Consider the following 54,580-nt stretch of genomic DNA (forward strand, 5'->3'; position numbering starts at 1 on the left):
GCAGGCGGAATTTGGCGTCCATCGCCGCCATCAGGTCGTAGGGCGCGATCGGCCGGCCGGTGAGTTCGCGCCCGATCTCCTCGATCAGGTGAACCAGCGGCTTCACCGTCATCCGGGCGTAGGCGAAGATGTAGGAATGGCCGCTAACGCCCTGATCGGTCTCGACATCGATCAGGACCAGCGGCGCGACCTCGAACACGCCAAAGGCGTTCCTCAGGGGACGCGCGAGCGGCACGACGAGACCTCGCGCCTTGACGCTGCGGATGGCGGGAACCGGTTTGCTCATGGTGTGCTCCTCACTCGACAGCGTACCACCGCACCAGCCGCGGCGCCGCCCAATCGGTGGTGACGGATTCGATCAGGTAGCGGCCGGCATGTTCGGCCCGGAAGGCGATGCGCTGGGTCTGGCCGGGCTCGATCGCCAGCGTATCCAGCCAGAACGGCTTCCAGCCATCGTCGAGTCGGTCCAGCAGCCGGAAATGGTGGCCGTGCAGGTGGAAGACGGTGGCGATCGCGGCGCGGTTGGTCAGGGCCAGCACCACGGTGCGGTCGCCCTTGACGCGGAAGGCGGGCGGGGCGGTGGCGACAAATTTGGCTGGAGTCACCCAATCGCCCTGGGGACCGCCGAGCGCGAGATCGACCCGGGCGGCGCCCTTGAGCTCGATCCGCTCGGGGAGGCCGTTGGAGGGCAACGGCGGGGCTAGCGCGAGCGGGGTCGGGCGAATCGGCGGCTCGCTGGAGACGCGGACTTTTCCGATCGGGCGGGCTTCCTTGCCATCGTGCAGAAGGATCGGCGTCTCGGTGCCCGTCGGCGTGGTCACATCGATAAAGGCGTCGACCCGGCCGCCGGGCGCCAGCACCAGGGCGCCGTTGCGGGCGTGGAACGGCTCGGAGGATTGGCTGTCGATGGCCATCACGCGGACATCGAGCCCCTCCAGTTTCACAGCAATAACAGAGCGTTGACAGCCGCTGATGATGCGGAGCCTGATCCGTTCGTTGGTCCGCCCTGAGAGATCGAGCGAAGTCTGGCCGTTAATCGTATGGACTGGTACGGCGTCCCCGGGGTCCGCAGCCGGTGCCATCGCGGTTCCATCCGGCTTGACCCGCCAGTCCTCGATCAGGAGAACCTCGTCGCGGTCGACGGCGACTGCTTCGCTTTCCTGGACGATCAGCGCCCGTGCCTGCGACGCTCGCGGTTGTCCGTCTCCGAGCAGGTTGAGTTCGCACAGGAAGGTCCCGGCGTGGCGCAGCGGCAGTTGCAAGGCTTCCTTGCCGCCGCCGGCGAGCGGAGGGCGTGCCGTCAGCGGTTCGGCCGCCGGGACGCCATCGATTCCGCGCCAACTGAGGACGGCCGGCACCGGGAGTTCGTTGCCGAAGGTGATATCGAGGGTCTCACCACGCTTGAAGCGAAGTTCGGGCCCTTGCAGCGACCAGATCGGCGTGGCCGGGGCGTTCGGGCGGAGGACGACGCTGTCGGCTTTGGCTTGCAGCGCCAGCGCGGATCGGGCCTGGGTTCGCCCCGCGACGGGCCATATCGGGGTGAGGGCGGCCGCGCCCAACCCGGCCATCAGTTCGCGTCGATCCAGCGGAAATTTGGGGCTTGCCATCGGACCAATGCGGACCATTTTTTGTTGTATCTGTCCTAGCTGTGACGCCTTGCCCCGGTGGTGTCAAAAAGGGCCATTTTTTTGCTGCGGAGGTGTAGGCTCATGTTATAAGCCCGCCGCCCGCGGCATCGCGGCCGGGTATGGATGCTTTTCACGCGGGCGTGGCGGAACTGGTAGACGCGCTGGATTTAGGTTCCAGTGACGAAAGTTGTGGGGGTTCGAGTCCCTCCGCCCGCACCAAGCGCTCTATCCAAGCGTTTGCATGACGAATACTGGAGGGCCTGCTTCCCCGTTGGGGGAGGCCAAGGTCCGCCGAACCACCGGCGCAGGCTGCAAGGCTACGCCTCGAACATTTGACACTGCCGGGCCGCTCTGGCCCGGCGCAAGCGGAAGAAGATTGACACCATGCAGGTCACCGAAACCCTCGCCGAGGGATTGAAGCACGAGTTCAAGGTCAGCGTTCCCGCATCGGATCTCGATGCCAAGGCGGACGCCAAGCTGGTCGACCTCAAGGACAAGGTGAAGCTCAATGGCTTCCGTCCCGGCAAGGTGCCGGTGAGCCATTTGAAGAAGGTGTACGGCCGCTCTGTCATGGCCGAGACCATCGACCAGACCATCCGCGACACCAACACGCAGATCTTCACCGACCGCGGTTTCCGTCTCGCGACCGAGCCGAAGATCACCATGCCGACCGAGCAGGCCGAGGTCGAGGAGCTGCTCGCCGGCAAGACCGATCTGACCTACACGGTCGCGATCGAGGTGGTGCCGACAATCCAGCTCGCCGATTTCAAGACGTTCTCGGTGGAGAAGCCCGTGGTCGAAGTGACCGATGCCGAGGTCGATGAAGCGATCAAGCGCATCGCCGACCAGAACAGGCCCTACGCGGCGAAGGCCGACGGCGCCAAGGCCGAAACCGGCGATCGCGTTACGATCAGCTTCAAGGGCAGCATCAACGGCGAATTGTTCGACGGCGGCACCGGCGAGGGCATCGCGGTCGTGATCGGCGCCGGACAGTTCATTCCGGGGTTTGAGGAACAGCTCGTCGGTATCGGGACGGGCGAAACCCGTACGCTGAAAGTGTCATTCCCGAAGAACTACGCCAGCGAGAAGCTCGCCGGCCAGCCGGCCGAGTTCGAGACCACCGCGACCCTGATCGAAGCCCCGGGCGAGACCAAGATCGACGACGAGTTCGCCAAAACGCTCGGCCTGGAATCGCTCGACAAGCTGAAGGAGGCCGCGCGCGAACGTCTGGTCGCCGAATTCGCCGGTGCGACACGCCAGCGCGTCAAGCGCGCGCTGCTCGACCGTCTCGACGACAGCCACAAATTCGAGGCGCCGCCGTCGCTGATCGCGGAAGAGTTCAACCTGATGTGGAACTCGATCAAGGCCGAGATGGAGTCCTCCGGCAAGACCTTTGCCGACGAGGACACCACCGAAGAGGCGGCCCAGGAAGAGTACAAGAAGATCGCCGACCGCCGGGTCCGGCTTGGGCTGGTGCTGTCGGAGATCGGCGAGAAGAACAAGATCACCGTGACCGATGACGAGGTCAGCCGCGCGGTGATCGAGCGGGCGCGTTCGATGCCCGGCCGCGAGAAGGAAGTCTGGGACTACTATCGCAACAATGCCAATGCGCTGGCCCAGCTTCGTGCGCCGATTTATGAAGACAAGGTGGTCGATTTCATCCTCGAACTCGCCAACGTGACCGAGAAGAAGGTCTCGCGCGAGGACCTGTTCAAGGACGACGACGAAAAGAGCGCAGCCTGACCGATTTGGTCAGGCCAGCGTTAATGATGAACGGCAAAAGCGGCGTGGCGACGGCATCCGTCGCTATGAGATCGCCTGCGAATCAGCTTGAACTCGTCGGGTTCGGCTCGCAATGGCCCGGCCTTGTCGCCGGGAAATTGGCTCATATCTGTGAGCGGCTCGCTTACCCGCGAGTTCTGAGTTGAAGTCCTGCATCACGGGACGTTCGTCCGCGCGCGGCAATCCTGGCGATTGGCCTGCCTTGCCGATGGATGTTCGCCCCCGCTGTTTTCTACCTAACCCGACCAACCCTCTACTAACCCTTGGGGTGACTAATGCGCGATCCCGTTGAAACCTACATGAACCTCGTGCCCATGGTGGTCGAGCAGACCAACCGCGGCGAACGCGCCTACGACATTTTCTCGCGGCTTCTGAAAGAGCGCATCATCTTCGTGACCGGTCCGGTCGAAGACGGCATGTCGACGCTGACCGTCGCGCAGCTCCTGTTCCTCGAGGCGGAAAATCCCAAGAAGGAAATTTCGATGTACATCAACTCGCCGGGCGGCGTGGTGACATCGGGGCTTGCGATCTACGACACGATGCAATTCATCCGTCCGCCGGTATCGACGCTGTGCACCGGGCAGGCGGCCTCGATGGGCTCGCTGTTGCTCGCGGCCGGCGCAAAGGACATGCGCTTCTCGCTGCCCAATTCGCGCATCATGGTGCATCAGCCTTCGGGCGGCTTCCAGGGCCAGGCCACCGACATCATGCTGCATGCGCAGGAGATCCTGAATCTCAAGAAGCGCCTCAACGAAATCTACGTGAAGCACACCGGCCAGACCTACAAGGCGATCGAGGACGCGCTCGAGCGCGACAAATTCCTGACCGCCGATATGGCCCGCGACTTCGGCATCGTCGACAAGGTGATCGACAAGCGCCCCGAAGAGGCGATGCCGACGAAAATCGCGTAAGGTGAAAACCCCGTAAGGTGACGGATAGCGACACCCCGCGTTGACCTTAACGGTTGGTTGAACCGGCAAATATGGCCGAAAGCCGCGTGCCTATACCCTGGTATAGGTCGAAAGTTCCGCTTTCGTCCCGGTTTTGCTGCGTGGCAGTTGCGCAACGCTCGGTCGATTTCGTCAACTTCTCCCCGTGCGAATGCCACAAATCACGGTATTGTCACGGGTAGCCATTCCGGCCCCGATTAGCGAAATCTTGATAGTCGGGTGTCAGCATGGTTGGCTGTGTGGGCTGGTTAAGATCGCGGGGGATTCGAGAAACCGTGATTCGCACGGTGCGTAATTGAGTTAAGGTCTTTTCTGGTACGGAATTTGCTCTATCTACCTTGAGGTCCGGTGTGAGTGCCGGAATGGGTCGATCGGGTAACGGATCGAACGGCGGACGGAGACAAGAATGAGCAAGGTTGGCACGAGCGACTCCAAGAACACGCTGTATTGCTCGTTCTGTGGAAAGAGCCAGCACGAAGTCCGCAAACTTATCGCGGGTCCAACCGTATTCATCTGCGACGAGTGCGTTGAACTCTGCATGGACATCATCCGCGAGGAGAACAAGTCCTCGCTCGTGAAGTCGCGCGACGGCATTCCGACGCCGAAGGAGATCTGCAAGGTGCTGGACGATTACGTGATCGGCCAGAGCCATGCCAAGAAGGTGCTCTCGGTCGCCGTTCACAACCACTACAAGCGGCTCAATCACCAGACCAAGCACAACGACGTCGAACTCGCGAAGTCGAACATCCTGCTGATCGGTCCGACCGGCTCGGGCAAGACGCTGCTGGCGCAGACGCTGGCGCGCATTCTCGACGTGCCGTTCACGATGGCGGATGCGACGACGCTGACCGAAGCCGGCTACGTCGGCGAGGACGTCGAGAACATCATCCTGAAGCTGTTGCAGTCGGCCGACTATAATGTCGAGCGCGCACAGCGCGGCATCGTCTATATCGACGAAATCGACAAGATCAGCCGCAAGTCCGACAACCCGTCGATCACCCGCGACGTGTCGGGCGAGGGCGTGCAGCAGGCGCTGTTGAAGATCATGGAAGGCACGGTTGCCTCCGTGCCTCCGCAGGGCGGCCGCAAGCATCCGCAGCAGGAGTTCCTGCAGGTCGACACGACAAACATCCTGTTCATCTGCGGCGGCGCCTTCTCAGGCCTTGAGAAGATCATCTCCGCGCGCGGACGTTCGACCTCGATCGGTTTCGCCGCCCAGGTTCTGGCGCCCGAAGACCGCCGCACCGGTGAAATCTTCCGCCATGTCGAGCCGGAAGACCTCCTGAAGTACGGCCTGATCCCGGAATTCGTCGGCCGCCTTCCTGTGGTCGCGACGCTGGAGGATCTCGACGAAGCCTCGCTGAAGAAGATCCTGACCGATCCGAAGAACGCGCTGGTGAAGCAATACCAGCGGCTGTTCGAAATGGAAAACATCGAACTCACCTTCGCCGACGAGGCGCTTGGCGCGGTCGCCCGCAAGGCGATCGAGCGCAAGACCGGCGCGCGCGGATTGCGTTCGATCCTCGAAAGCATCTTGCTCGAGACCATGTTCGATCTGCCGGGTCTGGAAGGCGTCGAAGAGGTCGTGATCTCGCGCGAAGTGGTCGAGGGAACCGCCCGTCCGCTCTACATCTATGCGGACCGTTCGGACCGGGCCGTCGAGAGCAGCGCCAGCGCCTGATCGCGCTCGATATACCTCGCCTGGACTACCCTGATAAGGACGGCTGCCGGACGTTCCGGCGGCCGCTGTTGCGTCAGCGTTTCGCGCGTGTTTAGCCCCAATTTGTGGGCATTTTTCCGTGACTTGACACCCCCATACCCGATAGCCACCTAATGCCAGTGGTGGCGGAAATCACATTCGAGATTCGTCGCAAAATCATCCGGTGAGAGGCGGCAGCGAAGGCGGCCGAGTGACCCGGATCTCCCGGCACCTTGTGGCGGTTGCGCAAGCGAAGCGGACTGCGTGCAAGGGGGCAAAACAAAAGGATAAGGCCATGACGACCCCAAAAACCCGGCCAACCATCATTCTCGGCGAAAGCCACTCGTATCCGGTGCTGCCGCTCCGCGACATTGTCGTTTTTCCGCACATGATCGTGCCGCTGTTCGTCGGCCGCGAGAAATCGATCCGCGCCCTCGAAGAGGTGATGAAGAACGACGCGCTGATCCTGCTTGCGACGCAGAAGAACGCGTCCGACGATGATCCAAGCCCGGATTCGATCTATGAGGTCGGTACGCTCGCCAGCGTGCTGCAGCTCCTGAAGCTTCCCGACGGCACCGTGAAGGTGCTGGTCGAAGGGCTCGAGCGCGCGCGCGTGCAGAAATATTCCGACCGCACCGAATATTACGAGGCGACCGCGATTGCGCTCGCCGACACCGACGCCAATTCGGTTGAAGCCGAAGCTCTGGCGCGTTCGGTCGTGTCCGACTTCGAAAGCTATGTGAAGCTGAACAAGAAGATCTCCGCCGAAGTCGTCGGCGTGGTTCAGGCGATCACTGATTTCGCCAAGCTGAGCGATCAGGTCGCGCAGCATCTGGCCGTCAAGATCGCCGATCGCCAGGGCATCCTGGAGACGTTGTCCGTCACGCAGCGCCTGGAGAAGGTGCTGGGCCTGATGGAGAGCGAGATCTCGGTGCTGCAGGTCGAGAAGCGCATCCGCTCGCGCGTCAAGCGCCAGATGGAGAAGACCCAGCGCGAATATTATCTGAACGAGCAGATGAAGGCGATCCAGAAGGAGCTCGGCGACGACGAAGGTCGCGACGAGCTGGCCGATCTGGAGGAGAAGATTGCCAAGACCAAGCTTTCCAAGGAAGCGCGGGAGAAGGCGCAGCACGAGTTGAAGAAGCTGCGCCAGATGTCGCCGATGTCCGCGGAAGCAACCGTCGTGCGCAACTATCTCGACTGGCTGCTGTCGATCCCGTGGAACAAGAAGTCCAAGGTCAAGAAGGACCTCGAGGCGGCGCAGGCCGTGCTCGACAACGATCACTACGGGCTCGAGAAGGTCAAGGACCGCATCGTCGAGTATCTCGCGGTGCAGTCGCGCGCCAACAAGCTGACCGGACCGATCCTGTGCCTGGTCGGGCCTCCCGGCGTCGGCAAGACCTCGCTCGGCAAGTCGATCGCGAAGGCGACGGGACGCGAATTCGTGCGCGTGTCGCTCGGCGGCGTGCGCGATGAAGCCGAGATCCGTGGTCATCGCCGCACCTATATCGGCTCGATGCCCGGCAAGATCATCCAGTCGATGCGCAAGGCGAAGAGCTCGAATCCGCTGTTCCTGCTCGACGAGATCGACAAGATGGGCGCCGATTTCCGCGGCGATCCGTCGTCGGCGCTGCTTGAGGTTCTGGACCCCGAGCAGAACGGCACGTTTGCCGACCACTATCTGGAGGTCGACTACGATCTGTCGAACGTCATGTTCATCACGACCGCGAATACGCTGAATATTCCAGGTCCGCTGATGGACCGCATGGAGATCATCCGGATCGCCGGCTACACCGAGAACGAGAAGGTCGAGATCGCGCGCAAGCACCTGATCCCCAACGCCATCGCCAAGCATGGTCTCGATTCCAAGGAATGGTCGATCGACGATGACGCCTTGTTGCTGATGATCCGCCGCTACACCCGCGAAGCGGGCGTGCGTAACCTGGAGCGTGAGCTCTCCACACTCGCCCGCAAGGCGGTGAAGGAGCTGATGATCTCCAAGAAGAAGTCGGTCAAGGTCACCGAGAAGACTCTCGAAGAGTTCCTCGGCGTGCCGAAGTATCGCTACGGCGAGATCGAAAGCGAGCCGCAGGTCGGTATCGTCACGGGCCTGGCCTGGACCGATGTCGGCGGCGAGTTGCTGACCATCGAAGGCGTCATGATGCCCGGCAAGGGCAAGATGACGGTCACGGGCAATCTGCGCGACGTGATGAAGGAGTCGATCTCGGCGGCGGCGTCTTATGTCCGCTCGCGGGCGATCAACTACGGCATCGAGCCGCCGCTGTTCGACAAGCGCGACATCCACGTCCACGTGCCGGAGGGGGCAACCCCGAAGGACGGACCGTCGGCGGGTGTGGCGATGGCGACCGCCATCATCTCGGTCATGACCGGGATTCCGGTTCGCCACGATGTCGCGATGACCGGCGAAATCACGCTGCGTGGTCGCGTGCTGCCGATCGGTGGTCTGAAGGAGAAGCTGTTGGCGGCCGCCCGCGGCGGCATCAAGACGGTGCTGATCCCCGAGGACAACGCCAAGGATCTCACGGAGATTTCCGATGCGATCAAGGGCGGCATGGACATCATCCCGGTGGCCCGGCTCGACGACGTTACCGCCAAGGCGCTGGTCCGCCCACCGGTGCCGATCGTCTGGGAAGAGGACACCAAGGTGCCGGTAAAGCCTGACGGCGCCGATGAGGCGGCCGGTGGGCTGACGGCCCACTGATCCCGATCAGTCACCACTGATCCCGATCAGTCACTACTGATCGACCCAGCTTTAAATGATAAAACGGCGCCTCCGGGCGCCGTTTTTGTTTGTGCGGACCGGACCCCATTGGACAGGCGGAGTTGAAGGGGATGGAAATCGACGGGCAATGCCATTGCGGGCGGGTGACCTATCGGGCCGAGATTGATCCCGCGAAAGTATCGATCTGCCACTGCACCGATTGCCAGAACCTGACGGGCTCACCGTACCGGGTCACGGTGATCTGCTCCGAAGAACAGGTTCGCATGACGGGCGCGCCGGCGAAGATTTATGCGAAGACCGGCGACAATGGCCGCACGCGCTTCCAGCATTTTTGCGAGGGGTGTGGTTCCCCGCTGTTCACCAGCGGCGACGGCGGACCGGACGACTGGGGCATCCGCTGGGGCAGCATAAGCCAGCGCGATCGGCTCAGGCCGGCGCGCCAGATCTGGTGCCGGTCCGCCGCGACATGGATCAACGATATCAGGGATTTGCCGGGACGGCCGGGCGACTAGGGTTTCCGTACATGCTGACGTATCCGACCCTTGCATCAAAGGGGGCCGCAGGGCTAAACAGGCGGCTCAAGGGCGGCTAGCTCAGCTGGTTAGAGCATCTCGTTTACACCGAGAGGGTCGGCAGTTCGAATCTGTCGCCGCCTACCAGCCTTCCCCTGCGGGCTTCGGCTCGGCAAGCCAGCCTTCGCGGCGGTAGTGCCCGCGGATGCGCTGCGCGCAGGGCGAAGGCTTCTCGCCGAAGGTCGAAGAGCGTAGGCGGGCTGTCCAGGCGCGGGACCGAAGCCCCCCGCACTATTGTTCTTTTGTTCTTCAGCTTTGTGGGACTGGCGTGGTCGCCGGAAGACTTAGCGGGGCTCCTCCAAGCGAAATTGGTCCCACAGGGGTAGACTGCCGGGCCATCTTTTTGCGCATTGCTCGGGATAGTCGGTTTTGAGCGCGCCTTACTGAAATGGAGGAAGTCACTTCCGGGGCTATTGCATTTTGCAGCGAGTCGACCTTCGCTATGAGCGTGGAGATCTTCGCAGAGATCTTTTTCACGTCTTCATGCTCATCCGCTATCTGAGCGGATATCTTCTTCACACCGACTTGCTCATCCACGACGCTCTGTCTTAGGGAAGCAAGCGCAATTGAATCCTGCCGAACAATATCTGTGTTTTGCTGCAATAAGAGGTTATTCGCTTGCAGCGCGGCAACATATTGCTGCTGGGCCGACTGAATATCCTTCAATGTGGCGACAGCCGGATCCGGTAATGGATCGGAAGCTTTCTGGTGCGGAAGCAGTTCGGCCAAGCTGCTGATATCAGGCAGAGCAAAATCGCCGATATTCGGCAGAGCAAAGCCGGAAGGCGACATCGTGTGGATAGCCGCAGCAGTGTTTATTCCAAGAGCGAATACCGCAAACGCCAGGATCGATTTCCGGCTAGATTTCTTGCTCGGTGCCGGAGATTCAGGTTGTTCGGTTTGGCTCTGCTTTTCCGATGTCGTGGTCACGTGCATAAACCTCAACTGAGTGAACAAAAAAGAGCCGTCGCCGGATGGTCCGTCGCGACGGCTCCTTTACGCGGCACCCAACTAGAACTGCTTGGGATAATAGGCTGATGAGATTAATTCCGCGTTACGCCCCAGTCGTCTGGCATGAACTGCAGGCTGCTGCCGGTTGCGCTTGCTATGTGATCGGCGCCGGCGGCGCGCGGATGCTCTCTGGAAATCGATGATGTTGCTCATGCCTGCATCCCCCAGATGATGCCCACATTGGTGTGTTGGGATGACATGTGATGAAAACTTTCGTACCCTTCGCGGCGGTGGTGCCGCATATGTTCCGCGCGTAGGGCGAAGGCTGTCTCGCCGAAGTTTGAAGAGCGAAGGCGGACTGTTCCCGATACCTCGAACATCCCAAAACCACCAAGAAAGAGGATCGCGCACATGGACGCCCCCCAAGGCCACGAACAAAACGCCGACCAGGTCGCCTACTGGAATGGTCCGGCTGGCCAGCGCTGGGCCGACCGTCAGGCGGCGCAGGACGTGCTGCTCAAGCCGGTCGCCGATCTTGTGATTGATCGGGCCAAGCTGAAGCCGGGCGAGCGCATCATCGATGTCGGGTGCGGCAGCGGCGCCACGGCGATTGCGTTCGCGCGCGAGGTCGCGCCGTCAGGCCACGTGCTCGGCGTCGACATATCGGGCCCGATGCTGGAGCGGGCGCGGCAGAGCGCGCCGAAGGGCCTTTCGATCGATTTCGTTCTTGCCGACGCCACCGTCTATCCGTTCGAGCCGGCCGGTTTCGATGTGCTGGCCTCGCGGTTCGGCGTGATGTTCTTCGCCGATCCCGCGCTGTCGTTTGCCAACATGCGCAAAGCGCTGCGGCCCTTGGGGCGGCTGGCGTTCGCCTGCTGGCGCGAGCCGCGCGAAAACCCGTTCTTCATGGCGCCGCTGCAGGCCGCCTACAAGCACGTGCCGAAATTGCCGCAGCAGGGACCGGAAGATCCCGGGCCGTTTGCGTTTGCCTCCGAGGCGCGCGTGCGCCGGATTCTCGATGCGGCAGGCTTTAAGGAAGTCCAGATGGAGCCGTGTCCGCTGCTTCTTGACGCCGCGATCGGCCGCGGCCTCGACGGCGCCGTGCAGGGCGCGCTCGAAATCGGCCCGGTGAGCCGAGCGCTGGAAGGGCAGCCGGAAGAACTCCGTGTCGCCGCCGCCAATTCGATCCGCGAGGCACTGACGCCGTTCGCCAAGGGCAACGCGGTTCTGCTGCCGGCGTCGGTCTGGATCGTCACGGCAAGAGCGTCGTAGTTGAGACGGGCGCAGCCTCGCGCCAATCGTCATTGCGAGCGCAGCGAAGCAATCCATCCATCGGCGAGCGCGGAAGCATGGATTGCTTCGCTGCGCTCGCAATGACGGCAGAGCGCGCTTACGCTCTTCCCAAATCATCGCCATATGCACGACGTTGTGCACGGCCTTTGCCATACTTGGCGGCCGACCCATTCCAATTGAACGCCAGATCGCCACCGCCACGCCACCAAATCGCCAAACGACTCAACGATCAGTTGCAATGGGTTGGCGGCGATGCGCATAGGTGTAGCAATGATGCGCTTTTCCGATCTGCATCTGACTCCGGTCCGGACCGGGCTGATTATCGTCGCAGCATTTCTGCTTGGTGCGATCGTCGTTCGAGTCATCACCGTGCCCGAACACAGTGATGTCCGCACGCACACCACTCCTGAGAACGGTGGCCGCGTCACCCCAGATATTGGTGTCGCAGACCTGAGAGGATCGCTGCAATAAGAAGCTTGTTGGACGGCAACGCGCATCCGGCATGCAATGGAGGCGAGGAACGCTATTTGATCGTTGCGTTCACGGTAATGACCGACGTGCCGGAAGCCGTCGGCCCCTGACCCGTTGCTTTGATGGCAAAAGTATCGCTTCCCTTATATCTAGCCTTCGCCTTGTATTCGTAAGTCGTTACGTTGAGCTTTTTTAACTTGCCGTGTGCCGGCTTTTTGGAAATCTCCGAGCTACTCACTGAGCCGCGTATCGTGATCGGAAACAGGCAACTTTGCCCGGAGGCGACGCTGATGTCGCCGGTCGAGTTCTCGCCCCAATCCGCCAGTTCTACTAATTTTGGACAATCAGAAGCGGCCAGCGCTGGAGACGCGGACATTGAGGCTCCAACGATAAGCGCCAAAACGGCGACCTTGGACAACCGCATGGTAGAGCTCCTCGTTTTCAAAACGTGGCGTACCCGGCTTACAACCACGTCGCTATCGCTCCGTTGCGCAACGCTTCGCGTTTGTCGCAGGCAATGATGGGATGGAGCTTAGCCGAAACTACTAGGCCCGCTCTTCCCAAATCATCGCCAGGTGCACAATCGTCTCGGCGGCCTTTTCCATGTCCTGGCGGCTCACCCATTCCAGCCGCGAGTGGAACGCATGTTCGCCGGCGAAGATGTTGGGGCAGGGCAGGCCCATGAACGACAGCCGCGAACCGTCGGTGCCGCCGCGGATCGAGCTTCGCACCGGTGTCAGCCCCGCGCGGCGGATCGCTTCGATGGCGTAGTCGACGGTTTTGGGTTGGCGGTCGATCACCTGCTTCATGTTGCGGTATTGCGGCTTGACGTCCATCCGGTACGTCGAGCGCGGATAATCCTTCATCACGTCTTTGACGATGGCTTCGAGCAGGGCTTCCTTTTGCTGCAGCCCGTCGTCTGTGAAGTCGCGCACGATGAAGCCGATGGTGGCTTTCTCCAGCGCGCCCGTAATGCCGATCGGATGCAGAAAGCCCTCCATGCCCTCGGTGGTTTCCGGCGAGCAGGTATCCCTGGGCAGGCGGTCGACGATGGCCGCCGCGATCTTGATCGCGTGCTCCATCTTGCCCTTGGCGAAACCGGGATGGGTCGAGACGCCCTCGATGGTGATGGTGGCGCCGTCGGCCGAGAAGGTTTCGTCCTCGATATTCCCGGCCGTTTCGCCGTCCATCGTATAGGCGAAGTCGGCGCCGAGTTTCTTCAGGTCGACCTTGTCGACGCCGCGGCCGATCTCCTCGTCGGGCGTGAACAGGATCTTGATCGTGCCGTGCCTGATATCAGGATTTTGAATCAGGAATCGCGCCGCATCCATGATCTCGGCAAGGCCGGCCTTGTTGTCGGCCCCCAGCAGCGTGGTGCCGTCGGTCGTGATGATGTCGTGCCCGATCTGGTCGGCGAGCGCGGGATGGTCGGCTGGGCGGATCACCTGCGCGGGATCGGCCGGCAGCACAATGTCGCCGCCGCGATAATTCTTCACGATCTGCGGCTTGACGTTGGCGCCGGTGCAGTCAGGTGAAGTGTCCATGTGCGAGCAGAAGCAGATCACTGGGACCTTCTTCTCGGTATTGGCCGGGATCGTCGCATAGACATAGCCATGCTCGTCGAGATGGGCGTCTTTCAGCCCCATCGCCTGCAACTCCGAAGCCAGCAGGCGGCCCAGATTCTTCTGCTTCTCGGTGGAAGGGCAGGTCGGAGATGTCGGATCGGATTGGGTGTCGATCACGACATAGCGCAGGAAGCGCTCGGTGACATCGTGGGTGAAGGCTATGGGCGAGGCCGGCATGACGATCCGCAAAGCTGGGCTAGGGAAGCGCTCTATAACAGAAAAGCGCCAGTCCGGGTCCCCGCCGGAATGACGCTTTTGGTCGGATCAGGGGGGCGTCGGTCGGAGCATGATCCGGAAAAGTGGACACCGGTTTTCCCTCGGGACAAACGCGGAACGCGTTTGCCCGGAGATCATGCTTAAACAAGAAGATGACCGACGAGCGTGATTCAACGTAGTTGAAACACGCTCTAGACGGCTTCCTTGAGTTCCTTGGCGGCGCGGAAGGCGACCTTCTTGCTGGCCTTGATTGGGAGGGGTTCGCCGGTGGCGGGGTTGCGGCCCATGCGGGCGGCGCGCTTGCGGACTTGGAGGATGCCGAGCCCCACGATACGGATCCGCTCGCCCTTCTTCAGGTGTTTTGCGATCTTGCCGACCATGTCGGTCAGAATCGCCTCGGCGGCCTTCTTCGACAGGTCATGTTCCTCGGCCAGCGCTGCTGCCAGATGCTTGAGTGTGATGGTGGCTGGAGTCGCTGCTTTCTTCGCCATTTCTGGCCCTCCTCGTTGGTTGAATGGCTTTGAGCGCGTTTGTGAAACCGGTCCGCGCCGGGAAAACGCCTTGCGTGGTGACTTAAAACCCGAAGGTCCGGTGCAACCAGAGCGGGGGAGGGTTTCAAGAAACCCAGACGTATCAGGCCTTAATCGATTCGGGTGATCGCTGCCTACGCCGTTTTGCCTGAAAACAGGCCGTTATTTGCATCACAATCGCAGAAACGCCCGTCTGGCGCGGGGATTCGCAACGTCCTTGACTAAGCGGGGGCGGCCCTTTATGCCCTCGGTTCTGCGCGGATCAGAACATGATTACGGCATCCGCGGGAGTAGCTCAGTTGGTTAGAGCGCCGCCCTGTCACGGCGGAGGCCGCGGGTTCGAGTCCCGTCTCTCGCGCCATTTTTCAATGGCTTGACGTTAATCTCCGAGACCGCCGCAAACAAAAAGGCCGCCCTTGAGGCGGCCGTTTTTATTCCGATGCCAGCGATATCGTTTAGCGGACCGTCGAGGTGCTCGAGCTGGTGACGACCACCGGCTTGCCGGCCTTCACGACCTGCGCGGTCTGGCTGTAATCCGCGCCGGTCCGGGCAGAGATTCCGAACGCTGCAACTGCGATACCCGCCACCAGGGCGACGACCACGATCTTCAGGTGGGTCGAGCGGTCCGCCGAGTGAATTGAGTGGTTCATGTGAAGCCTCCCGGACGCCTTCCGCGTCCCTGCTGGTGAGAGAGGTACGCCGCGTGTGTTTCAGGATCGTTTCGCGGTTTCGGCAAAATGGTTTCATTCGGCCGGTTTTTGGCCTGTTTTTCGCCAAAGCATCCGTGATGTAGATCACATACAGGTCGTTTGACCCGCAGCGATGCGGGCCGCAGGGCGTGGGCTGGGATCAAAACGACAAAGGGAAGGCCGCCGGATTAGCTCGCCCGTTGGATATCGGCGCGTATCGACCGTGCCGCCCAGATGAACAACAGGCCCGAGCGTGGTGAAGGTGCCAGCATAGGTGCCGATGGCGTAGACGCCGAGCGCGCGCGGGCGTTCGTTCTTGCTGAAGAGATCGGCAATGATCGACTGCGAGGCGGGCGTGCCGCCGGATTCGCCGACGCCGATGCGCGCCAGCGCCAGCACGGCCGGCTCACGCCTCGCGAATGAAATTCCCCGCCTCGAATTCCACCGGCGGCGCATTTGAATCAAAGGAGACGCCGATCGGATCGCGGCCTCCGGCCATCGCTTCGAGCTGATCGCCCAGCATCCGCCGGATCATCAGGATGCCGCGGTCGCTCTGGCCAAAGTGCTCTTCCGAATGCAGCGTCACCGGGCCCTGGCCGACCTGCGCCTCGTAGTCGCCCGGAAATTGCTGGTGCTCCTGTTCGGTCATGTCCCACCAGAACTTGCCGTTGAATTTGGAGCGCATCCGCCCGATGTCGCCTGAATTCTTCACCCGCCCGGCGACATAGATGCGAAAGGAAGTGTCATCGATCGGCAGCGTCCAGCCGATCGACTCGACGCGGGCGAACTGCGCGACGCGGGGATTGGGCACCACGCGCAGCGTGGGGAGGGCGGCTTCCGTCACCCGATAAAACACCTTGCCGTCGTCCTGATGTCGGATCGAGCGCACCGTGACGCCGCGTGGCGACATCTCGAACTTCACCTCCGGCATCGAGGCCATCATGTTGGTGAATTGCGGCCCTGAGAACGATCCGTGCAACACGGGGACGTGGTAGGGGTCGACCACGTTTTCGAAATGCTGCAGCCAGTTGCAGGGAATGACATCAGGTCCGCCGCCGCCGATGGAAGAATCATCCGCCTCGACGAACTCGCCGTCGTCCATGTTTTCCAGGCATTCGTAGCGCGGCAGCGCCGGCTTCTTCTCGGCCGGTCCGAGATAGGCGAAGATCAGGCCGTAGCGCTCCTGCAGGGGATACCAGGGCTGGCGAATTTTGTCCTTGAACAGGCCACCCTCGGGCTCACAGGGCTGTTCAAGGCAATGGCCCTCGGTGTCGAACTTCCAGCCGTGATAGCAGCAGCGGATGCCGTCTTCCTCGACCTTGCCGTAATACAGCGTGGTGCCGCGATGGCAGCAGCGCGCGTGCAGCAGGCCGGCCCGGCCGTGCCTGTCGCGAAACAGCACCAGATCCTCGCCGAGCACGCGTAGTTTTCTGGGGATATCAGTGGCGTCGCTGACGAGGCCGACCGGGTGCCAGTAGCGCCGCAGCAGCTCTCCCATTGGCGTGCCGCGGCCGACTGACGTCAGCTCGGTACGGGTGGTGGACGGCTTCATGGCATAGCCGGTCCCGAGATCGCGATCCCGCTGCGTAATGTTCATGCCGTTTCCTCCCGCCGCGGCTTTGGCGCCGCGGTCGTTTGACGTGCTTGCGGCGAGTGAAATGCAAATCGATGACAATGTCAACGATCGGCATTTCGTATCGCTTGATTGACTTGTCCGATCGCCATCGCCGACGACCTTGGCATCGGCCTGCTTTGTTGGCAGAGGTTGGGGATGAGCCAGAAGCCCGGAAAGCAGACCGCGCCTGCGCCCGCTGCGGGGAATGACGAGGCCTTGGCGCCGATCACCGCGATGATGTCGTCGCGGCTGATGGTGCTGGCCAATCTGCTCAAGCGCGGCGCGATCCTGCGCTACAAGCGGCTGGCGGGGCTCTCCTCGGTGGAGTTCGGCCTGGTGGCCTCGCTGGGGCGGCGGCCGCCGATGAGCGTTATCAGGCTGGCGGAAGCGGTCGGCATGGATAAGGGGCAGATCAGCCGGGCGCTGGCGGAACTGGTCTCGCGCAAGCTGGTCGCCAAGGAGGTCAATCCGCGGGACAACCGCGAGACGCTGGTCTGCCTGACCAAGGCCGGGCTGGCGGCGCATGCCACCATTGTGGCAGGCGCACAGGAGCGTAACCGGCGGCTCCTGGAACAGCTCAGCAAGGACGAGCTCAATGTGTTGCTCGACCAGATCGATCGCCTGACCGACAGGGCTGCCCAGATGCTGGCGGATGAAAAGGATTTGAACTGAAATTTGGGCACCATGCCGCCTGTCCCGCGTTGGTCGGCGAGGCAGGAACGCAACACTCTTTCGTGTTCTGCCGACGCCTCAGGGGCGTACAGAGGCGTCAAGACGGCTTGTCTTGCGCCCTCTGTTGCGCTGCGCTAAGCCAAGAATAATTCCAATCAACGAATCTGCGGCCCTTCGAAAACCGCGGGAAAAGGTACCGCCGATGACCGGCATCCTGCAAAATTACCTTCCACTTGTGGTGTTTATCGGGGTGGCGAGCCTGATCGGTCTGGCGCTTCTGATCGCCCCGTTCCTGGTCGCGTTCCAGCAGCCGGACCCGGAAAAGCTGTCCGCCTATGAATGCGGATTCAACGCATTCGACGACGCCCGCATGAAGTTCGACGTTCGCTTCTACCTGGTCGCGATCCTCTTCATCATCTTCGACCTCGAAGTGGCGTTCCTGTTTCCGTGGGCGGTCGCGTTCGGCAAGCTTGGCGCCACCGGCTTCTGGTCGATGATGGTGTTCCTCGCCGTCCTCACGGTCGGCTTTGCTTATGAGTGGAAGAAAGGCGCGCTCGAATGGGATTGAGCCCGACAGCTATAGGCTCTTCGCCTGATATCGCGCAGGCGCCAAAGGGCATTCTCGATCCCGCCACCGGCAGGCCGGTCGGCGCCAATGACCCGTTCTTCCTCGAGGTCAATCACGAGCTGTCCGACAAGGGCTTCTTCGTTGCCGCCGCCGACGATCTGATCACCTGGGCGCGCACGGGATCCCTGATGTGGATGACGTTCGGTCTCGCCTGCTGCGCGGTCGAGATGATGCAGGTGTCGATGCCGCGTTACGACGTCGAGCGTTTCGGTTTTGCGCCGCGCGCCTCGCCGCGGCAGTCCGACGTCATGATCGTGGCGGGCACGCTGACCAACAAGATGGCGCCGGCGTTGCGCAAGGTCTACGACCAGATGCCCGAGCCGCGCTACGTGATCTCGATGGGGTCGTGCGCCAATGGCGGCGGCTACTATCACTACTCCTATTCGGTCGTGCGCGGCTGCGACCGCATCGTGCCGATCGACATCTACGTGCCCGGATGCCCGCCGACGGCGGAGGCGTTGCTTTACGGCGTGCTGCTGCTGCAGAAGAAGATCCGCCGCATCGGGACCATCGAACGCTAAGGTTTTAGGCAATGGACGACGGCAAGCTCGACGCTCTTGGGCAGACGATTGTTAGCGCGCTTGGCGGCGCGGCCAGCGCCCATGCGGTCGCGTTCAACCAGCTTACCGTCACGGTCGATGCGATGAAGATCGTCGAGGTGATGAAGTACCTGCGCGATGATCCCGCGCTGCGCTTCGTCAACTTCACCGACGTCACGGCGGTCGATTATCCCGGCCGCGAGAAGCGTTTCGATGTCGTCTATCACCTGTTGTCGCCGACGCTGAACGAACGCATTCGCGTCCGCGCCGAGGCCGACGAGAACACGCAGGTACCCTCGATCATCGACGTGTTTCCCGGCGCCGACTGGTTCGAGCGCGAGACCTATGATCTCTACGGCGTGATCTTCACCGGCCATCCGGACATGCGGCGGCTGCTGACGGATTACGGTTTTGATGGACATCCCCTGCGCAAGGATTTCCCGCTCACCGGTTTCGTCGAGGTCCGCTACGACGACCAGGAGAAGCGGGTGCTCTACGAGCCGGTCCGCCTCAACCAGGAATTCCGCAAATTCGATTTCCTCTCGCCATGGGAAGGCGCGGACTATCCGCTGCCAGGCGACGAGAAGGCTGAGCCGAAGGCCTGACCATGAACGAACAGAATCTTCGCAACTTCACGATCAATTTCGGACCGCAACATCCGGCCGCGCACGGCGTGTTGCGTTTGGTGCTGGAGCTCGACGGCGAAGTCGTCGAGCGTGTTGATCCGCATATCGGGCTGCTTCATCGCGGCACGGAAAAGCTGATCGAACAGAAGACCTATCTGCAGGCGATCCCGTATTTCGACCGGCTTGATTACGTCGCGCCGATGAACCAGGAGCACGCGTTCTGCCTAGCGGCGGAAAAGCTGCTCGGCATCACGGTGCCGCGCCGCGGCCAGTTGATCCGCGTGCTCTATTGCGAGATCGGCCGCATCCTGTCGCATCTGCTCAACGTCACCACGCAGGCGATGGACGTCGGCGCCTTGACCCCACCGCTGTGGGGCTTCGAAGAGCGCGAAAAGCTGATGGTGTTCTATGAGCGCGCCTCCGGCTCGCGCATGCATGCGGCCTATTTCCGCGTCGGCGGCGTGCATCAGGACCTGCCGCCGAAACTGATCGATGATATCGAGGCCTGGTGCGACCCGTTCCTGCAGGTCGTCGCCGACCTCGAAACGCTGCTGACCGGCAACCGCATCTTCAAGCAGCGCAACGTCGATATCGGCGTGGTGACGCTGCAGCAGGCCTGGGAGTGGGGTTTCTCCGGCGTGATGGTGCGCGGCTCGGGCGCGGCCTGGGACCTGCGCAAGGCGCAGCCCTACGAATGCTACGCCGAAATGGATTTCGACATTCCGATCGGCAAGAACGGCGACTGCTACGACCGCTACTGCATCCGCATGGAAGAGATGCGCCAGTCCGTGCGCATCATGAGGCAGTGCATCGCCAAGCTGCGTGAACCCGAGGGGCAGGGGCCGGTCGTCGTTGAGGACAACAAGATTGCGCCGCCCCGCCGCAGCGAGATGAAGCGCTCGATGGAAGCCCTCATTCATCACTTCAAGCTCTACACCGAAGGCGTGCACGTGCCCGCCGGCGAAGTCTACACCGCGGTCGAGGCGCCCAAGGGTGAGTTCGGCGTCTATCTGGTTTCCGACGGCAGCAACAAGCCGTACAAGTGCAAGATCCGCGCGCCGGGCTTTGCCCATCTGCAGGCGATGGATTTCATCTGCAAAGGCCATCTGCTCGCCGACGTCTCCGCCATTCTCGGCTCGCTCGATATCGTGTTTGGAGAGGTCGATCGGTGATGGCGCAGGCGCCCATCCAGTTTGACCGGGCTTCGGGCGCGCTCGTAGGCGCGAACGCGTGGGAGCGTTTGGCTGCGGTGGCGCTGACGCTCGGTTCAAAGGTGGCGTCGAATTTCTCGCATCGCGGCTACAATATGTGTGCCAATTTGTTGCGCACGACGCTGCCGGAGCGCGGCATCCAGATCAAACTCAATCCGGACGCCACCTTCGAGTTTCCCTATGGCGACGGCTACTGGAGCAAGCTGCTTAATCGTACCTATCGCTACGAGGACGAACTGGAGCTTCTGTTTCGCGACTCCGCCGACGTCGACTACACGCTGCTCGATTGCGGCGCCAATTACGGCTACTGGTCGGTCTTGGTATCGAGCAAGCCGTTCGGTTCGCACAGGGCGATCGCGATCGAGCCGTCGGGACAGAATTTTCCGAAGCTTGCCAACAACGCCAAAATCAACGGCAATCGTTTCGAAGCCATGAAATGCGCGATCGGCGCGACACGCGGTACCGCGCGTCTGTCCGGCACCAAGCATGAGGCGTTTTCCATCGCCGGCGACCAGTCTGATGGAGAGGAGGTGCCGGTCATCGCGCTCGATAACCTGCTGGACGACGGCAAGATCGCGCCCGGCGGCAAATATCTGATCAAGCTCGACGTCGAAGGCGTCGAGATCGAGGCCATGAAGGGCGGCGCGCGCCTGATGCAGGGCGACAGCGTGCTGCTGTGCGAAGAGCACGGCAACGATCCCCAACACACCGTGTCGCGCTACATCCTCGACCAGACCCCGCTGAAGCTGATCGTCTACGATCCGCGCAGCAACCGCCTTGAAACCGTGACCGACCTTTCGATTCTGGACCGGATCAAGGTTTCAACCCATGTCGGCTACAACGTGTTCGGCACCGCAAGCGCATTCTGGCTCGCCCGGATCGATGCGCTCAATGCAAAAGCCGCGCGCCGCGTGCAATGAGAGACTGAACGATGTCCGTCCGCCGCCTCGCCCCGAAGGAATTGCAGCCCGCGAGCTTTACGTTCTCGGATGAGAACCTCGCCTGGGCCAAGGCGCAGATCGAAAAGTATCCGGCGGGACGGCAGGCGTCCGCGGTGATTGCGATCCTGTGGCGCGTGCAGGAACAGCATGAAGGATGGGTGTCGGAGGCCGCGATCCGCGCCGTCGCCGACCTGCTGGAAATGCCCTACATCCGCGTGCTGGAAGTGGCGACATTTTACACGATGTTCCAGCTTCAGCCGGTCGGCAAGAAGGCCCATGTGCAGGTCTGCGGCACCACGCCGTGCCGCCTGCGCGGCGCCGAGGACATCATCAAAGTGTGCCAGAGCCGCATCCACCACGATCCCTTCCATCTGTCGAAGGACGGCAATTTCAGCTGGGAAGAGGTCGAGTGCCTCGGCGCCTGCGTGAACGCGCCGATGGTCTTGATCTGGAAGGATACCTACGAAGACCTGACCAAGGAAAACTTTGGCAAGGTGCTGGACGGCTTTGCATCCGGCAATCCGCCGAAGCCGGGACCGCAGATCGACCGTCAGTTCTCGGCACCGGTGGGCGGGCCGACGACGCTGAAGGAAACCACATGAAGCGTGACGGCACATTGCCCGTGAACGGGCAGGGAAGGGTCAGCGCGATGAAGAACTGGCGCTATATCGGCATGCACGCCGTCGCGGCGGCGACGTTCATATTTCTGCTGCAGCGTTTCGGGCTGAACGCAACGCTCGAATCCAGCCTGTTGTGGGCACTGACCTTCGGCGGATGCGCCGCGGGCCTCGCCTACGCGCAATCCAATCGTTGATCCCTAGGGAAGCTTCAAGTCATGCTCGACGACAAGGATCGCATCTTCAAGAACCTCTACGGCCTCCACGACTGGGGGCTCGAGGGCGCGCGCCGCCGTGGCGCGTGGGACGGCACCAAAGCGATCATCGACAAGGGCCGCGACTGGATCATCAACGAGATGAAGGCCTCCGGCTTGCGCGGGCGCGGTGGCGCTGGATTCCCGACCGGTCTGAAATGGTCGTTCATGCCCAAGGAATCCACGGACGGCCGGCCGAGCTATCTCGTGGTCAATGCCGACGAGTCCGAGCCCGGCACCTGCAAGGACCGCGAGATCATGCGGCACGATCCGCATCTCCTGGTCGAGGGCTGCCTGTTGGCGAGCTTCGCGATGAACGCGCATGCCTGCTACATCTATGTGCGCGGTGAATTCATCCGCGAGCGCGAGCATCTGCAGGCCGCGATCGATCAGGCCTATGACGCAAAACTGGTCGGCAAGGACAACCTCAATGGCTGGCCGTTCGACATCTATGTCGCTCATGGCGCCGGCGCCTATATCTGCGGCGAGGAAACCGCGCTGCTGGAGAGCCTCGAAGGCAAGAAGGGCCAGCCGCGGCTGAAGCCGCCATTCCCGGCCAATGTCGGCCTCTATGGCTGCCCGACCACCGTCAACAACGTCGAATCCATCGCGGTCGCGCCCGACATCCTGCGGCGCGGCGCGGCGTGGTTTGCCGCGATCGGCCGGCCCAACAATGTCGGCACCAAACTGTTTTGCATCTCCGGCCACGTCGAGCGGCCCTGCAACGTCGAAGAGGCGATGGGGATTCCGTTCCGCGAACTGATCGAGCGCCATTGCGGCGGCATTCGCGGCGGCTGGGACAATCTGAAGGCGGTGATCCCCGGCGGCTCGTCGGTGCGCATGGTGCCGGCCGAGCAGATCATCGACACGCCGATGGATTTCGACAGCCTCGGCAAATTGCGCTCCGGCCTCGGCACTGCGGCCGTGATCGTGATGGACAAGTCGACCGACCTGATCCGGGCGATCGCGCGGATCTCCTATTTCTACAAGCATGAGAGCTGCGGCCAGTGCACGCCGTGCCGCGAAGGCACGGGCTGGATGTGGCGCGTGCTCACCCGCATGGCCGATGGCCGCGCCCACAAGCGCGAGATCGACATGCTGCTGGAAGTGACCAAGCAGGTCGAAGGCCACACCATCTGCGCGCTCGGCGACGCCGCGGCCTGGCCGATCCAGGGCCTGATCGCGCATTTCCGTCACGAGATCGAGGCGCGTATCGACCAGTATTCGCACAAGGCCGACATCGACGATATTGGTGTGCGCGATCCCGTGAACATGGTCGCGGCGGAGTAGGGACCAATGTCGCAACCAAGCTTCTGGTGGCAGAGATATGGGACGCTGGCGCAGATGGCGCAGGCGACCGTGGCGCTGCTCGGCTTTGTTGCGATCCTGCTCCAGATCAACGAGATCCGCACCGGCAACCGCGCTACCAGCGCGAGACAGGCGTTTTTGGGCTACACCGATCTGGCGTTCAAGAATCCGAAGTTCGCGCAGCCGGACTACGAGAAGATCAAGGTTTCCGGCCGCGACGAGCAGGTCCAGTACGAGAGCTTCGTCACCTACTTCCTCTATGCCTGCGAGGAAGCGATCGGTGCGTTCGCGGGAAAGCGCGAGTGGCTGGCGTCCTGCGATTACGACCTGAAGCCACATCTGCCGTTCCTGTGCGAGAAGAACGCGGCGCAGCCGGCCTATCTCGCCACCTATGGCGCCGAGACCCAGCAATGGATCAAGGCGTCGCTGAAGACCGCCAGCGTTACACCGCCAGACTGCAAGCTGGGAAAGACTTGAGACAGCAATGACCAAACTCATCATCGACGGCAAAGAGATCGATGTGCCCGCGGAGTTCACGCTGCTGCAGGCCTGTGAGGCCGCGGGCGCCGAAATTCCGCGCTTCTGCTACCACGAGCGGCTGTCGATCGCCGGCAATTGCCGGATGTGCCTCGTCGAAGTGAAGGGCGGCCCGAAGCCGGTCGCAAGCTGCGCCTGGGGCGTGCGCGACTGCCGGCCCGGTCCGAAGGGCGAGCCGCCGGAAATTTCCACGCGTTCGCCGATGGTCAAGAAGGCGCGCGAAGGCGTGATGGAATTTCTGCTGATCAACCACCCGCTGGATTGCCCGATCTGCGACCAGGGCGGCGAGTGCGACCTGCAGGATCAGGCGATGGGTTACGGCGTCGATACCTCGCGCTTTGCCGAGAACAAGCGCGCCGTCGAAGACAAGTATCTCGGCGCGCTGGTCAAGACGTCGATGAACCGCTGCATCCAGTGCACGCGCTGCGTCCGCTTCTCCGCTGAAGTCGCCGGCGCCCCGGAAATGGGCGCGACCGGCCGCGGCGAGGACATGGAGATCACGACCTATCTGGAGCAGGCGCTGACCTCGGAGTTGCAGGGCAACCTCGTCGATATCTGCCCCGTCGGCGCGCTGACCTCGAAGCCTTACGCGTTCGCCGCGCGTCCCTGGGAGCTCGGCAAGACGCAGTCGGTGGACGTCATGGACGGTGTCGGCTCCGCGATCCGCGTCGATACCCGCGGTCGCGAGGTGATGCGGATCCTGCCGCGCATCAACGAGGCCGTGAACGAGGAATGGATTTCCGACAAGACCCGCCACGTCGTCGACGGCCTGCGCACGCAGCGACTCGACCGGCCCTATATCAGGGAGAACGGCAAGCTCCGCGCCGCTTCGTGGCAGGAGGCCTTTGCAGCCATCGCCGCCAAGACAAGCCGCATCGACGGCAAGCGGATCGGTGCGATCGCCGGCGATGTCGCGGCGATTGAGGAAATGTTTGCGCTGAAGGAACTCATGGCGAAGTGCGGCTCCGCCAATCTGGCGGTGCAGGGCGGCGATGCCTTCAGCGCCGGCGCCGGCCGTTCGACCTACATTTTCAATCCCACTATTGCCGGGATCGAGCAGGCCGATGCGCTCCTGATCATTGGCGCGAACCCGCGCAAGGAAGCCGCCGTTCTCAACGCGCGCATCCGCAAGCGCTGGCGCACGGGTCAGCTCAAGGTCGCCGTGATCGGCGGCAAGGCCGACCTCACTTACGACTACGACTATCTCGGCGCGGGCAACGATACGCTCAGCGAACTCGCGAGCGGCAAGCACTCCTTCACCGAGGTGCTGAAGGGCGCCAAGCACCCGATCGTGCTGGTCGGCGCCGGTGCGCTGGCGCGGCATGACGGCGCGGCGGTGCTGGCGCTGGCGGCCAAGGTCGCGGCAGGTGTCGGCGCGCTCAAGGACGGCTGGAACGGCTTTGCCGTGCTGCAGGACACCGCTTCGCGCGCGGGCGCGCTCGATATCGGCTTTGCGGCTGGCAAAGGCGGCCTCAGCCTGGCGCAGATGACAACCTTCGGCACGCTCGACGTGCTGTTCCTGCTCGGGGCGGATGAAGTGAAAGTGCCTGATGGCACGTTCGTGGTCTATATCGGCACCCATGGCGACCGTGGCGCGCATCGCGCCGACGTCATCCTGCCGGGCGCGGCCTATACCGAAAAATCCGGCCTCTATGTCAACACCGAGGGCAGGGCGCAGATCGCCGCCCGCGCGGCGTTCCCGCCCGGCGAGGCGCGCGAGGACTGGGCGATCATCCGCGCGCTGTCGGACGTGCTCGGCAAGAAGCTGCCCTATGATTCCCTCGGGGCGTTGCGCCAGGCCCTGTTCAAGGCCGTCCCGCATCTGATGCGGATCGACCAGATCGAGCCCGGCAAGGCCGAGGACGTCAAGGCGCTGGCGGGCAAGAAGGGCGGCAAGGTCGACAAGACACCGTTCAAGAGTTCGGTCGAGGATTTCTATCTGACCAACCCGATCGCGCGGGCTTCCGCAGTGATGGCGGAATGTTCCCGGCTGGCATCCGGGAAAATGCTGACGGCAGCGGAGTGAGCGTGACCTGATGGCTGATTTCTTCGCAAGCTCGTTCTGGACCGGCTTTCTCTGGCCGTTCATTGTCATGGTCGCACAGAGCGTCCTGCTGCTCGTCGTGCTCCTGATCGCGATCGCCTATATCCTGCTCGCCGATCGCAAGATCTGGGCGGCAGTGCAGATCCGCCGCGGCCCCAACGTGGTCGGCCCCTGGGGCCTGCTGCAATCCTTCGCGGATCTGCTCAAATTCGTGCTGAAGGAACCGGTCATTCCCTCCGGCTCCAACAAGGGCGTGTTCCTGCTGGCGCCGCTGGTATCCTGTGTGCTGGCGCTGGCGGCCTGGGCCGTCATCCCGATGGATCTCGGCTGGGTCATCGCCGACATCAATGTCGGCGTGCTCTACATCTTCGCGATCTCGTCGCTGTCGATCTACGGCGTCATCATGGCCGGCTGGTCGTCGAACTCGAAATATCCGTTCCTGGCAGCGCTTCGGTCCGCCGCGCAGATGGTGTCCTACGAAGTCTCGATCGGCTTCGTCATCATCACCGTCCTGCTGTGCGTCGGCTCGCTCAATCTCTCGGCCGTGGTGGAAGCGCAGAATACCCGCGGGTTCGCCAGCCTGATCGGCCTGCCGCAACTTACCATCCTGAACTGGTATGTGTGGCCGCTGTTCCCGATGTTCGTGATCTTCTATGTCTCGGCGCTGGCCGAGACCAACCGGCCGCCGTTCGACCTGGTGGAAGCCGAATCCGAGCTGGTCGCGGGCTTCATGACCGAATACGGCTCGACGCCGTATCTGCTGTTCATGCTCGGCGAATATGTCGCGATCACCACGATGTGCGCGTTGGCGACGATCATGTTCCTCGGCGGCTGGTTGCCGCCGGTGGCGCTGCCGCCCTTCACCTGGATACCGGGGGTGATCTGGTTCGCGCTGAAGGTGTTCTTCATGTTCTTCATGTTCGCGATGGCGAAGGCGATCGTGCCGCGCTACCGCTACGATCAACTGATGCGGCTCGGCTGGAAAGTGTTCCTGCCGTTGTCGCTGGCGATGGTGGTGATTGTGGCCGGTGTGCTGCAATTCGCCGGCATCGCGCCGAAGTGAGGCCGTCATGAGTGTCAACGTCAACGCAACCGCGCGCGCGCTTCTCTTGACCGAATTCGTATCGGCGTTCTTTCTCGCCATGCGCTATTTCTTCAAGCCGAAGCCGACGCTGAACTATCCCTTCGAGAAGGGGCCGATCTCGCCGCGCTTCCGCGGCGAGCATGCGCTGCGCCGCTATCCGAATGGCGAGGAACGCTGCATCGCCTGCAAGCTGTGCGAGGCGATCTGCCCGGCGCAGGCCATCACGATCGAGGCCGGCCCGCGCCGCAACGACGGCACCCGCCGCACCGTGCGCTACGACATCGACATGGTGAAATGCATTTATTGCGGCCTGTGCCAGGAAGCCTGCCCGGTCGATGCCATCGTCGAGGGACCGAATTTCGAATTCGCGACCGAGACCCGCGAGGAACTCTATTATGACAAGGCGAAACTGCTCGCCAATGGCGACCGCTGGGAGCGCGAGATTGCAAAAGCAATCGAACTCGACGCGCCGTACCGGTGAGGTGAGGATATGATCCTTCCCGCGCTGTTCTTCTATCTCTTCGCCGGCGTCTGTGTGGCGTCGGCGGTCCTGGTGATTGTGTCGCGCAATCCCGTGCATTCCGTGCTGTACCTGATCCTGGCCTTCGTCAACGCGTCCGGCCTGTTCATCCTGATGGGCGCCGAGTTCCTCGGGATGATGCTGATCGTGGTCTATGTCGGCGCGGTCGCCGTCCTGTTCCTGTTCGTGATCATGATGCTCGACGTCGACTTCGTCGAACTGCGCGAGGGCTTCCTGGAGTATTTGCCGATCGGTCTCCTGATCGGGGCGATTTTCCTGGTCGAACTGCTGCTGGTCGTCGGCGGCTGGGTCATCAATCCCGGTACCGTCAAGCAGATCACGGCGGCGATCCCGAACAATGTCAGCAACACCGAGGCGCTCGGGCTGGTGCTCTATACGAAGTACATCCACTACTTCCAGATCGCCGGCATGGTGCTTCTGGTCGCGATGATCGGCGCCATCGTGCTGACGCTGCGCCACAAGGCGAAGGTCAAGCGGCAGGACATCAACGTGCAGAATGCGCGCACGCCGGAACTCGCGATGGCCGTGCGCCAGGTGGCGTCGGGGCAGGGTCTGCAGGATGCGGACGCGGCGGAGTGGGTGAAATGACGATCGGTCTGGGGCACTATCTCGCGGTCGGCGCTATCCTGTTCACGCTCGGGATCCTCGGCATCTTCTTAAACCGCAAGAACATCATCGTCATCCTGATGTCGATCGAGCTGATCCTGCTCGCCGTCAACGTCAACCTGGTGGCGTTCTCGACGTTCCTCGGCGACATCGTCGGCCAGGTCTTTGCGCTGCTGGTGCTGACGGTTGCCGCGGCAGAGGCGGCAATCGGTCTGGCGGTACTTGTTGTCTACTTCCGCAACCGCGGTTCGATCGCGGTTGAAGACGTCAATCTGATGAAGGGCTAGGCGCAGCTATGGTTCAGGCAATCGTCTTTCTGCCGCTGCTGGGCGCCATTCTGGCCGGCCTGATCGCGATCTTCGGCGCGCATGCCCGCAATCCGAGTGGCGATGAGGTCGAGCATCACGACCACGGACATGGCGATCATGCGCATGCGGCGGCAGCCCATGACGACCATGGCCATGACGATCACGGCCATGACGACCATCACGTCTCCGAACCGCCGGCGCAGGGGTCGCGCGCGGCCGAGCTGATCACCACGGGACTTCTGTTCGTTTCCGCTGTTCTCTCCTGGGTGGTGCTGGTCGACATCGGCTTCCTGCACCGTGACGTCGTAAGGATCGCGCTGTTTCCCTGGATCAATTCCGGCGATCTGCAGGTGGCGTGGGCGCTACGCGTCGACACGCTGACCGCCGTGATGCTGGTCGTGGTGAACACCGTCTCCTCGCTCGTGCACCTCTATTCCATCGGCTACATGGACGAGGACCCGAACCGGCCGCGCTTCTTCGGCTATCTCAGCCTGTTCACCTTCGCGATGCTGATGCTGGTGACGGCGGACAATCTGGTCCAGCTGTTCTTCGGCTGGGAGGGCGTCGGTCTCGCCAGCTACCTCCTGATCGGCTTCTGGTACCAGAAGCCGTCGGCGAATGCGGCGGCGATCAAGGCCTTCATCGTCAACCGCGTGGGCGATTTCGGCTTCGCGCTCGGCATTTTCGCCGTGTACATGCTGCTCAAGACCACCGATTTCGAGACGATCTTCGCGGGCGCGCCGGGGCTGTCGGGCAAGACCATCAATTTCTTCGGCTGGAATGCCGACGCGCTCACGCTGATCTGCCTGTTGCTGTTCATGGGCGCGATGGGCAAATCGGCCCAGTTCCTGCTGCACACCTGGTTGCCGGACGCGATGGAAGGCCCAACCCCGGTCTCGGCGCTGATCCACGCCGCGACCATGGTGACGGCCGGGGTGTTCATGGTGGCGCGGCTGTCGCCGCTGTTCGAGCTCGCGCCGAACGCGCAGGCCGTGGTGATGTTCTTCGGCGCCACCACCGCGTTCTTTGCCGCGACCGTCGGCCTCGTCCAGAACGACATCAAGCGCATCGTCGCCTACTCGACCTGTTCGCAGCTCGGTTACATGTTCGTGGCGATGGGAGCAGGGGCCTATTCGGTCGGCATGTTCCATCTGTTCACGCACGCCTTCTTCAAGGCGCTGTTGTTCTTGGGTTCCGGCTCGGTGATCTACGCGATGCACCACGAGCAGGATATCCGCAACATGGGCGGGCTGTGGCGCAAGATCCCCTACACGTACAGCGTGATGCTGATCGGCACATTGGCGCTGACCGGCTTCCCGCTCACGGCCGGCTATTTCTCCAAGGACGCGATCATCGAGTCCGCCTATGTCGCGCACAATCCGTTCGCGTATTACGGCTTCGCGATGACGGTGATCGCGGCCGGCTTGACCTCGTTCTATTCGTGGCGCCTGATCTTCAAGACGTTCCACGGCGAGCCGCACGACCAGCACCATTACGAGGCGGCCCATGAAGCGCCGATGTGGATGCTGGTCCCGATCGGCGTCCTCGCCGCAGGCTCGATCCTGGCCGGCTTCCCGTTCAAGGAAGTGTTCGCGGGCCATGGCGTGGAGGAGTTCTTCCGCGAGTCGCTGAAGATGCATCCGCATATCATCGAAGAGATGCACCACATTCCGTGGGCGATTGCGTTCCTACCGACGGCCATGATGGTCGTAGGTTTTCTGGTGTCATTGATGTTCTACATCCGCCGGCCGTATCTGCCGGTCGAACTCGCCAACCAGCACCAGATGCTCTACCAGTTCCTGCTCAACAAATGGTATTTCGACGAGCTCTATGACTTCATCTTCGTCCGCCCGGCGAAGTGGCTCGGCCGCTTCCTGTGGAAGAAGGGCGATGGCCTCGTCATCGACGGCTTCGGCCCGGATGGCGTTTCGGCGCGGGTGCTCGATGTCACCCGCAACGTGGTGAAGATCCAGACCGGCTACCTCTATCACTATGCCTTTGCGATGCTGATCGGGGTCGCGGGGCTGATCACCTGGTTCATGTTCGGCTTGGGAGGCCAGTAATGACAACCTGGCCCATCCTTTCGGTCGTCACGTTCCTGCCGGTCATCGGCGCGCTGGCGATCTATCTCACGCGCGGCGACGACGAGGCTGCGCGGCGCAATGCGCGCTGGATCGCGCTGTGGACTACGCTCGTTACCTTCGCGGTGTCGCTGATCCTGGTCTGGCGCTTCGATGCCGCCAATCCGGATTTCCAGTTCATCGAAAAGGCGAACTGGCTCGCCAGCGGCATCACCTATCACATGGGTGTCGACGGCATTTCTCTGCCATTCGTGATCCTGACCACCGCCCTGATGCCGTTCTGCATCATCGCGAGCTGGAAATCGATCACGATGCGCGTGCGCGAATACATGATGGCGTTCCTGCTCTTGGAAACGCTGATGGTCGGCACCTTCTCCGCGCTCGACCTGGTGCTGTTCTACCTGTTCTTCGAAGGCGGCCTGATCCCGATGTTCCTGATCATCGGCGTCTGGGGCGGCCCGCGCCGGGTCTACGCGTCGTTCAAGTTCTTCCTCTACACGCTGCTCGGCTCGGTGCTGATGCTGCTAGCCATCATGGCGCTGTACTGGAACGCCGGCACCACCGACATCCCGACGCTGATGCACACCGCCGTTCCCCGTTCGCTGCAGACTTGGGCGTGGCTGGCGTTCTTTGCTTCGTTTGCGGTGAAGATGCCGATGTGGCCGGTGCACACTTGGTTGCCCGATGCGCACGTCGAGGCGCCGACGGCAGGCTCGGTGATCCTGGCTGCGATCCTGTTGAAGATGGGCGGCTACGGCTTCCTGCGATTTTCGCTGCCGATGTTCCCGCTGGCGTCGCATGACTTCGCCTGGATCATCTTCACGCTGTCGGTGATCGCCATCGTCTACACCTCGCTGGTGGCCTTGATGCAGGAAGACATCAAGAAGCTGATCGCCTACTCATCAGTCGCGCATATGGGCTTCGTCACCATGGGCATCTTCGCCGGCACCACGCAGGGCGTGGCCGGCGGCGTGTTCCAGATGGTGTCGCATGGCATCGTCTCCGGCGCGCTGTTCCTCTGCGTCGGCATCGTCTACGACCGCATGCATACCCGCGAGATCGCGGCCTATGGCGGCCTCGTGAACCGGATGCCGCTCTATGCGCTGGTGTTCATGGTCTTCACCATGGCCAATGTCGGGCTGCCCGGCACCAGCGGTTTCGTCGGCGAGTTGATGACGCTGCTCGGCACCTTCAAGGTCTCGATCCCGACGGCGACCTTTGCCACGCTCGGCGTGATCCTGTCGGCCGGCTATGCGCTGTGGCTCTATCGCAAGGTGGTGTTCGGCGCGCTGACGAAACCGTCGCTCGCCAGCATCAAGGACCTGACGTTACGCGAAAGCCTGACGCTGTTCCCGCTGGCGGCGCTGACCATCCTGTTCGGCGTCTATCCGAAGCCGGTGCTCGACATGTCGGCGGCCTCGGTCCAGCAACTCGTCAACAATTACAATGCCGCCGTGACTGCCGTGAAGGCAGCCGCGCTGGTTGTCCAATAAGGCCGCCGCCATGAGCTTCTCGAGTGCAGGTTATGAGTTGCTGCCGGTGCTGCCGGAGCTGGTGCTGGCCGTCGGCGCCATGGCGCTGTTGATGCTGGGCGCCTATCGCGGCGGCGAGGGGACGACCAGGCTCGTTACCACGCTTGCCGTGGTGCTGCTGGTCGTCACCGGCGCGCTGGAGCTGATGCTGCCGGCCGGCAAGCTCACGACCTTCGGCGGCAGCTTCATCGTCGACGACTTTGCCCGCTTCCTGAAGGTCCTTGCGATCATCGGTTCGGCGGTGACGCTGGTCCTGTCGACCGAGTTCCTGTCCGATCCGTCGCGGCGCATTTTCGAATATTCGATCCTGGTGCTGCTTTCCACGCTCGGCATGATGGTGCTGATCTCGGCCGCCGACCTGATCATGCTCTATCTCGGGCTCGAACTGATGAGCCTCGCGCTCTACGTGGTCGCTGCCTCTAACCGCGACAACGCCAAATCCACCGAGGCCGGCCTGAAGTACTTTGTGCTCGGCGCGCTGTCCTCCGGCATGCTGCTGTACGGCGCCTCGCTGATCTACGGCTTCACCGGCACGGTCGATTTCGCCGGCATCGCAGCCTCTGTGAAGACCGGCAGCGTCGGCATTGTGTTTGGCCTTGTGTTCCTGCTGGCCGGGCTCTGCTTCAAGGTATCCGCGGTGCCGTTCCACATGTGGACGCCCGACGTCTATGAGGGCGCGCCAACGCCGGTCACGGCGTTCTTTGCCTCCGCCCCGAAAGTCGCGGCACTCGCGGTGTTCACCCGCGTGACGCTGACGGCTTTCCCGGGCATCGTCCCGCAATGGCAGCAGATCCTCGTGTTCGTCGCGATCGCCTCGATGGCGCTGGGATCTTTCGCTGCCATTGGGCAGAAGAACATCAAGCGCCTGATGGCCTATTCGTCGATCGGTCATATGGGCTTTGCGCTGGTCGGGCTTGCGTCCGGCACGGTGGAGGGCGCGCAGGGCGTGCTGATCTATATCGCGATCTATGTCGCGATGACGCTCGGCGCCTTCTCGGTCATCCTGAGCATGAAGCGCGACGGCCAGCCGATGGAGCAGATCAGCGATTTCGCAGGGCTCTCGCGCACCAATCCGTTGCTGGCGTTCTTCTTCGCCATGCTGCTGTTCTCGCTAGCAGGCATTCCGCCGCTCGCGGGCTTCTTTGCGAAATGGTACGTGTTCGTGGCCGCGATCAAGGCGGGCCTGTTCACGCTCGCCGTGATCGGCGTGCTGACCAGCGTGGTGGGCGCGTTCTACTATCTGACCATCATCAAGCTGATGTATTTCGACGAGCCGGCCGGCGAGATCGAGCCGATGCGCATCGAACTGCGTGCGGTGTTGGCGGTCGCGGGCATCTTTACCATCTTCTTCTTCGTCTATCCGGGGCCGCTGGTCAGCGTCGCCACGGCGGCGGCGAAGTCGCTGTTCTAGGATGACTTTCTCGCTCGGTCCCAAGGCCATATCGGCGGGCTACGGTCTCGCCGCCTTCGACCAGATCGGTTCGACCAACGCCGAAGCCATGTCCCGCGCCCGCGATGGCGAGCGCGGCCCGATGTGGTTCGTGACAACGGAACAGACGGCCGGCCGCGGCCGCCGGCAACGCGCCTGGATCGCGCCGCGCGGCAACCTCGCCAGCAGCGTGCTCGAGGTCATGGATGTTTCTCCCGCCGTTGCGGCGACCATGGGCTTCGCCTTTGGTTTGGCACACGAAACAGCGCTGCAGCGTGTCAGCGTAGAGGCCAATCTGCGACTGGCCGGATCGGATCAATTGAAATATCTCCTGAAATGGCCAAACGACATTCTGGTCCGCGGGCAGAAGCTTTGCGGTTTGCTGGTGGAGGCTGAGGCCATGACAGACGGTGGTCTCGCCGTCGTGGCGGGGATCGGCACCAACATCATCGCCGCGCCAGAGGGGACGCCGACGCCGGCCACTTCGCTGGCCGCGCTCGGCGTCCATGTCGGCGCCGAGGAGCTATTCGCCGCGCTGTCGGATGCCTGGGTCGAGTTCCGCGGCATCTGGGACAATGGCCGCGGGTTTGGCGACATCCGAACGCTGTGGCTGGAGCGCGCCTTTGGCGTCGGCGAGCCGGTCGCGATCCAGACCGGAACCGCGAAGGTGGAAGGCACGTTCGATACGATCGATGATACCGGCTGCCTGATCGTCCGCACCGCGGATGGCAGGCGCATGCCGATCACGGCCGGCGAGGTCTATTTCGGCGCTGCGGCGTCAGTGGGAGCGGCCTGATGGCGCGGCCGGATGAATTGACCTTTGCGCCGCTCGGCGGCGTCGGCGAGATCGGCATGAACCTGTCGATCTACGGGCTCGGCAACCGCAACCAGCGGTCCTGGCTCGCGGTCGATCTCGGCGTTTCCTTCGGCGACGAGGAGCATTTGCCGGGGATCGACCTGATCATGCCCGACATCCGCTTCCTGGAGAAAGAGCGCAAGAACCTGATGGGCCTGGTGCTGACGCATGCCCATGAGGATCATTTCGGCGCCATCATAGATCTCTGGCCGAAACTGCAATGCCCCATCTATGCCACCAAGTTCAGCGCCGCTTTGTTCGAGGCCAAATGCGCCTCCGAGCGCAATCCGCCGAAGATCCCCGTGACCGTGGTGCCGTCGGGCGGCCGGATCAATCTCGGGCCGTTCACCGTCGAGTTCATCCCGGTCGCGCACTCGATTCCGGAATCGCATGCGCTGGCGATCCACACCTCGGCCGGCACCGTGCTCCACACCGGCGACTGGAAGATCGATCCGACGCCGATCATCGGTCTTCCCACGGACGAGCGGCGCCTGCGCGAACTCGGCGATGCCGGCGTGCTGGCTCTGGTCGGCGATTCCACCAACGCGGTGCGGGACGGACGCTCGCCCTCGGAAACCGAGGTCGCCGCCACCATCGCCAAGCTGGTGAAGGCGGCCAAGGGCCGGGTTGCCGTCACGACCTTTGCCTCCAACGTCGCGCGCGTGAAAGCGGTGGCGGATGCCGCCAAAGCCGCCGATCGCGAGGTGGTGGTGGTCGGCCGCGCCATGGAGCGCGTGGTGCAGGTCGCCCGCGAGACTGGCTATCTCGACGGCGTGCAGAATTTCCGTGGCGCCGATTATTATGGGCATTTCCCGCCGGACAAGGTGCTGGCGCTGTGCACCGGCAGCCAGGGCGAGCCGCGGGCGGCGCTCGCCAGGATCGCCAATAACGACCATCCGCAGGTGACGCTGAACAAGGGCGACAGCGTGATCTTTTCCTCGCGCACCATCCCCGGCAACGAGAAGGCGGTCGGCGGCATCATCAATGGCCTGGTCAGCCAGGGCATCGAGGTCATCACCGACCGCACCGATCTCGTCCACGTCTCCGGCCATCCGCGCCGCGACGAGCTGCGCGACATGATCTCATGGGTGCGCCCGCAGATCCTGATCCCCGTCCATGGCGAGGCGCTGCATCTGGCCGAGCACGCCAAGCTGGCGCGCACCGCCGGCGTGCCGAAGGTGCTGATCTGCCGTAATGGCGATCTGGTCAAGCTCGGACCGGGCGACCCCGCCATTATCGACGAATTGCCGTCGGGGCGGCTCTACAAGGACGGCAATATTCTCGAGGATTCCAAGTCCCGCGCCGTGGTCGAGCGGCGCCGGATGGGGTTTGCCGGCTGCGCCTTCGTGGCGATCGCCATGACCGACAAGGGCGAGCTGGCCGATGATCCCGAGGTTGATCTCGTCGGCATCCCCGAGAAGAATGCGGCCGGCGAGGTCATCGACGAAATCGTGTTCGATACAGTGGTTTCGACGGTGGAAAACCTGCCGCGGGCGCGGCGGCGCGATGCGGACGCGACCGCGGAATCGGTGCGCCGCGCGGTGCGGGCCGTCATCAACGAGCAGTGGGGCAAGAAGCCGATTTGCCTCGTTCATGTTCTGACGGTTTGAGGTAAAAGACGTTTCTCGGGCGGGCACTGGTTCTTGCCGGGAAAGCGCACCGAAACAGGGAGTGGAGTAGTCATGCTGGGCCGGCTCAATCATGTCGCGATCGCGGTCAAGGATGCGGAAAAGGCCGCCAAGATCTACGGTGGCGCGTTCGGCGCGGAAATTTCCGGGGCGGTGCCGCTGCCGGAGCATGGCGTCATCACCGTGTTCGTGACGCTGCCCAACACCAAGATCGAGTTCATCCAGCCGCTCGGCGAGGCCTCGCCGATTGCTAAATTCGTCGAGCGCAACGCTGACGGTGGCATCCATCACATCTGCTACGACGTGCCCGACATCATCGCCGCGCGCGACAAGCTGATCAGCGAGGGCGCGCGCGTGCTTGGTGACGGCGTGCCGAAGATCGGCGCCCACGGCAAGCCGGTGCTGTTTTTCCACCCGAAGGATTTCTCCGGCGCGCTCGTCGAAATCGAACAGGCCTGAGCCCGGATGGCCTATAGTATCTCAACCGCGCTTGCGATCTACTTCGTGCTCTGGTGGGTCGTGCTGTTCGTGACGCTGCCGTTCGGCGTCCGCAGCCAGCACGAGGACGGCGAGGGGGCGCCCGGCACCGATCCCGGCGCGCCGGTCATGGCGCGGATGGGCTACAAGCTGCTCTGGACCACGCTGATCTCGGCCGTGGTCTTCGGCATCGGAATGTGGGCGTATCACCAAGGCTATCTGAACATCGAGCGGCTGTCGAAACTGATGGGGCTGCCGTTCTAGGGAATTGAGCACAATGCTGCGCAGCGCAATTTCGATAATTTTGCTGCTTGCATCGATCGGCGGCCCGGCTGCCGCGATGGATCAATCCGCCATCGAGGAAACCAACTGCCTGATGGCCTGCGATGCCAACCAGGAAAATTGCGGGGCGGGGCAGGCTCCGTTCAGGACCAATCGTTCAGTTGCCGCTCATCTTTCGCACCGGGAAATGAAGGCGTCTCCGGTCCCCGGTCTTCGCCGGGCAACCGGGCTTTCAACGACTTATGAAGCAACACCGTCTCGTTCAAACGAGGGCAAGCGTTAGTTTGCCGGGGGAACAGGAATGAATATTCAAAGAATTTTGCTGGTGCTCGTGGTCCTGCTCGCCGCAGGTCTCGCAGGGTCGTTCTATATGAACTGGAAGACGCTGGGGCAGCTTCGAACGGTGAAAGCTTTTGTTGAGAGCTCGGTCTTCGCCGATGCGGTGGCGGCCTGCGAAAAGGCGCCGAGCACGACCCCGTTCAAATGGACTGATGGCAAGCAGACCGCCGTCATCGGCCTGACTTCCGTCAAGCTGAACAAGGACACGATCTTCCCGAGCTACACGCTGGTCGCCGATAGCGTCTTTTGCGACTATGATCCCGTGAAGAAAAAGGCCGATATCGGATCGAACTTCCTGGAACGGGAAACATTTTAGGCTCGGTCGTTACGCGGGTCGCGAGTTCGCAAATGGCGTCGGAAGAAGCCGCAGGGATCATCGATCTGTATCAGCGCAAGGCGCTGGACTGGATCGAGAGTCGCGCACGCGCCAGCCTGTTTGAAAAACCCTGGCTCGACCGATTCCGGGCGCTGCTGCCGCCTGCTGGTCCGATCCTGGATATCGGGTGCGGATCGGCAGCGCCCATGGCTGGGTATCTGATCGAGCTTGGTCATCCCGTCGTTGGCGTGGATTCATCTCCGGCCATGATCGACGTCTGCCGAAGGCATTTTCCGAAGCAGGAATGGATCGTCGCCGATATGCGCAAGCTTGCCTTGCGGCGGCAGTTTTCCGGCATCCTTGCGTGGGACAGTTTCTTTCATCTCTGCCACGACGACCAGCGCCGGATGTTTCCGGTGTTTCGGGAGCACGCGGCGCCGGAGGCGGCGCTGATGTTCACAAGCGGCCCAGGGCACGGGGAGGCGATCGGGAGTTTTGGAGGCGAGCCGCTGTATCATGCGAGCCTCGACCCCGCCGAATATCGTTCATTGCTCGATCAGAACGGGTTTCATGTGGTGGCGCATGTCGTTGAGGACCCCGGCTGCGGCGGCCACACCATCTGGCTGGCGCAGCTCATTTAGCGCTCGCTTCGCGTCCGGCTGTTTCCCGACTATGATCCGGTCAAGAAAAAGGCCGATATCGGATCGAATTTTCCTGGAACGGGAGCGAGTGACGCCTCCCGCACCGGCATGGGGGGCAGATCGCGATGAGCTCACAGGATCGACCACCGGCTAGTTCCCGGCAGGACGAATATCGAATTCTGCCGGAAGGCGATCTGCGGGAGTACCTTGCCCGGCTTCCCGCCATCGCCGAGCACCTCGGGGGAGCGCCGGAGGTCTGGTCGATCAGCGAGGTCGGCGACGGCAACCTCAACCTCGTGTTCATCGTCAAGGGGGCTGAGGGCGGCGTCGCCGTCAAGCAGGCGCTGCCTTATGTGCGGCTCGTCGGCGAGAGCTGGCCGCTGCCGCTGTCGCGCTCGCATTATGAATATCTGGCGCTCACGCATCAGGCGCGGCTTGCGCCCGGTCTGGTGCCGTCGGTGCTTCACCACAACGAGGCCCTTGCGCTCGTCGTCATGGAGTTGATCGAGCCTCATATCATCATGCGCAAGGGGCTGATTGCTGGCGCGCTCTATCCCAGCTTTGTCGGGGACATCGCGACCTTTCTGGCGCGCACGCTGTTTTTCTCTTCCGACCTCGCGATTCCCGCTGCCCAGAAGAAGGAGGGGATTGCGGCGTTCGCGGGTAACCATGCGCTCTGCAAGATTACCGAAGACCTGGTCTTCACCGACCCTTACCGCGTGGCCGAGCAAAACCGCTGGACGCAGCCCTGGCTCGATGCGACAGCGGCCGCCTTCCGCGAGGACCTCGATCTCCACGCCGCGATCTCGCGGCTGAAACTGAAATTCCTGAACGCGCCGGAAGCCCTGATCCATGGCGACCTCCACACCGGCTCGATCATGGTGACGGAAGGCTCGACTGTCGTGATCGATCCCGAGTTCGCGTTCTACGGACCGATGGGGTTCGATCTCGGCGCGGTCATCGGCAATCTCCTGATGAGCTATCTGGCCTCCGCCGGTCATGAGGGTTCGCCGGGCGAACGGCGGCTGTTCGAGGTCTGGGTACTGGAAACGATCGAAAACGTCTGGACCGAGTTCGCCCACGAGTTCCTCGAGCTCTGGCGCACGGAAGCTCACGGCGACGCCTATCCGCCGACGCTGTTTCCCGGCGAGGCCGGCGTGAAGCGCCTGGAGGCCGAGCGGCGGGCCTATATGGCACGGCTGTTCCAGGACACCGTGGGGTTCTCAGCCGCAAAAATCATTCGCCGCATTCTCGGGCTGGCCCACAACATCGATTTCGAATTGATCGAGGACCCGAAGCGACGGGCGATCAGCGAGGCGCGGAGCCTGCGGCTCGCGCGTGCGATGATGGTCGACGCTGCCTCGTTCCGCGGCATCGGCGCGGTGACGAAAGCGGCGCAGGAGGTCCGCGACTGGCAGCCCGATTTCGGTTGATGACACCCGGCGAGGATGGCTGCTATTTCATTAGCCGCAGCAGGGACCGCCCGGCGGAGGATCTCAATTCCTTGGCGTCCAATGTCCCATCCTTGTCCGGATTGGCTGCGTTGAAGCGCTGCTCGACGACAGCAAGATATTCGTCCAGCGTCAGCGTGCCATCGCGGTCGGGATCGGCTGCAGCCAGTTCCTTGGCACTCAACCTGCCGCGCAACTCACGCGCATCGAGCGTGCCGTCCCGATCCGGGTCCAGTTTGGTAAACATTGCGGACGCAGCCTTCTTCACCTCGGCCAGATCGAGGGTGCCGTCATTGTCGGAGTCGAACATCTTGACCGGATCGACGCGCTTCGGTGCCGCCAGGGCGGTGCCGGAAAATGCAACAGCAGTGGCCAGTACTAGACCGATGAATAGGCGTGAAATCATCCTGTGATCTCCTGAGCGAAGCGATCTTGTAGATAAAGGCTTCAACGCGGTAATCGGTTCCAGCCGCCGGGCGCCGATGGTTCCCGAATTAACCGCCAGCGCGGACATAAAGGTTAACCAGCAAGCTTACCCGAGGGATTTGGTTTGCTCGCTGCCACAAGCAAGCTAACCGTCGAAGCTGCATTTTTCGACAGAGTTTGGTCTCTGTTCACGTTTTTCATTCAGGGAGCATTCCCATGGTTCGTACAGTAAAGCCTATCTTAGATGCGCTCGATCTTGAGCGCGAGATTGAAAAGGAGTTTCGCAAGGTGCCGCATCACGAATCTCTGCCTACCGATTTCGCGCCGCTTTCCGTACGCGCTCCGGATCTGGGGATGCCAGACTATGTAGAGCACAACGACGGCGCAACGGAGATCGGCAGGTTGTCGGCGGAAGCTGTTGTCCGCGAATATGAAGCCGCGGCGAAAGACATCGAGGCCCTGGGCGTTGAGCTCATGGAACAGGCCAGGCAATGCGAGGCCATGACTCGCGAGGCCCTCACAGTGACCGAAGAATTGAAGGAAACCGCAGCGCGATACCGCGCGGAGGCCAAACGCGTCTTCGTTCAAATTGAGAGCTGTTCGTTGTTGACGGCGGAAGTCCGCAAGATCTGCGAGGAAATGAAGGACAAGATCGCAACTCCGGCCAAGGTCGAAGCCAAAGCCGAGTAAAGCCCGAGCCACCCGGGTATCACCGCGTCGGGGACGCGGATGGTGCGGTGCTACTCAGCCGCCCGCTCTCGCAGTCGCTGGGCATAGACGTTGATGATCAGCGCCGCCAGCAGGATCAGGCCGCGGATCAATATCTTCAAAAAACTGTCGATGTTGACGTGATCGAGTCCGTTGTTGAGGACGCCGAGCACGAACAGGCCGACGATGGTATTGCCGATGCCGCCGCGGCCGCCAAAGAGACTGGTGCCGCCGACCACGACGGCGGCGATGGAATCCAGCAGATACGTGTCGAACTCGTTCTGCTGCGCGCTGCCGAAATGCGCGACGCCCAGCATGCCGCCGATGCCGGCGCACACGGCCGAAATCACCATGACGCTGCCGAGGATCAGCTTGACGTTGAGGCCGGAATATTCAGCCGCTTCGCGGTTTCCGCCGACCATGTAGACGTAGCGGCCGAAGCGGGTGTAGGTCAGCACCAGATGGCCGCCGAGCAGCATCAGGGCGGCCACGATCACGATCCAGGGGATGCCGCCGATCGATGTCGATCCCAGGGTCGTCACCAGCGGCGGTACCTTGTAGGCGATCTGCCCGCGCACCAATAGCGCCGAGACGCCGGCCGCGATCTGCATCATCGCCAGCGTCATGATGAAGGAGGGGATGCCGATGACAGTCAGCCCGAACGCGTTGACGAGGCCGAGCAGGGCGCACAGCGCCAGCGCCAGCAGGATCGCGGCCCATCCAGGCATCGGGACGTTGGCGATGTTGACGTAGGATTCCTGCAGCGTGAAATAGGCGACCGCAATGCCGGTGACGTTGGCGATGGCGGCGACCGACAGATCGATTTCGGCGCACAGGATCACGAAGGTGAGGCCGACGGCGATGATGCCGGTGACTGAAATCTGGGTCAGGATGTTGCCGAAATTGTCGAGCGTCGCAAAGGACGGGCTCGCGACCGCAAAGAAGCTGAACAGGCAGATCAGCGTCAGGAACGGCGCGATGTTGCGCATCTGGGAGCGCAGCATCGCGGCGAGCCCGCGAGGCCGTTTCCGATCCGCAGCGACTGTCACGCTTTCACCTGAAGTCATGCCGGTCTCCTCACGCCGCTTCCAAGAGGCGGTCCTTGCTGATCTGTTCGTTGGCAAACTCGCGCACGACAGCGCCGCGCTTGAGCACGATGACGCGGTCGGCGAGCGACAGTACCGTCTCGGGCTCGGTGGAGAGCACGATGATGGCGAGCCCCTTGGCGCGCAGATCCCTGACGATGTGGATGACGTCGTTCTTGGCGCCGACATCCATGCCGCGGGTCGGCTCGCACAGCACCAATAGCCGCGGCGGATAGCTCAGCCATTTCGCCAGCGCCACCTTCTGCTGATTGCCGCCCGACAGCATGCCGAGGTCGAGATCGACGGCCGCGGGCCGGATCCGCAGCTGCTCGACCTGCCGATTGGCAATCGCTCGCTCGCGCGACGGCTTGAGCAGCAATGACGAGATGCGATCGAGGATGCTGATCGAGACGTTCTTGTAGACCGGCTCCTGCAGGAACAGCATGTCGCGCCGGCTCTCGGGGACGAAGGCGATGCCGGAACGCCTGGCGTCCGCCGTGCTGCGGAAGGCCTTCTGGTTGCCTGCGACCGCGAGCGTGCCGAGGTCGGGCTTTATCTTGCCGAACAGGATCCGCGCCAGCTCGAGCTGCCCGCATCCCATGAAGCCGTAGATGCCGAGCACCTCGCCGGCGCGGGCCTCGAACGAAACCTCGCGCAGGCGGCCCGCCAGCGTCAGCCCGTTTGCGTTCAGCACCACCGGCTGATCGGTCGGTGGCGGCAGCATGATGTCGTGGGTGTAGGTCTCCTCCAGGGCCTCGCGGCCCTTGCCGATCATCGCCTCGATCAGGGCCGGCTTGCTCGTCTCCGAAGCGGCGGTCTCCGCGACCTTCCTGCCGTTGCGGAACACCGTCACGGTGTCGGAGACACGCAGGATGTCCTCGATGAAATGCGAGATGAAGACGATGCTGGTGCCTTCGTCCCGCAGCCGTTTCAGCGTCGTGAACAGGCGCTCCACTTCCGGCGGCGACAGCGCCGAGGTCGGCTCGTCGAGAATGATGATGCGGGCGCCCGAGGACAGCACGCGGGCGATCTCGATCAGTTGCTGCAGCCCGATCGGGAGGTCACCGAGCCGCGACATCGGATCGACGTCGATGCCGAACCGCTTGAGCTGCTCGCCGGCCTCGCGGGCCATGCGCCGCCATTGCACCAGCCCTAAGCGGTTGGTCGGCTGATTGCCGAGAAACACGTTCTCGGCCACCGTCAGGTCAGGCGCCACGCTGAGTTCCTGATGAACCATCGCGATGCCGGCCGCATGCGCGTCGCGCACCGATCGAAAGCGGGTTTCCTTCCCATCCAGCACGAACCGGCCGGAAAAATCCGCATGCACGCCGGCGATGATCTTCATCAGCGTGCTTTTCCCCGCGCCGTTCTCGCCGACGAGACCGTGGATCTCGCCGGCGGTGAGCGCGAAGTCGACTCCACGAAGGGCCTCGACGCCGCCGAAGGCCTTCGTGATGTCGTGCAGTTCGAGAATGGGCTGATGTCCCCTGGACATGCTGGCTCAGATCAGGAAGTGATCCTCCATCCATTGCATGCCGGCGGCGTTAGCCTTCGTCACCACGGGGCCGTCCGTGATCACATGCTTCGGGATGCCCTGTCCGCTCTTCTCGCCCGCGGTCACCGCGGCGACGCCGGCAACGATGGCGCCGCCATGGATGCGGCAGGAGGGGTTGCGGACGGTCGCGAACATGCGGCCTTCGCTCACCGCCTGGATCGCCGGCGGCATGGCGTCGACGCCGCCGATCAGGATATTGGTGCGGTTGCGTGCCTTCATGATGTTGTAGGCGGCCAGCGCCATGTCGTCATTGTGGAAGAACGCCGCATCGATCTGCGGATGCTTCGTCAGATAGGTCTCCCATAGCCGGGCTGTCTTCGAGACGTCCCAATCGGCCGGTTGGGTGTCGAGCACCTCGATGTTCGGGAATTGCTTGATGACGGACTCAAAGCCCTTGGCGCGGCCCTGTGCGCCGGTATGGCCGAGTGCGCCTTGCGTCATGATGATCTTGCCCTTGCCGCCCATGGCGTTGCAGAGCGCCTGCGTCACCGAAGCGCCCATGAACTCGTTATCGGGCGCCAGGAACGAGTGAACCTTGATCTGGTCGAGCGGGGCGATCAGGGTATCCATGTCGATGACGGGCGTGCCGGCATCGATCATCTTCTGCACGGGCTGGACCAGCGTGCCGATGCCGAACGCCTGGATGGCGACGAAGTCCCATTTCTGCGAGGCCATGTTGTCGATCGCCGCGCGCTGCTTGACCGCGTCGAGCTGGCCGTCGAACCAGGTGACCTCGACGTTGAACAGCTTGCCCCACCATTCCGCCGCCTGCTTGCCCTGGGCGCACCACGTGGCCTGCAGGCCGGCATTGGAGAACGCCGCCTTCAGCGGTTTCTCCGAACGTGCGGCTGCCGCCAGCGCCGGGTTGATGCCCAACCCGCCGAGCAGGGCGGTTGCCGCACCGGCAGCCGCCCCTGTTTGAAGAAGATTACGCCTTGTCGTAGAGGATTTCTCAGTCCCTGACATCGCTCGCTCCCTCGTTTGTCGTTTTTTACCGACGGCGTCGATTGCACGCACCGCGGATCGAGGCAGTCAATCACAACAGGCGCGCTCGCGCCAACCCTGCAACATCCCGTCTAGAAAATCTTTGTGACCTGGAATCCGCGATAAGGCAGATCCTGTTAGTCTTGCGCTGCAGCGAGGACGTCGATTTCGCCGAGCAAGCTTCGCCAAGCCGCATCGATCTCGTCCGACCAATCGCTGCCCAAAACCTCGCGCAGCGTCTGGGCAATGATGCCGAAGAACGCGACGAACAGTTCGCGCGGCGTGCCGTAGGCGTCGTGCGAGGAAACCTCTGAGATGATCAGGCGGAAATGGCCGGTGCGCTCTCCGGCGAAATCCAGGATGGCGTCGATCGTCAAAGCCAGCATCGAACCCTTGACGAGTTCGCTGCCCTCGGTCCGGAACATCGTCCGCGCTTCGGGATGCGCGTCGAACAGGCGGCGATAGACCAGCGGCGTCAGATCCTCGCAGCGCTCGGCAGCCAGTTCAAAACTTCGCTCGATCGGATTTGACGATGCCATCATTGCCGTTTGCGATCGTCGTGAAAAAAAACGTCTCGCAAAAAAAAGAGCAGGGCGCCAAGCCCTGCTCAAAAATTGTGTCGACCCTTAATTTCCTCGAAAATTTAGATTTGCTCTTGATTGTCGAGGCGACGCTGCTTGTGCGCGTCAGGGCTCCTCCCGAGACTTGGACCACCAAGCTAAACCTCTCGGCCAGCCTGAGCCTGAATTGGTAGACCATCTTTTTCGACTTGTCACCATTTTCGGCAACGTTTGTTCAAAATTCCAGCAATCTGCGAAATGATTGGGAAGTTACTACTTATGCTTGTGGATTTAGCCGCAATACCCCCGAGGCTTGGTATTAGGGTAGGGCGCCCTTCAAAAGCTGCAAAACGCATCGTTTTTTGCCAGCTTCTCTCCTTGGAACGGCAACATACTTCCGGGAACCTGATCTCGACTTCGGACTCTCATGGTGATTAAGGTCTGAAGCGGATGGGTTTGCGATGCGCCGGCGGCTGAAGAATTTTCTGCCAATTGTCCTGATTGCCCTGGTGGTGCAGGTTTTTGCACCGATCGGCGCATGCTGGGCGGCGAGCATCGCGGCCTCTGATCCGCTCGCCGGCGCCGTCATCTGCCACGGCAATGGTGCGCCCGGTGCAGGGCAGACCGATCAGGCCGGCCACCGCGCCCATGACGGATGCTGCTCGGTTTGCAGCGTGCTGCAGACCGGTGCGCCAGTCGATGTGCCGGATAGTGCGGCGATCGACGTCGATCGGGTTGCCGAGCGGGTGGCCTGGTTCGATTTTGCCTTCCGGCTGACGAATGCTCGCGCAGGCAGCCACGCGCAGGCGCGTGCGCCACCCTCGATTTCCTGACGACCTGGAACACCCAATGATCGGTGCGGCGACAGCCGTGCCGGTTGGTGCAGTCATTCGAGCCGGCCGAAGAGCCGGCGTCAGGAATATCTTATGTATCGTTATCATGCCTTGGGTGGCGCGAGCCTGCTTGTGCTCGGCAGCGCGCTCGCCCTTGTGCCGTCGGCCGCAGAGGCCCAGACGGCGCTGCCGGCGGTGACCGTCGAGGCGCCGCGCGCCACGGCCGCGAGACCTGCGGCCCGAAAGCCGGCCGTTCGCTCGTCCGCCCGGACGCAGGCGCGGCCGCCTTCGGCCAACCCCGCGCCTGCCGCGTCGCTGACCGCGGGCATTACCCCGAGCGTGGCGCGCGCGCTGCTTTACCAGGCGCCCACTGGCCAAACCGAGACAACCATCGACCGCAGCCAGTTCGAGAACCGGCCGGCGTTCTCCGTGGCCGACGTGCTGCGCGAGAGCCCCGGTATCTCGGTGAAGCAGGGCAACGGTCCGCGCGATATCGGCATCTCGATTCGCGGCTCCAACGCCCGCAACGGTTTCGGCATCCGCAACCTCGTGATCTTCGACGATGGTTTTCCGGTCACGCAGCCGGACGGGCTTTCCCGCAGCGACCTGATCGACCCCAAGGCCTATGCCGCAATCGATGTCATCCGGGGGCCGTCGTCGGCGCTCTATGGCAATTACGCGACCGGCGGCGCGCTCAATTTCCGTACCCGTCCGGGCCGAACCATCGACGGGGTCGAATATGGCGTCGAGGGCGGCAGCTTCGGCTATCTCAACAACTATCTCGCCGCAGGCAAGAAGGTCGGCAATTTCGAGTACTCGTTGTTTGCCAGTGACGCGCGCGGCGATGGTTTTATCGGCAATAGCTGGTTCAACACCCAGACGGTGAATTTTCTCGGCACGTTGCACGCCACGCCCGACGATCGCTTCACGGTCAAATTCATCAACAACAATCTCGACACAAGGCTGCCGCTCCGGTACACGCTCGACCAGTTCTACCAAAATCCGTTCCAGCAAGGCTGCACGACGGGCGGAGCCGCCGCAACCGCACGTGGATGTGCAACGGTGCCATTGTTCAACAATGGCTTTAACGGCCTAACAACACCTCAGACCGCCACTCAGGCGGGCCTCGGCCGCGACGACAGGCGAACGATCGTCGGCGGGCGATGGGAGCACGATTTCGACAACACGACGACGTGGCGCAACCAGTTCGTGTTCGACGACCGCAACATCAATCAGCCGACCGGAGGCACCAGCACGATCGGCGATTTTCCGTCGTACAACTACATGAGCGACGTCACCAAGCGCGGTGAAATTTTCGGTTTGGAGTCCACCACCTATTTCGGGGCCTTCTACAATACGCTCACCGCTTCGAGCGACTCGAGATTCGTGATGCCGGGCGGCAACGCTACCCTTGGCAGGCTGCAGAGCAATTCCTGGAGCAACACCACCAACTACGGCGTTCGCGCGCGCGAGGAACTTAAGCTGACGTCCTCATTGACCGCCGTGGCGGGCATCGGGTGGGAGACCACCAATTTGAATGGACTGAATACGATTTACAAAAATCAGAGAACCGGTGCCGCAAACGTTCCCCCGGTGATGATCGACGCGGACAAACAGTTCCAGAACCTAGCTCCTGAGTTGGCACTGCTCTACCGGCTCAATAGCGAATGGCAATTCCGTGCCCGAGCCGCAACCGGTTACGGAACGCCGCAGGTCGGCAACCTATTTGTCATCGCCAGCGGCGAGAATGGCAACAATACGCAGCTAAGGACGCAGAAGAACATCGGCTATGACGTCGGGTTCGACTGGACGCCGAACAACACGCTCAAATTCAGCGCGACCGGCTTCTACGAGTTCTTCAAAGACGAACTGGTGACCCAGGCGACTCCGGCCGGAGCACCCAATACGAGCTACACCTTCAATGCGCCGCGATCCGAACATCGCGGGGTCGAACTCGCCGCCGACTGGAAATTCTATCCCGGCTGGCGATTCACCGCGGCCTATACCTATCTCGATCAGTACTACACCGAATATGTCGAGCAGATCACCAACGCGACCAGTGGGACGACGTTCAGCTTCAACCGCGCCGGCAACAAGATTCCCGGCATCTCGCCGCACGAACTGACGGCGCGGCTCGGCTATGAACAGATGTGGGGGCCGCTTGCCGGCCTCGGAGCGTTCGTCGAGGTTCAGTGGAAGGATTCGTTCTACATGGACAACGCCAATTTGCGGAAGGCGCCCGGTTACGAGCTGGTCAATCTCAACGTCCACTACAAGACGGACCTCCAATCCGATTACTTCAAGTCGTTGAGCATGTACGTCGAAGTCAGGAACGTGTTCGACCGGACATATGTGGCTTCCGCGAACAATATCGGAAACTCGGTCACGGCCGGCGGCCTTCAAGGTCTCAGCTCGACCGGCTCGATCTACGCCGGCTCGCCGCGCGCATTCATGGCCGGAATGAAGTTGGCGTTCAAATGACCGGACAACAACGCAGGAGGAGTAAAGCCATGCTGCGAATGAGCCTGCTCGCGACGCTCGCCTTCTCGCTTTGCCAAACCATGGCGAATGCGCAAATGAGCCATCACCAGCACGCCTCGGAAGCGGCGTGTGAGGAGGTCGACTTGCGTTGCGCGTCGAAGGTGACGCCGGCCTTCGCGTCAGACGGAACGCTGTGGCTCGCCTGGATGGCGGGAGGCCGGATATCGGTGGCGAGTTCGAAGGATCAGGGGCGCAGCTTTTCGACGCCGGTTCAGGCGAGCAAGGAGAAGCTCAACCTCGATTGGGGCCCGGATGCGCGTCCCCAGATCGTCATCGAGAAAAACGGCGGCATCGCATTGGCGTTTTCGATCTTCAGGGACAAGGCGTTCAACGGCCAGGTGCTTACCACCCGGTCGAGCGATGGCGGTCAAAGCTTTGCCGAGTTGCGGCCGATCACAGCGAGTAACGACAGTCAGCGCTTTGCGACACTCGGCCTCGATGCGGACGGTTCGGCGTTTGCCGCCTGGATCGACAAGCGCAACCGGGTACCTGCGCAGCAGGAGGGCAGGAAATACGAAGGGGCAGGGTTGTTCTTCGCGTCGTCGAAGGACGGCGGCACGACCTATGCCGAGGCGCGGCTGGCGAGCGACAACACCTGCGAGTGCTGCCGGCTTGGCTTCGCGTTCGCAGGCCCCGGCCGTCCCGTGGTGGTGTTCAGGAACATCTTCGAAGGCGGCGTGCGGGATCACGCGGTCATGACGTTCGCCGATCCGGCGACACCCGGCGAGGTTCGCCGCGTCAGCAACGACGAGTGGCAGATTTCTGCGTGCCCGCATCATGGTCCCAGTCTTTCGATCTCGGCCGCAAGCACCTATCACGTGACCTGGTACACCAACGGCAAGGCCCGCAAGGGACTGTTCTATGCCCGCTCGGACGACCAGGGCCGTACGTTCTCCGACCCGCTTCCGCTCGGCCGCGCCGACCGCAACCCCACGCGGCCGTACGTTCTCTCCGGCCCGCACGGCGCCACCATGGTCTGGAAGGAATTCGACGGCGAGAGGACCTCGGTCAACGCGATGACTTCTCATGATGAGGGCAAAAGCTGGTCAAAGCCCGTCGCGATCGCCACGACGACGGATACGTCCGACCACCCGCTGCTGGTCAGCGACGGGCAGAAGATTTACCTTTCCTGGATGACCAAGGCCGACGGATATCGCCTTCTGCCGATCGGAGACGGTTCATGAAACGCTGCCTGCTGGCTGTAATATTCCTTCTTGTCTCTCTGGCCGCCGCGCCGGCAGCCGAGACGCCGTCCGAGCTCAAACCGTTCGTGCGGGGAAGCTGGCAGGAGGTGCTGCGTTCGCACGCTGGCCGGCCGACGCTGGTGCATTTCTGGGGCGTCACCTGCGGTCCCTGCAAGGTCGAATTGCCGCTGCTCGGGCAATTCATGAAGGACCATTCCGAGGTCGATGTCGTGATGATCAGCGCCGACCTCGTTCCGAATCTGCCGGGTGCTGCGCGCGCGATGCTGGAGAAGGCCGGGCTGGGATCGGCGGAGAACTGGCTTTTCAGCGACGGTTTTGTCGAACGCCTCCGGTTCGAGATCGACCCTGCCTGGCAGGGCGAGATTCCGCGGACGCTGCTGATCGCGCGGGACGGAGCCGTCACCACCATCGAGGGTTCGGCCGAAATACCGGACCTCGAGAAGTGGCTAGCTCAACAAAAAGCTGTAATGAGATGAGAAACGAGCATATTGGGTATTGCGGCGACTCGGGCGCTTTGGGGTGAACATGCGACGGCGACTGGAAGTCTTCATTCCAATCGTATTGCTCTCGATCATGGTGCAATTGCTGGCGCCGATCGGGGCATTTCGCGCGGTCGCACATGCGGTCTCCGATCCGCTCTATATGGCGACGATCTGTTCCGGCATGGCGTCCTCGCAGGACGCCTCGCAGACGACGCCCGCCAAGGCGCAGCATAGCGCCAATTGCTGCGGGTTCTGCAGCGTCGGCCACGGCGGCGCCGTTGCGGTCGATCCGCCGCCATTGATCTTTGTCGTCCTGCAGCGCCAATACCAGCTCATCACGTGGCTGGAAGCTCCGGATCATATGCCGTCGGTGCGCGCCCATTCGCACGCACAGGCGCGAGCGCCACCTTCCATTTCCTGACCTCACTTGACCTCCGTCAAATGGTGCGGCCCGCGGCCGCGCCTGTTCGTTCAGTTGAGCAAAGCCGGCCCGAGAGCTGGCGTCAGGATTATCCATGTTTCGCCTTGCATCACCCGTCGGGCTCGTGCGCAGCTCGCTGCTGGCATCGGCCGCCATGTTCGTATCGCCGTTTGACGCCGAAGCGCAGACCCGCCCATCAAGCCTTCCGCCGGTAACCGTCACCGCGCCGGAACCACAACGCGCCACCAGCGCCCGTCCGCCCCGCAGCGCAGCGCGGTCCGCCCGCACCGTTCGGCAGACGCGCGCTCCAGCGCCGCAGACCGCTGGCGATCAGGGGCAGGGCGGTCGCGGCGCGCTGGCGGTGCTCAGCGCGCAGCAGGCGCTGACCGAGATCAACAACACCCCGGGCGGCGTCGCGATCGTGCCGGCCGCGGCCTACAGGAATTCGACGGTCTCCAATACCATCAAGGACATCCTGGATTACGTGCCGGGCGTCTTTGCGCAGCCGAAATGGGGCGACGACACAAGGCTTTCGATCCGCGGCTCGGGCCTGTCGCGCAATTTCCACCTGCGCGGCGTGCAGCTCTACATGGACGGCATTCCGATCAACACCGCTGACGGTTACGGCGACTTCCAGCAGATCGACCCGACCGCCTACAAATATGTCGAGGTCTGGAAGGGCGCCAATGCGCTGCAGTTCGGCGCGAACTCGCTCGGCGGCGCTATCAATTTTGTGATTCCAACCGGCCGCGATCCGTGGCCGAACGGCGTGTCGGCCGATATGGGCGCATTCGGATTCAAGCGGCTGCAGGCGAACGCCGGCGGCGCGAACGGACCATGGGACGGTTTCGTCACCGCGTCGACCCAGGCCTCGGATGGCTTCAGGAACCACAGTTCCGGCAGCAGCACCCGCGTCAGCGGCAATGTCGGCTATCAATTCTCACCGGATGCCGAAACGCGGTTCTATTTCAACGCCAATGAGATCCGCCAGCGCATCCCCGGCACCGTCACCAAGCAATCGGCCTTGACCGATCCCCAAGCCGCCGCGCCGGCAAACGTCGCACTGGACCAGCAGCGCAACCTCAATACCGTCATGCTCGCCAACAAGACCACGATCCGGCTGGACGACACCAAGATCGAGTTCGGCATGTTTGGCGTCGATCGCCATTTGATGCACCCGATCTTCCAGTGGCTCGACTACCGCTACCGGGACTATGGTGCCTTCGCCAAGGTCACCGACGACCGCTTCATCGGCGGCTACCGCAACCGACTTGTCGCCGGCGTCAACATCCTGAACGGCAGCATCGACAACCAGCAATTCGCCAATCTCGGCGGCCAGAAGGGCCCGTTGCTGTCCTCGTCGATCGACAGCTCGAAGAACACCTCCTTCTATATCGAAGACAGCTTCTACTTCCTGCCCAACGTTGCCGCGATTGCCGGCACGCAATTCCTCTACGCCACCCGGAACCGGCTGGATCGTTTTCTCGACAATGTTGATACTTCGGGGGCGACCGAGTTCAAGATTTGGTCGCCGAAGACTGGTCTGCTCTGGAATATCGATCCGACCTGGCAGGCCTACGCCAACATCTCGCGAAGCGCCGAGGTGCCGAGTTTCGGCGAAAGCTCGTCCGGGGCGGGCGGCACGCCGGTCTTCCGGTTCACCAGCATACGTCCGCAGATCGCAACCACTTATGAAATCGGAACGCGCATGAAGCGACCCGATTACGCCTGGGAGATCACGGGCTATCGGGCCAACATTCGCGACGAGTTGCAATGTCTCTTCGGCACCGCCACCGCCGGAACTTGCAACGTCGCCAACGCCGATCGCACCATTCACCAAGGCATCGAAGCAGGTGCGGGCGCCGCAATTTTCCACGGCATCTTCAACAATGGCCCGGCGCCCGACAAGCTCTGGCTGAACCTGGCCTACACGTTCAACGATTTCCGTTTCGACAACGACCCGAACTTCCGCAACAACCTGCTGCCCGGAGCTCCGCGCCACTATCTTCGTGCCGAGTTGCTGTACAAGAATCCAACGGGGTTCTATTTCGGGCCCAATGTCGAATGGGTGCCGCAGTCCTATTTTGTCGACAACGCCAACACGCTAAGGACCTCAGCCTATGCGCTGCTCGGGCTGAAGGCAGGCTTCGACAATGGCGGGCCGATTTCGGCCTATATCGAGGGGCGCAATCTCCTGAATAAGGCCTACATTTCGAGCGCCAGCATCATCAATCAGGCGACTGCAACGTCACCCCTGTTCGAACCGGGTAACGGACGGGCAGTTTATGCCGGCATCAGGTACCGATGGTGAGGAGAAACGCTATGTATCATCGATATCTCTTCAATCCGTGGGCTCGCAAGGCGCGCGAAAAATCGTCATCGTCGCGGCTCGCGTTCGCAGTTTTATTTTCTCTGAACTTTCTTGCAGCGGGGCCAACTCTCGCTGCCAGTGACAGCGACAGTTTCTTCACGCATCTTCACACCGAGAAAGCGATGGCAAACGTCACGATCTCGCCCGGGCGTGCCGGGCCCGTCGATATCACCATCCAGCTCGAGACGGTCGACGAGCTGCCCCTGACGGCAAAGGCCGTTTCGGTGACGCTTCTGGACGCGCAATCGGGAAGCGATCGCCAGACGCTTCAGGCCACGCGCGGCAGCGACGATCAGTGGTACGTTCGGACCTCGATGAAGACGCCCGGGCGCTGGATACTGGGGCTCGGCATTTCGATCTCGGAAACCGACAGCGTCAATATCGAGTCGCCGATTGTGATCAAATGATTGGGAGAGGGGCGGCGGCCTGTTCACGGTTGATTTCGGCCCGTTATGGTGGAACGAAGGATGAGGTCGAAGTGAGGCTTGCTCCAGAACAGGTCGCCGTGTTTTCTCGTTTCGAAGGACTTGTGACAATGGTCGAAGCGTCTCGCCATTCGGCGGCCAGGCGCGGCACTCGAGGTAATCAGGCGTAAGAATTTAATTTGCAAACGGAATTGAAAATCGGAAGGTCGAACATGAAGAACATTATGCGCATGCTCGCTTGTGCTGCGGCCCTGCTGGTGCTTTCAGGCGCATCGTCACAGGCCCAGGAGATCAAGGCCGGCGATCTCGTTATTGCACAGGCCTGGAGCCGCGCGACGCCGGGCGGCGCTAAAATTGCGGGCGGCTATCTCACGATCGAGAACAAGGGCACGGCGCCGGACCGGCTGACCGCCGTGTCCGGCGACATCGCCGGCAGGGTCGAGATTCACGAGATGGCCATGAACAACGGCGTCATGACCATGCGTCCGCTCGAGAAGGGGCTGGAAATCGAGCCCGGCAAGACCGTCAAGCTCGCGCCCGGCGGCTACCATCTGATGCTGATGGATCTGAAGAACCCGCTCAAGCAGGGCGAGAAGGTGCCGCTCGAATTGCGTTTCGAAAAAGCCGGCAAGGTGGTCGTGTCGCTCGACGTGCAGGGCGTCGGCGCCAAGGGGCCGGGGGGTGCGGAGCATTCCGGCGGCAAGCACGATATGAAGAAGTAGAGGACCAGCCGATGTCGAAGATTGCTTTTGCCGTCATCACGCTTGCCGCGTTCGCGGCCTCTCAGGCCGCCGCGCATGTCACTCTTGAGAGACGGCAGGCGCCGGTCGGCTCATACTACAAGGCGGTGTTTGCCGTGCCACACGGCTGCGCGGGATCGCCGACCGTCAAGCTGCGGGTGCAAATTCCGGAAGGTGTGATCGGCATCAAGCCGATGCCCAAGCCGGGCTGGACCCTCGAGACGGTCAAGGGCAAATACGCCACCGAGTATGAATTTCACGGCGGGAAAATATCCGAGGGCGTCAAGGAAGTGGTGTGGAGCGGCGGCAAGCTTGCCGACGACAATTTCGATGAATTCGTCTTCTCCAGCTATCTCACGGCGGGACTGAAGCCGGACACCACGCTGTATTTTCCCGTGGTGCAGGAATGCGAGCAGGGGGTTAGCCGCTGGATCGATATTCCCTCAGCAGGCCAGAGCGGCCATGTGCATGACAGCAAGACGCCGGCGCCGGGCCTTAAGCTGACGACGAAGCCGTAAAGCAAACCGATGGC

The 54,580-nt window shown here is 62.4% G+C and carries 59 protein-coding genes, 3 tRNA genes and 1 pseudogene (2 of these 63 running past the window's edge); 48 read left to right on the top strand and 15 right to left on the bottom strand.

The window, feature by feature from the left end; all coding sequences use genetic code 11:
- Both KIP88_RS29510 and KIP88_RS29515 read right to left on the bottom strand, forming a co-directional pair.
- Positions 1–286, bottom strand: the 5' portion of a protein-coding gene (locus tag KIP88_RS29510; protein ID WP_214491622.1) for an enolase C-terminal domain-like protein. Its footprint begins 800 nt before the window's first position; only the first 286 of its 1,086 coding nucleotides appear in the window; the start codon lies at positions 284–286; its stop codon lies beyond the left edge, outside the window.
- Positions 287–296: 10 nt separating this feature from the next.
- Positions 297–1,568, bottom strand: coding sequence for a multicopper oxidase family protein (locus KIP88_RS29515; protein WP_249791107.1), 1,272 nt, complete (start codon positions 1,566–1,568; stop codon positions 297–299).
- Positions 1,569–1,762: 194 nt separating this feature from the next.
- On the opposite strand from KIP88_RS29515, the gene KIP88_RS29520 reads away from it, so the two are divergent.
- The 7 genes from KIP88_RS29520 (at position 1,763) to KIP88_RS29550 (ending at position 9,461) form a co-directional block, all read left to right on the top strand.
- Positions 1,763–1,847: transfer RNA gene (locus tag KIP88_RS29520), tRNA-Leu, on the top strand.
- Between the two features lie 165 nt (positions 1,848–2,012).
- Positions 2,013–3,371, top strand: a complete 1,359-nt coding sequence (tig, locus tag KIP88_RS29525) for a trigger factor (RefSeq protein WP_214491627.1) — start codon at positions 2,013–2,015, stop codon at positions 3,369–3,371.
- 314 nt (positions 3,372–3,685) lie between these two features.
- Complete coding sequence (locus KIP88_RS29530) at positions 3,686–4,321, top strand: ATP-dependent Clp protease proteolytic subunit (protein ID WP_214491628.1); 636 nt, start codon at positions 3,686–3,688, stop codon at positions 4,319–4,321.
- A 445-nt stretch (positions 4,322–4,766) separates the two neighbouring features.
- Positions 4,767–6,041 (top strand): ATP-dependent Clp protease ATP-binding subunit ClpX, encoded by a 1,275-nt coding sequence (gene clpX / locus KIP88_RS29535; protein WP_027537232.1) that lies wholly within the window; start codon positions 4,767–4,769, stop codon positions 6,039–6,041.
- A gap of 313 nt (positions 6,042–6,354) precedes the next feature.
- Positions 6,355–8,781 (top strand): endopeptidase La, encoded by a 2,427-nt coding sequence (gene lon, locus KIP88_RS29540; protein WP_214491629.1) that lies wholly within the window; start codon positions 6,355–6,357, stop codon positions 8,779–8,781.
- A 131-nt stretch (positions 8,782–8,912) separates the two neighbouring features.
- Complete coding sequence (locus tag KIP88_RS29545) at positions 8,913–9,314, top strand: GFA family protein (RefSeq protein WP_214491631.1); 402 nt, start codon at positions 8,913–8,915, stop codon at positions 9,312–9,314.
- A gap of 70 nt (positions 9,315–9,384) precedes the next feature.
- Positions 9,385–9,461 (top strand) — tRNA-Val (locus KIP88_RS29550).
- Positions 9,462–9,623: 162 nt separating this feature from the next.
- On the opposite strand, the gene KIP88_RS29555 is transcribed toward KIP88_RS29550, so the two are convergent.
- The gene (locus KIP88_RS29555) at positions 9,624–10,310 is read right to left on the bottom strand and encodes a hypothetical protein (RefSeq protein ID WP_249791108.1); all 687 of its coding nucleotides are present in this window, start codon (positions 10,308–10,310) and stop codon (positions 9,624–9,626) included.
- Positions 10,311–10,534: 224 nt separating this feature from the next.
- Positions 10,535–10,738, bottom strand: a complete 204-nt coding sequence (locus tag KIP88_RS29560) for a hypothetical protein (protein WP_214491632.1) — start codon at positions 10,736–10,738, stop codon at positions 10,535–10,537.
- Here KIP88_RS29560 and KIP88_RS29565 point away from each other — a divergent pair.
- Together KIP88_RS29565 and KIP88_RS29570 are read left to right on the top strand one after the other, a co-directional pair.
- Positions 10,737–11,597, top strand: a complete 861-nt coding sequence (locus tag KIP88_RS29565; RefSeq protein ID WP_214491634.1) for a class I SAM-dependent methyltransferase — start codon at positions 10,737–10,739, stop codon at positions 11,595–11,597. The two genes, KIP88_RS29560 and KIP88_RS29565, sit on opposite strands and share 2 nt — an antisense overlap.
- Positions 11,598–11,888: 291 nt before the next feature.
- Positions 11,889–12,089, top strand: a complete 201-nt coding sequence (locus KIP88_RS29570) for a hypothetical protein (RefSeq protein WP_214491635.1) — start codon at positions 11,889–11,891, stop codon at positions 12,087–12,089.
- A gap of 52 nt (positions 12,090–12,141) precedes the next feature.
- Here KIP88_RS29570 and KIP88_RS29575 read toward each other — a convergent pair whose 3' ends face one another.
- From KIP88_RS29575 to KIP88_RS29585, 3 genes are all read right to left on the bottom strand, one after another.
- A complete protein-coding gene (locus tag KIP88_RS29575) occupies positions 12,142–12,513 on the bottom strand; it encodes a hypothetical protein (protein WP_214491636.1) in 372 nt (123 codons plus the stop codon).
- A gap of 121 nt (positions 12,514–12,634) precedes the next feature.
- Positions 12,635–13,891, bottom strand: coding sequence for a peptidase T (gene pepT / locus KIP88_RS29580; protein ID WP_214491638.1), 1,257 nt, complete (start codon positions 13,889–13,891; stop codon positions 12,635–12,637).
- A 230-nt stretch (positions 13,892–14,121) separates the two neighbouring features.
- Complete coding sequence (locus tag KIP88_RS29585; RefSeq protein WP_214491639.1) at positions 14,122–14,421, bottom strand: HU family DNA-binding protein; 300 nt, start codon at positions 14,419–14,421, stop codon at positions 14,122–14,124.
- 323 nt (positions 14,422–14,744) lie between these two features.
- Here KIP88_RS29585 and KIP88_RS29590 point away from each other — a divergent pair.
- Positions 14,745–14,821 (top strand) — tRNA-Asp (locus tag KIP88_RS29590).
- A gap of 94 nt (positions 14,822–14,915) precedes the next feature.
- On the opposite strand, the gene KIP88_RS29595 is transcribed toward KIP88_RS29590, so the two are convergent.
- From KIP88_RS29595 to KIP88_RS29605, 3 genes and pseudogenes are all read right to left on the bottom strand, one after another.
- The gene (locus KIP88_RS29595; protein ID WP_214491641.1) at positions 14,916–15,110 is read right to left on the bottom strand and encodes a hypothetical protein; all 195 of its coding nucleotides are present in this window, start codon (positions 15,108–15,110) and stop codon (positions 14,916–14,918) included.
- Positions 15,111–15,407: 297 nt separating this feature from the next.
- Positions 15,408–15,548: pseudogene (locus KIP88_RS48560) on the bottom strand (MFS transporter); the annotation flags it as partial.
- A 7-nt stretch (positions 15,549–15,555) separates the two neighbouring features.
- Positions 15,556–16,746 carry an aromatic ring-hydroxylating dioxygenase subunit alpha gene (locus KIP88_RS29605; protein WP_214491642.1) on the bottom strand — a complete coding sequence of 397 codons (1,191 nt, stop codon included), beginning with the start codon at positions 16,744–16,746 and terminating at the stop codon, positions 15,556–15,558.
- Positions 16,747–16,920: 174 nt separating this feature from the next.
- Here KIP88_RS29605 and KIP88_RS29610 point away from each other — a divergent pair, with 174 nt between their 5' ends.
- The 26 genes from KIP88_RS29610 to mtnK all read left to right on the top strand — a co-directional run bounded on the left by KIP88_RS29610 (position 16,921) and on the right by mtnK (position 39,694).
- Positions 16,921–17,436 (top strand): MarR family winged helix-turn-helix transcriptional regulator, encoded by a 516-nt coding sequence (locus KIP88_RS29610; RefSeq protein ID WP_214491644.1) that lies wholly within the window; start codon positions 16,921–16,923, stop codon positions 17,434–17,436.
- A gap of 202 nt (positions 17,437–17,638) precedes the next feature.
- Positions 17,639–18,004: an NADH-quinone oxidoreductase subunit A gene (locus KIP88_RS29615; RefSeq protein ID WP_057856661.1), complete on the top strand. Its 366-nt coding sequence runs from the start codon at positions 17,639–17,641 to the stop codon at positions 18,002–18,004.
- The gene (locus KIP88_RS29620) at positions 17,995–18,585 is read left to right on the top strand and encodes an NADH-quinone oxidoreductase subunit B family protein (RefSeq protein ID WP_214491645.1); all 591 of its coding nucleotides are present in this window, start codon (positions 17,995–17,997) and stop codon (positions 18,583–18,585) included. Before KIP88_RS29615 ends, KIP88_RS29620 begins: the two co-directional genes overlap by 10 nt.
- Before the next feature lie 11 nt (positions 18,586–18,596).
- On the top strand, positions 18,597–19,208 hold the full coding sequence (locus KIP88_RS29625; protein WP_214491647.1) for an NADH-quinone oxidoreductase subunit C: 612 nt from the start codon (positions 18,597–18,599) through the stop codon (positions 19,206–19,208).
- A 2-nt stretch (positions 19,209–19,210) separates the two neighbouring features.
- On the top strand, positions 19,211–20,401 hold the full coding sequence (locus tag KIP88_RS29630; RefSeq protein ID WP_214491648.1) for an NADH-quinone oxidoreductase subunit D: 1,191 nt from the start codon (positions 19,211–19,213) through the stop codon (positions 20,399–20,401).
- Complete coding sequence (locus tag KIP88_RS29635; RefSeq protein ID WP_214491650.1) at positions 20,401–21,360, top strand: FkbM family methyltransferase; 960 nt, start codon at positions 20,401–20,403, stop codon at positions 21,358–21,360. Before KIP88_RS29630 ends, KIP88_RS29635 begins: the two co-directional genes overlap by 1 nt.
- Before the next feature lie 11 nt (positions 21,361–21,371).
- Positions 21,372–21,983, top strand: a complete 612-nt coding sequence (nuoE, locus tag KIP88_RS29640) for an NADH-quinone oxidoreductase subunit NuoE (RefSeq protein WP_214491652.1) — start codon at positions 21,372–21,374, stop codon at positions 21,981–21,983.
- The gene (locus tag KIP88_RS29645; protein ID WP_214491740.1) at positions 21,980–22,195 is read left to right on the top strand and encodes a hypothetical protein; all 216 of its coding nucleotides are present in this window, start codon (positions 21,980–21,982) and stop codon (positions 22,193–22,195) included. The genes nuoE and KIP88_RS29645 overlap by 4 nt, the downstream gene beginning before the upstream one ends.
- Before the next feature lie 21 nt (positions 22,196–22,216).
- The gene (nuoF, locus tag KIP88_RS29650) at positions 22,217–23,542 is read left to right on the top strand and encodes an NADH-quinone oxidoreductase subunit NuoF (RefSeq protein ID WP_214491653.1); all 1,326 of its coding nucleotides are present in this window, start codon (positions 22,217–22,219) and stop codon (positions 23,540–23,542) included.
- A 6-nt stretch (positions 23,543–23,548) separates the two neighbouring features.
- Positions 23,549–24,037, top strand: coding sequence for a hypothetical protein (locus KIP88_RS29655; RefSeq protein WP_214491655.1), 489 nt, complete (start codon positions 23,549–23,551; stop codon positions 24,035–24,037).
- A gap of 7 nt (positions 24,038–24,044) precedes the next feature.
- On the top strand, positions 24,045–26,123 hold the full coding sequence (gene nuoG, locus KIP88_RS29660; protein WP_214491656.1) for an NADH-quinone oxidoreductase subunit NuoG: 2,079 nt from the start codon (positions 24,045–24,047) through the stop codon (positions 26,121–26,123).
- A gap of 10 nt (positions 26,124–26,133) precedes the next feature.
- The gene (gene nuoH / locus KIP88_RS29665) at positions 26,134–27,204 is read left to right on the top strand and encodes an NADH-quinone oxidoreductase subunit NuoH (RefSeq protein ID WP_214491658.1); all 1,071 of its coding nucleotides are present in this window, start codon (positions 26,134–26,136) and stop codon (positions 27,202–27,204) included.
- A gap of 7 nt (positions 27,205–27,211) precedes the next feature.
- Complete coding sequence (gene nuoI, locus KIP88_RS29670) at positions 27,212–27,706, top strand: NADH-quinone oxidoreductase subunit NuoI (RefSeq protein WP_214491660.1); 495 nt, start codon at positions 27,212–27,214, stop codon at positions 27,704–27,706.
- A 9-nt stretch (positions 27,707–27,715) separates the two neighbouring features.
- The gene (locus KIP88_RS29675; protein WP_214491661.1) at positions 27,716–28,354 is read left to right on the top strand and encodes an NADH-quinone oxidoreductase subunit J; all 639 of its coding nucleotides are present in this window, start codon (positions 27,716–27,718) and stop codon (positions 28,352–28,354) included.
- On the top strand, positions 28,351–28,659 hold the full coding sequence (nuoK, locus tag KIP88_RS29680; RefSeq protein WP_214491662.1) for an NADH-quinone oxidoreductase subunit NuoK: 309 nt from the start codon (positions 28,351–28,353) through the stop codon (positions 28,657–28,659). Before KIP88_RS29675 ends, nuoK begins: the two co-directional genes overlap by 4 nt.
- Positions 28,660–28,667: 8 nt before the next feature.
- Entirely contained in the window at positions 28,668–30,743 is a 2,076-nt protein-coding gene (gene nuoL, locus KIP88_RS29685; RefSeq protein WP_214491664.1) for an NADH-quinone oxidoreductase subunit L, read from the top strand.
- Positions 30,743–32,254 carry an NADH-quinone oxidoreductase subunit M gene (locus KIP88_RS29690; protein WP_214491666.1) on the top strand — a complete coding sequence of 504 codons (1,512 nt, stop codon included), beginning with the start codon at positions 30,743–30,745 and terminating at the stop codon, positions 32,252–32,254. Before nuoL ends, KIP88_RS29690 begins: the two co-directional genes overlap by 1 nt.
- A gap of 10 nt (positions 32,255–32,264) precedes the next feature.
- Entirely contained in the window at positions 32,265–33,704 is a 1,440-nt protein-coding gene (gene nuoN / locus KIP88_RS29695) for an NADH-quinone oxidoreductase subunit NuoN (protein WP_214491668.1), read from the top strand.
- Position 33,705: 1 nt separating this feature from the next.
- The gene (locus tag KIP88_RS29700; RefSeq protein ID WP_214491670.1) at positions 33,706–34,518 is read left to right on the top strand and encodes a biotin--[acetyl-CoA-carboxylase] ligase; all 813 of its coding nucleotides are present in this window, start codon (positions 33,706–33,708) and stop codon (positions 34,516–34,518) included.
- On the top strand, positions 34,518–36,188 hold the full coding sequence (locus KIP88_RS29705; RefSeq protein WP_214491672.1) for a ribonuclease J: 1,671 nt from the start codon (positions 34,518–34,520) through the stop codon (positions 36,186–36,188). The genes KIP88_RS29700 and KIP88_RS29705 overlap by 1 nt, the downstream gene beginning before the upstream one ends.
- 72 nt (positions 36,189–36,260) lie before the next feature.
- The gene (gene mce / locus KIP88_RS29710) at positions 36,261–36,665 is read left to right on the top strand and encodes a methylmalonyl-CoA epimerase (RefSeq protein WP_057849481.1); all 405 of its coding nucleotides are present in this window, start codon (positions 36,261–36,263) and stop codon (positions 36,663–36,665) included.
- A gap of 6 nt (positions 36,666–36,671) precedes the next feature.
- A complete protein-coding gene (locus KIP88_RS29715; RefSeq protein ID WP_214491674.1) occupies positions 36,672–36,947 on the top strand; it encodes a DUF1467 family protein in 276 nt (91 codons plus the stop codon).
- Between the two features lie 13 nt (positions 36,948–36,960).
- Complete coding sequence (locus tag KIP88_RS29720; protein ID WP_214491676.1) at positions 36,961–37,248, top strand: hypothetical protein; 288 nt, start codon at positions 36,961–36,963, stop codon at positions 37,246–37,248.
- 18 nt (positions 37,249–37,266) lie between these two features.
- Positions 37,267–37,620 carry a hypothetical protein gene (locus tag KIP88_RS29725; protein WP_214491679.1) on the top strand — a complete coding sequence of 118 codons (354 nt, stop codon included), beginning with the start codon at positions 37,267–37,269 and terminating at the stop codon, positions 37,618–37,620.
- 32 nt (positions 37,621–37,652) lie between these two features.
- Positions 37,653–38,261 carry a trans-aconitate 2-methyltransferase gene (locus KIP88_RS29730; RefSeq protein WP_214491681.1) on the top strand — a complete coding sequence of 203 codons (609 nt, stop codon included), beginning with the start codon at positions 37,653–37,655 and terminating at the stop codon, positions 38,259–38,261.
- A gap of 125 nt (positions 38,262–38,386) precedes the next feature.
- Positions 38,387–39,694: an S-methyl-5-thioribose kinase gene (mtnK, locus tag KIP88_RS29735; protein ID WP_214491683.1), complete on the top strand. Its 1,308-nt coding sequence runs from the start codon at positions 38,387–38,389 to the stop codon at positions 39,692–39,694.
- Between the two features lie 22 nt (positions 39,695–39,716).
- On the opposite strand, the gene KIP88_RS29740 is transcribed toward mtnK, so the two are convergent.
- The gene (locus KIP88_RS29740; RefSeq protein WP_214491735.1) at positions 39,717–40,118 is read right to left on the bottom strand and encodes an EF-hand domain-containing protein; all 402 of its coding nucleotides are present in this window, start codon (positions 40,116–40,118) and stop codon (positions 39,717–39,719) included.
- 236 nt (positions 40,119–40,354) lie between these two features.
- Between KIP88_RS29740 and KIP88_RS29745 the strand changes: the two genes are divergently transcribed.
- Positions 40,355–40,828 (top strand): hypothetical protein, encoded by a 474-nt coding sequence (locus KIP88_RS29745; RefSeq protein WP_214491685.1) that lies wholly within the window; start codon positions 40,355–40,357, stop codon positions 40,826–40,828.
- Positions 40,829–40,878: 50 nt separating this feature from the next.
- Here the strand turns inward: KIP88_RS29745 and KIP88_RS29750 are convergent, their stop codons facing one another.
- The 4 genes from KIP88_RS29750 to KIP88_RS29765 all read right to left on the bottom strand — a co-directional run bounded on the left by KIP88_RS29750 (position 40,879) and on the right by KIP88_RS29765 (position 45,012).
- Positions 40,879–41,913, bottom strand: a complete 1,035-nt coding sequence (locus tag KIP88_RS29750) for an ABC transporter permease (RefSeq protein WP_214491687.1) — start codon at positions 41,911–41,913, stop codon at positions 40,879–40,881.
- Positions 41,914–41,923: 10 nt separating this feature from the next.
- Complete coding sequence (locus tag KIP88_RS29755; RefSeq protein WP_214491688.1) at positions 41,924–43,426, bottom strand: sugar ABC transporter ATP-binding protein; 1,503 nt, start codon at positions 43,424–43,426, stop codon at positions 41,924–41,926.
- A 6-nt stretch (positions 43,427–43,432) separates the two neighbouring features.
- Complete coding sequence (locus KIP88_RS29760) at positions 43,433–44,452, bottom strand: sugar ABC transporter substrate-binding protein (RefSeq protein ID WP_214491689.1); 1,020 nt, start codon at positions 44,450–44,452, stop codon at positions 43,433–43,435.
- A gap of 155 nt (positions 44,453–44,607) precedes the next feature.
- Positions 44,608–45,012: a globin gene (locus tag KIP88_RS29765; RefSeq protein ID WP_214491690.1), complete on the bottom strand. Its 405-nt coding sequence runs from the start codon at positions 45,010–45,012 to the stop codon at positions 44,608–44,610.
- Here KIP88_RS29765 and KIP88_RS29770 point away from each other — a divergent pair.
- From KIP88_RS29770 to KIP88_RS29820, 11 genes are all read left to right on the top strand, one after another.
- On the top strand, positions 45,003–45,224 hold the full coding sequence (locus KIP88_RS29770; RefSeq protein ID WP_214491691.1) for a hypothetical protein: 222 nt from the start codon (positions 45,003–45,005) through the stop codon (positions 45,222–45,224). The genes KIP88_RS29765 and KIP88_RS29770 overlap by 10 nt on opposite strands.
- Before the next feature lie 267 nt (positions 45,225–45,491).
- The gene (locus tag KIP88_RS29775; RefSeq protein ID WP_214491692.1) at positions 45,492–45,863 is read left to right on the top strand and encodes a DUF2946 domain-containing protein; all 372 of its coding nucleotides are present in this window, start codon (positions 45,492–45,494) and stop codon (positions 45,861–45,863) included.
- 93 nt (positions 45,864–45,956) lie between these two features.
- Entirely contained in the window at positions 45,957–48,344 is a 2,388-nt protein-coding gene (locus tag KIP88_RS29780) for a TonB-dependent receptor (RefSeq protein ID WP_214491693.1), read from the top strand.
- Positions 48,345–48,373: 29 nt separating this feature from the next.
- Complete coding sequence (locus KIP88_RS29785) at positions 48,374–49,588, top strand: sialidase family protein (protein WP_214491694.1); 1,215 nt, start codon at positions 48,374–48,376, stop codon at positions 49,586–49,588.
- A complete protein-coding gene (locus KIP88_RS29790) occupies positions 49,585–50,085 on the top strand; it encodes a TlpA disulfide reductase family protein (protein ID WP_214491695.1) in 501 nt (166 codons plus the stop codon). Before KIP88_RS29785 ends, KIP88_RS29790 begins: the two co-directional genes overlap by 4 nt.
- Positions 50,086–50,134: 49 nt before the next feature.
- Entirely contained in the window at positions 50,135–50,512 is a 378-nt protein-coding gene (locus KIP88_RS29795) for a DUF2946 family protein (protein WP_214491696.1), read from the top strand.
- Positions 50,513–50,606: 94 nt separating this feature from the next.
- Positions 50,607–52,823 (top strand): TonB-dependent receptor domain-containing protein, encoded by a 2,217-nt coding sequence (locus KIP88_RS29800; protein ID WP_214491697.1) that lies wholly within the window; start codon positions 50,607–50,609, stop codon positions 52,821–52,823.
- 182 nt (positions 52,824–53,005) lie between these two features.
- The gene (locus KIP88_RS29805; protein WP_214491698.1) at positions 53,006–53,290 is read left to right on the top strand and encodes a hypothetical protein; all 285 of its coding nucleotides are present in this window, start codon (positions 53,006–53,008) and stop codon (positions 53,288–53,290) included.
- A 230-nt stretch (positions 53,291–53,520) separates the two neighbouring features.
- On the top strand, positions 53,521–54,030 hold the full coding sequence (locus KIP88_RS29810; RefSeq protein WP_214491699.1) for a copper chaperone PCu(A)C: 510 nt from the start codon (positions 53,521–53,523) through the stop codon (positions 54,028–54,030).
- Positions 54,031–54,041: 11 nt separating this feature from the next.
- Positions 54,042–54,566 carry a YcnI family protein gene (locus KIP88_RS29815; RefSeq protein WP_214491700.1) on the top strand — a complete coding sequence of 175 codons (525 nt, stop codon included), beginning with the start codon at positions 54,042–54,044 and terminating at the stop codon, positions 54,564–54,566.
- Between the two features lie 9 nt (positions 54,567–54,575).
- Positions 54,576–54,580: the 5' portion of a copper resistance protein CopC gene (locus KIP88_RS29820; protein ID WP_214491701.1), read on the top strand. It continues 1,561 nt past the right edge of the window; 5 of the gene's 1,566 nt are visible here — the first part of the coding sequence; it begins with the start codon at positions 54,576–54,578; its stop codon lies beyond the right edge, outside the window.

The sequence above is a fragment of the Bradyrhizobium sp. SRL28 genome (assembly GCF_018596315.1).
In the GTDB taxonomy this organism is placed as follows: Bacteria; Pseudomonadota; Alphaproteobacteria; order Rhizobiales; family Xanthobacteraceae; genus Bradyrhizobium.

What these genes read in the sequence shown, in the direction of transcription:
- KIP88_RS29515 (WP_249791107.1), bottom strand. Translation starts at nt 1,568, where the DNA reads ATGGCCGGGTTGGGCGCGGCCGCCCTCACCCCGATATGGCCCGTCGCG.
- tig (WP_214491627.1), top strand. Translation starts at nt 2,013, where the DNA reads ATGCAGGTCACCGAAACCCTCGCCGAGGGATTGAAGCACGAGTTCAAG.
- KIP88_RS29530 (WP_214491628.1), top strand. Translation starts at nt 3,686, where the DNA reads ATGCGCGATCCCGTTGAAACCTACATGAACCTCGTGCCCATGGTGGTC.
- clpX (WP_027537232.1), top strand. Translation starts at nt 4,767, where the DNA reads ATGAGCAAGGTTGGCACGAGCGACTCCAAGAACACGCTGTATTGCTCG.
- lon (WP_214491629.1), top strand. Translation starts at nt 6,355, where the DNA reads ATGACGACCCCAAAAACCCGGCCAACCATCATTCTCGGCGAAAGCCAC.
- KIP88_RS29545 (WP_214491631.1), top strand. Translation starts at nt 8,913, where the DNA reads ATGGAAATCGACGGGCAATGCCATTGCGGGCGGGTGACCTATCGGGCC.
- KIP88_RS29555 (WP_249791108.1), bottom strand. Translation starts at nt 10,310, where the DNA reads ATGCACGTGACCACGACATCGGAAAAGCAGAGCCAAACCGAACAACCT.
- KIP88_RS29565 (WP_214491634.1), top strand. Translation starts at nt 10,737, where the DNA reads ATGGACGCCCCCCAAGGCCACGAACAAAACGCCGACCAGGTCGCCTAC.
- KIP88_RS29560 (WP_214491632.1), bottom strand. Translation starts at nt 10,738, where the DNA reads ATGTGCGCGATCCTCTTTCTTGGTGGTTTTGGGATGTTCGAGGTATCG.
- KIP88_RS29570 (WP_214491635.1), top strand. Translation starts at nt 11,889, where the DNA reads ATGATGCGCTTTTCCGATCTGCATCTGACTCCGGTCCGGACCGGGCTG.
- KIP88_RS29575 (WP_214491636.1), bottom strand. Translation starts at nt 12,513, where the DNA reads ATGCGGTTGTCCAAGGTCGCCGTTTTGGCGCTTATCGTTGGAGCCTCA.
- pepT (WP_214491638.1), bottom strand. Translation starts at nt 13,891, where the DNA reads ATGCCGGCCTCGCCCATAGCCTTCACCCACGATGTCACCGAGCGCTTC.
- KIP88_RS29585 (WP_214491639.1), bottom strand. Translation starts at nt 14,421, where the DNA reads ATGGCGAAGAAAGCAGCGACTCCAGCCACCATCACACTCAAGCATCTG.
- KIP88_RS29595 (WP_214491641.1), bottom strand. Translation starts at nt 15,110, where the DNA reads ATGAACCACTCAATTCACTCGGCGGACCGCTCGACCCACCTGAAGATC.
- KIP88_RS29605 (WP_214491642.1), bottom strand. Translation starts at nt 16,746, where the DNA reads ATGAACATTACGCAGCGGGATCGCGATCTCGGGACCGGCTATGCCATG.
- KIP88_RS29610 (WP_214491644.1), top strand. Translation starts at nt 16,921, where the DNA reads ATGAGCCAGAAGCCCGGAAAGCAGACCGCGCCTGCGCCCGCTGCGGGG.
- KIP88_RS29615 (WP_057856661.1), top strand. Translation starts at nt 17,639, where the DNA reads ATGACCGGCATCCTGCAAAATTACCTTCCACTTGTGGTGTTTATCGGG.
- KIP88_RS29620 (WP_214491645.1), top strand. Translation starts at nt 17,995, where the DNA reads ATGGGATTGAGCCCGACAGCTATAGGCTCTTCGCCTGATATCGCGCAG.
- KIP88_RS29625 (WP_214491647.1), top strand. Translation starts at nt 18,597, where the DNA reads ATGGACGACGGCAAGCTCGACGCTCTTGGGCAGACGATTGTTAGCGCG.
- KIP88_RS29630 (WP_214491648.1), top strand. Translation starts at nt 19,211, where the DNA reads ATGAACGAACAGAATCTTCGCAACTTCACGATCAATTTCGGACCGCAA.
- KIP88_RS29635 (WP_214491650.1), top strand. Translation starts at nt 20,401, where the DNA reads ATGGCGCAGGCGCCCATCCAGTTTGACCGGGCTTCGGGCGCGCTCGTA.
- nuoE (WP_214491652.1), top strand. Translation starts at nt 21,372, where the DNA reads ATGTCCGTCCGCCGCCTCGCCCCGAAGGAATTGCAGCCCGCGAGCTTT.
- KIP88_RS29645 (WP_214491740.1), top strand. Translation starts at nt 21,980, where the DNA reads ATGAAGCGTGACGGCACATTGCCCGTGAACGGGCAGGGAAGGGTCAGC.
- nuoF (WP_214491653.1), top strand. Translation starts at nt 22,217, where the DNA reads ATGCTCGACGACAAGGATCGCATCTTCAAGAACCTCTACGGCCTCCAC.
- KIP88_RS29655 (WP_214491655.1), top strand. Translation starts at nt 23,549, where the DNA reads ATGTCGCAACCAAGCTTCTGGTGGCAGAGATATGGGACGCTGGCGCAG.
- nuoG (WP_214491656.1), top strand. Translation starts at nt 24,045, where the DNA reads ATGACCAAACTCATCATCGACGGCAAAGAGATCGATGTGCCCGCGGAG.
- nuoH (WP_214491658.1), top strand. Translation starts at nt 26,134, where the DNA reads ATGGCTGATTTCTTCGCAAGCTCGTTCTGGACCGGCTTTCTCTGGCCG.
- nuoI (WP_214491660.1), top strand. Translation starts at nt 27,212, where the DNA reads ATGAGTGTCAACGTCAACGCAACCGCGCGCGCGCTTCTCTTGACCGAA.
- KIP88_RS29675 (WP_214491661.1), top strand. Translation starts at nt 27,716, where the DNA reads ATGATCCTTCCCGCGCTGTTCTTCTATCTCTTCGCCGGCGTCTGTGTG.
- nuoK (WP_214491662.1), top strand. Translation starts at nt 28,351, where the DNA reads ATGACGATCGGTCTGGGGCACTATCTCGCGGTCGGCGCTATCCTGTTC.
- nuoL (WP_214491664.1), top strand. Translation starts at nt 28,668, where the DNA reads ATGGTTCAGGCAATCGTCTTTCTGCCGCTGCTGGGCGCCATTCTGGCC.
- KIP88_RS29690 (WP_214491666.1), top strand. Translation starts at nt 30,743, where the DNA reads ATGACAACCTGGCCCATCCTTTCGGTCGTCACGTTCCTGCCGGTCATC.
- nuoN (WP_214491668.1), top strand. Translation starts at nt 32,265, where the DNA reads ATGAGCTTCTCGAGTGCAGGTTATGAGTTGCTGCCGGTGCTGCCGGAG.
- KIP88_RS29700 (WP_214491670.1), top strand. Translation starts at nt 33,706, where the DNA reads ATGACTTTCTCGCTCGGTCCCAAGGCCATATCGGCGGGCTACGGTCTC.
- KIP88_RS29705 (WP_214491672.1), top strand. Translation starts at nt 34,518, where the DNA reads ATGGCGCGGCCGGATGAATTGACCTTTGCGCCGCTCGGCGGCGTCGGC.
- mce (WP_057849481.1), top strand. Translation starts at nt 36,261, where the DNA reads ATGCTGGGCCGGCTCAATCATGTCGCGATCGCGGTCAAGGATGCGGAA.
- KIP88_RS29715 (WP_214491674.1), top strand. Translation starts at nt 36,672, where the DNA reads ATGGCCTATAGTATCTCAACCGCGCTTGCGATCTACTTCGTGCTCTGG.
- KIP88_RS29720 (WP_214491676.1), top strand. Translation starts at nt 36,961, where the DNA reads ATGCTGCGCAGCGCAATTTCGATAATTTTGCTGCTTGCATCGATCGGC.
- KIP88_RS29725 (WP_214491679.1), top strand. Translation starts at nt 37,267, where the DNA reads ATGAATATTCAAAGAATTTTGCTGGTGCTCGTGGTCCTGCTCGCCGCA.
- KIP88_RS29730 (WP_214491681.1), top strand. Translation starts at nt 37,653, where the DNA reads ATGGCGTCGGAAGAAGCCGCAGGGATCATCGATCTGTATCAGCGCAAG.
- mtnK (WP_214491683.1), top strand. Translation starts at nt 38,387, where the DNA reads ATGAGCTCACAGGATCGACCACCGGCTAGTTCCCGGCAGGACGAATAT.
- KIP88_RS29740 (WP_214491735.1), bottom strand. Translation starts at nt 40,118, where the DNA reads ATGATTTCACGCCTATTCATCGGTCTAGTACTGGCCACTGCTGTTGCA.
- KIP88_RS29745 (WP_214491685.1), top strand. Translation starts at nt 40,355, where the DNA reads ATGGTTCGTACAGTAAAGCCTATCTTAGATGCGCTCGATCTTGAGCGC.
- KIP88_RS29750 (WP_214491687.1), bottom strand. Translation starts at nt 41,913, where the DNA reads ATGACTTCAGGTGAAAGCGTGACAGTCGCTGCGGATCGGAAACGGCCT.
- KIP88_RS29755 (WP_214491688.1), bottom strand. Translation starts at nt 43,426, where the DNA reads ATGTCCAGGGGACATCAGCCCATTCTCGAACTGCACGACATCACGAAG.
- KIP88_RS29760 (WP_214491689.1), bottom strand. Translation starts at nt 44,452, where the DNA reads ATGTCAGGGACTGAGAAATCCTCTACGACAAGGCGTAATCTTCTTCAA.
- KIP88_RS29770 (WP_214491691.1), top strand. Translation starts at nt 45,003, where the DNA reads ATGCCATCATTGCCGTTTGCGATCGTCGTGAAAAAAAACGTCTCGCAA.
- KIP88_RS29765 (WP_214491690.1), bottom strand. Translation starts at nt 45,012, where the DNA reads ATGATGGCATCGTCAAATCCGATCGAGCGAAGTTTTGAACTGGCTGCC.
- KIP88_RS29775 (WP_214491692.1), top strand. Translation starts at nt 45,492, where the DNA reads ATGCGCCGGCGGCTGAAGAATTTTCTGCCAATTGTCCTGATTGCCCTG.
- KIP88_RS29780 (WP_214491693.1), top strand. Translation starts at nt 45,957, where the DNA reads ATGTATCGTTATCATGCCTTGGGTGGCGCGAGCCTGCTTGTGCTCGGC.
- KIP88_RS29785 (WP_214491694.1), top strand. Translation starts at nt 48,374, where the DNA reads ATGCTGCGAATGAGCCTGCTCGCGACGCTCGCCTTCTCGCTTTGCCAA.
- KIP88_RS29790 (WP_214491695.1), top strand. Translation starts at nt 49,585, where the DNA reads ATGAAACGCTGCCTGCTGGCTGTAATATTCCTTCTTGTCTCTCTGGCC.
- KIP88_RS29795 (WP_214491696.1), top strand. Translation starts at nt 50,135, where the DNA reads ATGCGACGGCGACTGGAAGTCTTCATTCCAATCGTATTGCTCTCGATC.
- KIP88_RS29800 (WP_214491697.1), top strand. Translation starts at nt 50,607, where the DNA reads ATGTTTCGCCTTGCATCACCCGTCGGGCTCGTGCGCAGCTCGCTGCTG.
- KIP88_RS29805 (WP_214491698.1), top strand. Translation starts at nt 53,006, where the DNA reads ATGGCAAACGTCACGATCTCGCCCGGGCGTGCCGGGCCCGTCGATATC.
- KIP88_RS29810 (WP_214491699.1), top strand. Translation starts at nt 53,521, where the DNA reads ATGAAGAACATTATGCGCATGCTCGCTTGTGCTGCGGCCCTGCTGGTG.
- KIP88_RS29815 (WP_214491700.1), top strand. Translation starts at nt 54,042, where the DNA reads ATGTCGAAGATTGCTTTTGCCGTCATCACGCTTGCCGCGTTCGCGGCC.